Origin of the sequence: Paenibacillus chungangensis, assembly GCF_042675905.1 — a bacterium.
GTDB classification, from domain to species: Bacteria; Bacillota; Bacilli; order Paenibacillales; family Paenibacillaceae; genus Pristimantibacillus; species Pristimantibacillus chungangensis.
On record NZ_JBHTJZ010000014.1, the window covers coordinates 1 to 57,671 of the forward strand.

General features: G+C 48.7%; 49 protein-coding genes and 5 pseudogenes (1 of these 54 running past the window's edge). 12 read left to right on the plus strand and 42 right to left on the minus strand.

All coding sequences use genetic code 11. The features are described from left to right. Both ACFQ2I_RS12105 and xerA read left to right on the plus strand, forming a co-directional pair. The coding region (locus ACFQ2I_RS12105; protein WP_377564508.1) for a tyrosine-type recombinase/integrase at window positions 1-587 on the plus strand (587 nt) is incomplete at its 5' end. Then, window positions 577-1,539, plus strand: a complete 963-nt coding sequence (xerA, locus tag ACFQ2I_RS12110) for a site-specific tyrosine recombinase/integron integrase (protein WP_377564509.1) — start codon at window positions 577-579, stop codon at window positions 1,537-1,539. The genes ACFQ2I_RS12105 and xerA, both read left to right, overlap by 11 nt. 92 nt (window positions 1,540-1,631) lie before the next feature. On the opposite strand, the pseudogene ACFQ2I_RS12115 reads toward xerA, so the two are convergent. The 6 genes and pseudogenes from ACFQ2I_RS12115 to ACFQ2I_RS12140 all read right to left on the minus strand — a co-directional run. After that, window positions 1,632-2,060: pseudogene (locus ACFQ2I_RS12115) on the minus strand (reverse transcriptase domain-containing protein); the annotation flags it as partial. A gap of 15 nt (window positions 2,061-2,075) precedes the next feature. Then, on the minus strand, window positions 2,076-2,702 hold the full coding sequence (locus tag ACFQ2I_RS12120) for a reverse transcriptase domain-containing protein (RefSeq protein ID WP_449290079.1): 627 nt from the start codon (window positions 2,700-2,702) through the stop codon (window positions 2,076-2,078). Then, window positions 2,668-2,820 carry a hypothetical protein gene (locus ACFQ2I_RS12125; protein WP_377564614.1) on the minus strand — a complete coding sequence of 51 codons (153 nt, stop codon included), beginning with the start codon at window positions 2,818-2,820 and terminating at the stop codon, window positions 2,668-2,670. Before ACFQ2I_RS12125 ends, ACFQ2I_RS12120 begins: the two co-directional genes overlap by 35 nt. A gap of 517 nt (window positions 2,821-3,337) precedes the next feature. Continuing rightward, window positions 3,338-3,565: pseudogene (locus ACFQ2I_RS12130) on the minus strand (transposase); the annotation flags it as partial. A 620-nt stretch (window positions 3,566-4,185) separates the two neighbouring features. Beyond that, window positions 4,186-4,545 (minus strand): hypothetical protein, encoded by a 360-nt coding sequence (locus ACFQ2I_RS12135; RefSeq protein WP_377564510.1) that lies wholly within the window; start codon window positions 4,543-4,545, stop codon window positions 4,186-4,188. A gap of 113 nt (window positions 4,546-4,658) precedes the next feature. Further along, on the minus strand, window positions 4,659-5,843 hold the full coding sequence (locus ACFQ2I_RS12140) for a methyl-accepting chemotaxis protein (RefSeq protein WP_377564511.1): 1,185 nt from the start codon (window positions 5,841-5,843) through the stop codon (window positions 4,659-4,661). A 203-nt stretch (window positions 5,844-6,046) separates the two neighbouring features. Between ACFQ2I_RS12140 and ACFQ2I_RS12145 the strand changes: the two are divergent. Beyond that, window positions 6,047-6,465: pseudogene (locus ACFQ2I_RS12145) on the plus strand (IS3 family transposase); the annotation flags it as partial. A gap of 65 nt (window positions 6,466-6,530) precedes the next feature. Here the strand turns inward: ACFQ2I_RS12145 and ACFQ2I_RS12150 are convergent. From ACFQ2I_RS12150 to ACFQ2I_RS12235, 18 genes and pseudogenes are all read right to left on the minus strand, one after another. Further along, a pseudogene (locus tag ACFQ2I_RS12150) lies at window positions 6,531-6,644 on the minus strand (group II intron reverse transcriptase/maturase); the annotation flags it as partial. Continuing rightward, window positions 6,589-6,885, minus strand: a complete 297-nt coding sequence (locus ACFQ2I_RS12155) for a hypothetical protein (RefSeq protein ID WP_377564514.1) — start codon at window positions 6,883-6,885, stop codon at window positions 6,589-6,591. The gene ACFQ2I_RS12155 and the pseudogene ACFQ2I_RS12150, both read right to left, overlap by 56 nt. An 851-nt stretch (window positions 6,886-7,736) precedes the next feature. Next, a complete protein-coding gene (locus tag ACFQ2I_RS12160; protein WP_377564515.1) occupies window positions 7,737-10,436 on the minus strand; it encodes a hypothetical protein in 2,700 nt (899 codons plus the stop codon). A gap of 40 nt (window positions 10,437-10,476) precedes the next feature. Further along, entirely contained in the window at window positions 10,477-11,484 is a 1,008-nt protein-coding gene (locus ACFQ2I_RS12165) for a Gfo/Idh/MocA family protein (RefSeq protein ID WP_377564516.1), read from the minus strand. Window positions 11,485-11,501: 17 nt separating this feature from the next. Then, window positions 11,502-12,218 (minus strand): MBL fold metallo-hydrolase, encoded by a 717-nt coding sequence (locus tag ACFQ2I_RS12170; protein WP_377564517.1) that lies wholly within the window; start codon window positions 12,216-12,218, stop codon window positions 11,502-11,504. A 23-nt stretch (window positions 12,219-12,241) separates the two neighbouring features. Then, the gene (locus ACFQ2I_RS12175) at window positions 12,242-12,631 is read right to left on the minus strand and encodes a RidA family protein (protein ID WP_377564518.1); all 390 of its coding nucleotides are present in this window, start codon (window positions 12,629-12,631) and stop codon (window positions 12,242-12,244) included. Continuing rightward, a complete protein-coding gene (locus ACFQ2I_RS12180) occupies window positions 12,628-13,815 on the minus strand; it encodes a M20 family metallopeptidase (protein ID WP_377564520.1) in 1,188 nt (395 codons plus the stop codon). The genes ACFQ2I_RS12175 and ACFQ2I_RS12180 overlap by 4 nt, the downstream gene beginning before the upstream one ends. Window positions 13,816-13,826: 11 nt before the next feature. Next, window positions 13,827-14,528: a GntR family transcriptional regulator gene (locus tag ACFQ2I_RS12185; RefSeq protein ID WP_262679074.1), complete on the minus strand. Its 702-nt coding sequence runs from the start codon at window positions 14,526-14,528 to the stop codon at window positions 13,827-13,829. 104 nt (window positions 14,529-14,632) lie between these two features. After that, window positions 14,633-15,652 (minus strand): zinc-dependent alcohol dehydrogenase, encoded by a 1,020-nt coding sequence (locus ACFQ2I_RS12190; protein WP_377564521.1) that lies wholly within the window; start codon window positions 15,650-15,652, stop codon window positions 14,633-14,635. Window positions 15,653-15,720: 68 nt separating this feature from the next. Next, window positions 15,721-17,619, minus strand: coding sequence for a hypothetical protein (locus tag ACFQ2I_RS12195; RefSeq protein ID WP_377564523.1), 1,899 nt, complete (start codon window positions 17,617-17,619; stop codon window positions 15,721-15,723). 29 nt (window positions 17,620-17,648) lie between these two features. Beyond that, window positions 17,649-18,854, minus strand: a complete 1,206-nt coding sequence (locus ACFQ2I_RS12200; RefSeq protein ID WP_377564524.1) for a M24 family metallopeptidase — start codon at window positions 18,852-18,854, stop codon at window positions 17,649-17,651. 12 nt (window positions 18,855-18,866) lie between these two features. Further along, a complete protein-coding gene (locus ACFQ2I_RS12205) occupies window positions 18,867-19,547 on the minus strand; it encodes a PIG-L deacetylase family protein (RefSeq protein WP_377564525.1) in 681 nt (226 codons plus the stop codon). Between the two features lie 16 nt (window positions 19,548-19,563). Continuing rightward, on the minus strand, window positions 19,564-20,694 hold the full coding sequence (locus ACFQ2I_RS12210; RefSeq protein ID WP_377564526.1) for an aminotransferase class V-fold PLP-dependent enzyme: 1,131 nt from the start codon (window positions 20,692-20,694) through the stop codon (window positions 19,564-19,566). Window positions 20,695-20,881: 187 nt separating this feature from the next. After that, window positions 20,882-24,352: a discoidin domain-containing protein gene (locus ACFQ2I_RS12215; RefSeq protein ID WP_377564527.1), complete on the minus strand. Its 3,471-nt coding sequence runs from the start codon at window positions 24,350-24,352 to the stop codon at window positions 20,882-20,884. Window positions 24,353-24,438: 86 nt separating this feature from the next. Beyond that, window positions 24,439-26,067: an extracellular solute-binding protein gene (locus ACFQ2I_RS12220; protein WP_377564528.1), complete on the minus strand. Its 1,629-nt coding sequence runs from the start codon at window positions 26,065-26,067 to the stop codon at window positions 24,439-24,441. Window positions 26,068-26,117: 50 nt separating this feature from the next. Continuing rightward, on the minus strand, window positions 26,118-26,999 hold the full coding sequence (locus tag ACFQ2I_RS12225) for a carbohydrate ABC transporter permease (protein ID WP_377564529.1): 882 nt from the start codon (window positions 26,997-26,999) through the stop codon (window positions 26,118-26,120). 10 nt (window positions 27,000-27,009) lie between these two features. Then, window positions 27,010-27,987: an ABC transporter permease gene (locus tag ACFQ2I_RS12230; RefSeq protein ID WP_377564531.1), complete on the minus strand. Its 978-nt coding sequence runs from the start codon at window positions 27,985-27,987 to the stop codon at window positions 27,010-27,012. Between the two features lie 481 nt (window positions 27,988-28,468). Next, complete coding sequence (locus ACFQ2I_RS12235; RefSeq protein ID WP_377564532.1) at window positions 28,469-29,287, minus strand: phytanoyl-CoA dioxygenase family protein; 819 nt, start codon at window positions 29,285-29,287, stop codon at window positions 28,469-28,471. 180 nt (window positions 29,288-29,467) lie between these two features. Between ACFQ2I_RS12235 and ACFQ2I_RS12240 the strand changes: the two genes are divergently transcribed. Together ACFQ2I_RS12240 and ACFQ2I_RS12245 are read left to right on the plus strand one after the other, a co-directional pair. Next, a complete protein-coding gene (locus ACFQ2I_RS12240; protein ID WP_377564534.1) occupies window positions 29,468-30,358 on the plus strand; it encodes an AraC family transcriptional regulator in 891 nt (296 codons plus the stop codon). A gap of 15 nt (window positions 30,359-30,373) precedes the next feature. Then, window positions 30,374-30,469, plus strand: a pseudogene (locus tag ACFQ2I_RS12245) (IS66 family transposase); the annotation flags it as partial. Window positions 30,470-31,170: 701 nt separating this feature from the next. Here the strand turns inward: ACFQ2I_RS12245 and rlmD are convergent. From rlmD to ACFQ2I_RS12270, 5 genes are all read right to left on the minus strand, one after another. After that, window positions 31,171-32,841, minus strand: a complete 1,671-nt coding sequence (rlmD, locus tag ACFQ2I_RS12250; RefSeq protein ID WP_377564535.1) for a 23S rRNA (uracil(1939)-C(5))-methyltransferase RlmD — start codon at window positions 32,839-32,841, stop codon at window positions 31,171-31,173. Window positions 32,842-33,089: 248 nt separating this feature from the next. Then, entirely contained in the window at window positions 33,090-33,242 is a 153-nt protein-coding gene (locus ACFQ2I_RS12255) for a hypothetical protein (RefSeq protein ID WP_377564536.1), read from the minus strand. Between the two features lie 97 nt (window positions 33,243-33,339). Beyond that, entirely contained in the window at window positions 33,340-34,248 is a 909-nt protein-coding gene (locus tag ACFQ2I_RS12260; protein ID WP_377564605.1) for a diacylglycerol kinase, read from the minus strand. A 2-nt stretch (window positions 34,249-34,250) separates the two neighbouring features. After that, the gene (locus tag ACFQ2I_RS12265) at window positions 34,251-35,078 is read right to left on the minus strand and encodes a sirohydrochlorin chelatase (RefSeq protein ID WP_377564537.1); all 828 of its coding nucleotides are present in this window, start codon (window positions 35,076-35,078) and stop codon (window positions 34,251-34,253) included. Window positions 35,079-35,092: 14 nt separating this feature from the next. Further along, the gene (locus ACFQ2I_RS12270) at window positions 35,093-35,383 is read right to left on the minus strand and encodes a YerC/YecD family TrpR-related protein (RefSeq protein ID WP_262679060.1); all 291 of its coding nucleotides are present in this window, start codon (window positions 35,381-35,383) and stop codon (window positions 35,093-35,095) included. 217 nt (window positions 35,384-35,600) lie between these two features. Between ACFQ2I_RS12270 and ACFQ2I_RS12275 the strand changes: the two genes are divergently transcribed. After that, entirely contained in the window at window positions 35,601-36,293 is a 693-nt protein-coding gene (locus ACFQ2I_RS12275) for a hypothetical protein (RefSeq protein WP_377564538.1), read from the plus strand. Between the two features lie 88 nt (window positions 36,294-36,381). Here ACFQ2I_RS12275 and ACFQ2I_RS12280 read toward each other — a convergent pair whose 3' ends face one another. Next, window positions 36,382-37,506 (minus strand): DUF3048 domain-containing protein, encoded by a 1,125-nt coding sequence (locus tag ACFQ2I_RS12280; protein ID WP_377564539.1) that lies wholly within the window; start codon window positions 37,504-37,506, stop codon window positions 36,382-36,384. A 250-nt stretch (window positions 37,507-37,756) separates the two neighbouring features. Between ACFQ2I_RS12280 and ACFQ2I_RS12285 the strand changes: the two genes are divergently transcribed. Genes ACFQ2I_RS12285 through ACFQ2I_RS12295 form a run of 3 tightly spaced genes read left to right on the plus strand, consistent with a single transcriptional unit; the run spans window position 37,757 to window position 41,528 of the window. Beyond that, window positions 37,757-38,863 carry an endospore germination permease gene (locus ACFQ2I_RS12285; protein ID WP_377564540.1) on the plus strand — a complete coding sequence of 369 codons (1,107 nt, stop codon included), beginning with the start codon at window positions 37,757-37,759 and terminating at the stop codon, window positions 38,861-38,863. Then, window positions 38,860-40,353 carry a spore germination protein gene (locus ACFQ2I_RS12290; RefSeq protein ID WP_377564542.1) on the plus strand — a complete coding sequence of 498 codons (1,494 nt, stop codon included), beginning with the start codon at window positions 38,860-38,862 and terminating at the stop codon, window positions 40,351-40,353. The genes ACFQ2I_RS12285 and ACFQ2I_RS12290 overlap by 4 nt, the downstream gene beginning before the upstream one ends. Next, entirely contained in the window at window positions 40,350-41,528 is a 1,179-nt protein-coding gene (locus ACFQ2I_RS12295) for a Ger(x)C family spore germination protein (RefSeq protein WP_377564543.1), read from the plus strand. Before ACFQ2I_RS12290 ends, ACFQ2I_RS12295 begins: the two co-directional genes overlap by 4 nt. Here ACFQ2I_RS12295 and ACFQ2I_RS12300 read toward each other — a convergent pair. The 6 genes from ACFQ2I_RS12300 to ACFQ2I_RS12325 all read right to left on the minus strand — a co-directional run bounded on the left by ACFQ2I_RS12300 (window position 41,525) and on the right by ACFQ2I_RS12325 (window position 48,464). Further along, complete coding sequence (locus ACFQ2I_RS12300) at window positions 41,525-42,364, minus strand: alpha/beta hydrolase (RefSeq protein WP_377564545.1); 840 nt, start codon at window positions 42,362-42,364, stop codon at window positions 41,525-41,527. The genes ACFQ2I_RS12295 and ACFQ2I_RS12300 overlap by 4 nt on opposite strands. Window positions 42,365-42,719: 355 nt before the next feature. Continuing rightward, window positions 42,720-44,117, minus strand: a complete 1,398-nt coding sequence (locus tag ACFQ2I_RS12305) for a sensor histidine kinase (RefSeq protein ID WP_377564546.1) — start codon at window positions 44,115-44,117, stop codon at window positions 42,720-42,722. Next, window positions 44,114-44,947: a response regulator transcription factor gene (locus ACFQ2I_RS12310; RefSeq protein WP_377564547.1), complete on the minus strand. Its 834-nt coding sequence runs from the start codon at window positions 44,945-44,947 to the stop codon at window positions 44,114-44,116. Before ACFQ2I_RS12310 ends, ACFQ2I_RS12305 begins: the two co-directional genes overlap by 4 nt. Window positions 44,948-44,970: 23 nt before the next feature. Beyond that, entirely contained in the window at window positions 44,971-46,434 is a 1,464-nt protein-coding gene (locus ACFQ2I_RS12315) for an FG-GAP repeat domain-containing protein (RefSeq protein WP_377564548.1), read from the minus strand. Between the two features lie 43 nt (window positions 46,435-46,477). Then, on the minus strand, window positions 46,478-47,458 hold the full coding sequence (locus ACFQ2I_RS12320) for a polysaccharide deacetylase family protein (protein ID WP_377564549.1): 981 nt from the start codon (window positions 47,456-47,458) through the stop codon (window positions 46,478-46,480). A 226-nt stretch (window positions 47,459-47,684) separates the two neighbouring features. Beyond that, window positions 47,685-48,464 carry a phytanoyl-CoA dioxygenase family protein gene (locus ACFQ2I_RS12325; protein WP_377564550.1) on the minus strand — a complete coding sequence of 260 codons (780 nt, stop codon included), beginning with the start codon at window positions 48,462-48,464 and terminating at the stop codon, window positions 47,685-47,687. Between the two features lie 145 nt (window positions 48,465-48,609). Here ACFQ2I_RS12325 and ACFQ2I_RS12330 point away from each other — a divergent pair, with 145 nt between their 5' ends. Further along, window positions 48,610-49,404: an AraC family transcriptional regulator gene (locus ACFQ2I_RS12330; RefSeq protein WP_377564551.1), complete on the plus strand. Its 795-nt coding sequence runs from the start codon at window positions 48,610-48,612 to the stop codon at window positions 49,402-49,404. 57 nt (window positions 49,405-49,461) lie between these two features. Here the strand turns inward: ACFQ2I_RS12330 and ACFQ2I_RS12335 are convergent, their stop codons facing one another. The 6 genes from ACFQ2I_RS12335 to ACFQ2I_RS12360 form a co-directional block, all read right to left on the minus strand. Next, on the minus strand, window positions 49,462-50,235 hold the full coding sequence (locus ACFQ2I_RS12335; protein WP_377564552.1) for a LamG domain-containing protein: 774 nt from the start codon (window positions 50,233-50,235) through the stop codon (window positions 49,462-49,464). 25 nt (window positions 50,236-50,260) lie between these two features. Beyond that, entirely contained in the window at window positions 50,261-52,003 is a 1,743-nt protein-coding gene (locus ACFQ2I_RS12340; RefSeq protein ID WP_377564554.1) for a cache domain-containing sensor histidine kinase, read from the minus strand. Then, window positions 52,000-52,746, minus strand: a complete 747-nt coding sequence (locus ACFQ2I_RS12345; RefSeq protein WP_377564607.1) for a response regulator transcription factor — start codon at window positions 52,744-52,746, stop codon at window positions 52,000-52,002. The genes ACFQ2I_RS12340 and ACFQ2I_RS12345 overlap by 4 nt, the downstream gene beginning before the upstream one ends. Before the next feature lie 89 nt (window positions 52,747-52,835). Beyond that, a complete protein-coding gene (locus ACFQ2I_RS12350; RefSeq protein WP_377564556.1) occupies window positions 52,836-54,374 on the minus strand; it encodes an extracellular solute-binding protein in 1,539 nt (512 codons plus the stop codon). Between the two features lie 31 nt (window positions 54,375-54,405). Then, window positions 54,406-55,275, minus strand: coding sequence for a carbohydrate ABC transporter permease (locus tag ACFQ2I_RS12355; protein ID WP_377564558.1), 870 nt, complete (start codon window positions 55,273-55,275; stop codon window positions 54,406-54,408). A 46-nt stretch (window positions 55,276-55,321) separates the two neighbouring features. Next, window positions 55,322-56,242 carry an ABC transporter permease gene (locus tag ACFQ2I_RS12360; protein ID WP_377564559.1) on the minus strand — a complete coding sequence of 307 codons (921 nt, stop codon included), beginning with the start codon at window positions 56,240-56,242 and terminating at the stop codon, window positions 55,322-55,324. 350 nt (window positions 56,243-56,592) lie between these two features. On the opposite strand from ACFQ2I_RS12360, the gene ACFQ2I_RS12365 reads away from it, so the two are divergent. Continuing rightward, the gene (locus ACFQ2I_RS12365; protein WP_377564560.1) at window positions 56,593-56,964 is read left to right on the plus strand and encodes a hypothetical protein; all 372 of its coding nucleotides are present in this window, start codon (window positions 56,593-56,595) and stop codon (window positions 56,962-56,964) included. A 35-nt stretch (window positions 56,965-56,999) separates the two neighbouring features. After that, on the plus strand, window positions 57,000-57,671 hold the 5' portion of the coding sequence (locus ACFQ2I_RS12370; RefSeq protein ID WP_377564561.1) for a sialate O-acetylesterase. 582 nt of this gene lie beyond the right edge of the window; only the first 672 of its 1,254 coding nucleotides appear in the window; the start codon lies at window positions 57,000-57,002; the stop codon falls past the right edge of the window.

A 57,671-nucleotide genomic window follows, 5' to 3' on the forward strand; every position in this document is an offset into this window, starting at 1 on the left:
AACAGGAATATCTCACAGAAGATGAAATGCTGCGTCTGCTCGCCTCACCTGACCGATCTACTCCAGAAGGCTTTATGGATTACATCACCCTGCTCGTACTCTACTCCACCGGCATTCGTGTAGGAGAGCTTAGCAACTTAGACATCGAAGACATAGACCTGAAAGAAGGCTGGGTTCACATCAGGGAAGGCAAGGGCCGAGACAGGCAAATTGCCATTCCAAAAGCAGCTTTGGACGATCTGAAGCAGTATGTCGGCCTGCACCGCAAAGCGAAGACCGGACCCTTATTACTCAATTTGCAAGGCACCCGATTGAAGCCGTGGACCGTGGCCAGGCGCATCCGCCACTACTCGGAGGTAGCAGGCTTGCAGAAGCCGGTAAGCCCTCACACGATCCGACACACCTTTACTGCCCATCTCATTCAAAGAGGCGGTCGCATCGAAGTCATCGCCAAAGCTCTCGGCCATAAGACGCTGACTGAAACTACACCCTATGCACATGCAGACTTTGAAGACATCCGAAAAGCCGTCAGCCTGCTGAGCAAAAACATTACATCTTCGTCAGGAGCGAAATCCAATGAACAGTGAATCCACAATTCAAGACTTCTTAGAATTTGCACAAATGGTCCGTGGCTGCCGTCCCAAAACAGCAGAGGCTTATGCCATCGACCTGAAGGTGTGGAAAACCTTCTGCTCTGTTCATTACCCACAGGTGGATAACCCCTCTAAAGCGAAAGTCGTTGTGGACTACATTCGTTATCTCCGCGTGGACCGCAGGAACGCGTCTGCCGCTGTAGGGCGTAAGCTCGCCACCTTATCCGCATTCGTAGATTTCCTCATTCTTATGGAGCTCTTGGATTCCAGAATGGATGAACGCGAAAAGTGGCCCAAGCTGCTTGATACACCCGAACGCCTGCCGGTTGTTCTGGACAACAAAGAGATGCAAAGCATTCTGACGATGCCTGACACTACCACGATCCTCGGTCGTCGCGATCGAGCCATTCTTACTTTAATCTACTCTGCAGGGCTGCGTGTAAGCGAGGTATGCTCGCTTAAAAAGACGGACATTAACCGTAAGGATGGACGCATTCTCATTTCTGGCAAGGGCGGCCGCGAACGTTATGTTCCGCTTGATCCGACCGTAGACGAAGCCATACAGGAATACCTCTCATCCAGATCCAGCAGTATTCCTGAACTATTCGTAAGCAAGAAAGGCGGAGCCCTAACTCCTCGTGCTATTCAGTTTATGGTCAAGAAATATGCCGAGGAAGCTCAAATTGACAAACAGGTCACACCGCATAAGCTGCGCCACACCTGTGCCACGCACCTTCTCCAAGAAGGGGCTCACCTGGTGTCCATTCAGAAGCTTCTAGGCCACAAGAGCTTAACGACCACCCAGATTTACCTACACATTACAATTGCGGACCTTAAGGAGCTTTCGAAGAACCACCCAATGCGTAAAATGCGCGCCCAACTCGGTCTTAGGGGCGACCCTGTGCAGTCCTTTCAGCCCCCTTACGGCATTAGAACAGGGACATAGCGAAAATTCACGAAATACTGCGGCTGGAAGAGGATTTCGAAGGTTTACCCACTCGCTACCCCCTAGAACGCTGATTTCGGCTGAAAATTAATATCGCTAAATTTCTCCAGATCAAGGTCGATCACCCATCGATATCCTTCTTTCATATACTGTCTGGCTTTCCGTACTGCATCATGCCCTCGTCTTTGTGGACGAAAACCGTAGCTGCACTCGGAAAACTGTGGATCAAACACTGGGTTCAACACTTGGGCAATGGCTTGCTGGATGAAACGGTCTGTCACGGTAGGTATGCCTAATAACCTGACTCCTCCGCCGTTAGGTTTCGGGATTTCGACCCTGCGGACGGGACTCGGTTCATAGCTTCCATCTTCTATCGCTTGTCGAAGTTGTTGCCAGTTTTGCAGAATGTGTTCTCGTAAGGATTTTACGGACATGCCATCTACGCCATGGCTACCTTTGTTGGCTTCGACACGTTTTAATGCCAATAGAAGGTTTTCCCGTGATAATAGCTCCCGAATCACCCGATACAACTGCTGCTAGACTGAATAGTAGACACAGATTACACTGATGAAAAGAAGTAGAATCGGAGGACTGTGTCGGAATGAAGAAACCACTATACGATGAAGCGTACAAGAGAAAGACAGTACAGTACGTGAAGGAAAACGGAAAGTCGGTGGCGGAGGTCNCGCGTCTATGACGTACCGATATCCGTCTTCTAAGTCCTGACGTATTTTCTGTAAGGCCATATGTGCGCTTCTCCCAGGTCGGAATCCAAAACTACAGTCCATAAATTTAGCTTCGAAGATGGGTTCCAATATGCTTCGTGCTGCTGCTTGTACAACTCGGTCTCCCACGGTAGGAATCCCTAGTGGTCTTAGCGTCCCGTCTGCTTTTGGAATGTACACTCTCCTTACCGGCCTCGGCCGATAGGTTTTGCTCTTCAGTGTCTGTTGAAGCACTTCTAGATGGTGTTCCAACTGCGATTCAAATGCCTTTATGGTCATTCGATCGATTCCTGCAGCCCCTCGGTTTCGCTTGACCGCCTTAAAGGCTTCCTCCAGGTTTGGTTTTGCCCAAATCTTGTCGATTAGGCTGTACCATTTTCGTTCTTCTTGCTTCTTTACTCCTTCACGAGAGTGATTGTCTTGCCCCTGCTTCCCCATGCTCGTTCTCCTTCCCTTTCAGTTTCATGGCTTGTAGCCTTTCGGCAATCTCCACTTCCCTGATGGTACTCGCCCCAGACGGCTTCTCCTTTTGTTCATTCCCCGGGTCTTCGCACATCGTAGCTCTCCGGCTCCTGTCTGGCACATGATCTCGCACAATCTCTCTTCTTCCACGGTTTCGGGCTTCGCACAAGTTACCGCCTTTTGAGTCGGTGCTTGCATCGGCAACTTTGTGCCGATTCATTTGCCTTTGCGGCCTTTCTGGCAAACTTATTCACTACTATCCCTACGTCTGACTTCTCACCATCCATAGTCTCCCCTTGACCTTCACGGCCTTGAGGAAGGGTTACCGCTTAGCGGAAACGATGAGATCTCCTTGGGTCACGTCATTCGACTTTCCCCCGAATCCAGTCCTCCTAACTCACAAGACCTAAGAGGGGTATTGGACTTTCCCTTCTTTGGCAGGGTCATCCGGTCTTGCCAGCCAACTTGGTTATGCCGCCTGTTCCAGGGTTTGCCTTCACATCCTCCGCACGCCTCCTCACGGACTACGCACTATGTGTCAGCTATGTACTTCCGCCACCTCGCGGTGTACTGGAGACTTTCACTCCTTAGTCGATGCGCTGCCAAGCGCACCAAAGTCGTGAATGTCCAATGACGATCACGCCGATCCCTTGCTCCACAGCCAGTTTGACGATCTGATGACTCGCCTTGTGGAAGATGTCTTTGATCCGGCGGTGACGCTTCAGGTGCAGACGTTCCAATCGTTTGGACGTAAACGCCCCTTCCTTCGGCTTCTTGCCATGACGAAGGATACCTGTATAAATCGCTTTCATCTTGTTGTAATAATGATTGATCTCCTTCTATGGAAAGGCATACACAAACCTTCTATGCAAGAAATGACATATTTTGATATAATACTAGTGTGCAACAGACTTGGGTAGGAAAGTATCGCCTCCAGATTGGGGGTGATGCTTATGCAATTTTCGTTGACAGAAGTGATCATGCTCGGTATGTTTTTACTGGCTTTACTCACTTATCTGCATAAACGAAAATAATCCGCCCAGGTTAGCGCCAAGGTGCGGATTATTTTCTCTAACTATTTGGAGGTTTCCCACCCAAAATGTTGTGCAGGGAGTCGGATGGCCGTCCGGCTCCTTATTCTTATCCTAATCATATCATGGTTGTTTCATTCATGCAATTTGCCTTTGGGGCGATTATGACCCTAACTTCTCATAGTGCACGGCTAAGCTTTCGTTTTAGACCAGTCCTGTTCACTTATGGTGTTAGCAAGATACTCACTATTCAAGTTGCCTTAAAAGAGATATATGATATCCGGATTCCATTCGTAAATTTGTTCCATTGTCACCTGGTTATTTTCTCCGCCCCATTCGGGACTTGAACCCTGGAGATAGCGTTCATGCTGGGCGCACATAAAAGGCATGAATTCAACGGAATGTCGAATTCATGCCCCACATGCTGCTTATTGACTGACCAAAATGTCATTATAAAGTTGCTTATCGCCATCCAGCTGAATGATTTTAAGCCGATTGGTATGTTTCACAAATATCGTCTTATATTGTTCCGCACCGTCTAGCTCGATAAGAAGAATACGCGTGCCTTCGTTGTCGGTTACCGTGTTGAAGCTATAGTCCTTCTCATCGAGATGCTTCATAATCGTATCGTATTCAGGCAAACTAGCGTATTGCCCATCACTTGAGCTTACGTTCAAGGGATCGGATACCTCAGCTTTAGGCTGGCTATTGGGAATTTGTTCTCCATTACTGGCGCATGCTGTCATAATGGCAGCTGCAGCAAGGAATGTGATCATTTTCAAGTACATAAGTTCTGTCATCTCCTGTTGTGCCTAACGAAATCAGCTTGTTGCTACTGATTATAGTCGCTCTGGGACAACTCCGTCAAATACTGCGGATAGCGCATCTGAAATACATGCCATTATTTGATCGTAAATTTCCCGACCATCTCCTGCAGTTCACCTGCCGTAACGCTAAGCGACTCTGAAGAGCTTGAAATCTCTTCCATAGAGCGGTACTGATCATTCATCGATTGCGATACCTTTTCTATTTGAGAGGAGGTTCCTTTAACAATACTTAAGACCTCTTGCATAGAAGCGGTAACCTGTTCTGTTCCTGCCGAAATCTGTTGCGAGGAAGCAGATATTTCTTGTATTTGGTCATTCACACTTTGTATGGATTCTGTGATTCGGTTAAAGGTTTCCCCTACTTTTTCTACCCGTTGTACACCGGAGGCGACTTCGACCCTACCGTTGTTCATAGAGTTTGAAGCTTGGTCAACTGCCTGCAGCACTTCGTTGATTGTATTCGCAACCTCTTTAGTGGCATTGCCTGTCTGCTCGGCCAATTTTTTGACTTCACCTGCCACTACCGCAAAACCACGGCCGTGTTCACCTGCTCTGGCCGCTTCAATAGATGCATTGAGAGCTAATAAGTTCGTTTGATTCGCAATATCAAATATAAGCTGAACGGTTTTGTGAATAGCTTGTGATTTCTCTTCAAGCGACCGAATCGTTTCAGCGGTGTCTTCAACCGATTTCGTCACTTGATTCATTTGCGATACAGCTACATGAACTTCCTGGTTTCCTCGGTCGACTTCTTCTACAGCTGTAATAGCCGCCTCTGAAGCGCCTGAAGCAGAACTGGCGATTTTCTGAATGCCTATGGACATTTCATCCATCGCGATGTTAGTCTGTCCTAATGCTTCAACCTGCGTTTCCGATCCCTTTACGACAAAAATAACAGATTGGGATATTTGTTCGGAAGTTTGTGTCGATTCCTCAGCAATGGCAGTAAGCTCTTCCGAAGATGCTGCTAATTGTTCTGAAGTGGATGCTACCTTGCCAATCAAGTTACGCAGATTATCATTCATAGCTTGTATGTGTATGCCAAGTTGGCCGATTTCATCTTTACTCTTTATGATAAGGGGAGCGCCGATCAACTCGCCGTTTGCTACCTGTTTCACCCGTTCCGTTACTTTCGCAATAGGTTTTGCGATTGTTCCGCTAATATAAATGGCCAGGCCAATAACAATTAAAGCGGCAACACAGATGATGAGAAGCAGGTTCAATTGAACGGATTTTAAACTTTCTAAAACGATATCCAATTGGATTGCATAGAAGAGACCGTAGCCCGTTTCTTGGATGGGGACTGTAAAATAAATTGTGTAAACTCCTAAACCAGACTACTATAGAAGTAGACAACGAGAGGCAGGAGAACACGATGGGAATGTTTACAAAGGAACAGCTACAGNACGAGCCGGAAATCGTTGAAGCGCAAGCGTTCAAGTCCGAAAATCATCAACTAAGGGAAATGCAAAAACGAATTCGTGACTTGCAAGAAGAGAATGAAATTCTAAAAAAAGCGATGCACTTCTTCGCGAAAGACCGTCGGTAAAATATGCGTTCATCCATGAACACCGCTCCGAGTACCGACTGGAGAAGATGTGCTGCGTGCTCGATGTTTCTCGCAGCGGGTATTACAAATGGAAGGATCGTCCTGTGAGTGAGCAGGCGCGTCAACACAGGGATTGGACGGATCAGATCAAAGAAGTGTTCGATGCGTCTCGTCAACTCTACGGCAGTCCCAAGGTCACCGAGAAGCTCCAGCAGCAAGGTGTGAATATTTCAACGCGAACGGTGACACGGATTATGAGCGAGCAACAGTGGCGCTCAAGAACCGTCAAAAAATACAAGGCAACAACGAACTCCAAACACAATTTTCCAGTGCAAGNTAAGTCGGCATCAATGACGTACCGATAGCCTTCGTCTAAGTCTTTTCTGATCTTCTGAAGCGCCATGTGTGCACTTCTGCCCGGTCGGAACCCGTAGCTACAATCCATGAACTTGGCTTCAAAGATGGGCTCCATTATGCGTCTTGCCGCGGCTTGTACCACTCGGTCTCTCACGGTAGGAATACCTAGGGGTCTTTGCGTTCCGTCTGCTTTCGGGATGTAGACACGACGTATGCGTTTCGAATGCCTTGATGGTCATCCGATCGATCCCTGCCGCGCCTCGATTGCGCTTAACCTCTTTAAAGGCTTCCTCCAGGTTTGGTTTCGCCCATATCTTGTCGATGAGGCTGTACCATTTGCGGTCTCCTTGCTTTGCTGCTTCACGAGAGTGATTGTGATTTCCCTGTTCCTCCATGCTCGTTCTCCTTCCCTAACAGTTCCATGGTTTGTAGCCTTTCGGCAATCTCCATTTCCCTGACGGTACTCGCCCCAGACGGCTTCTCCTTATGTTCATTCCCCGGTTCTTCGCACATCATAGCTCACCGGCTCCTGCCTGGCACATGGCCTCCCTCAATCTCTCTTCTTCCATGGTTTCGGGCTTCGCACAAGTCACCGCCTTTTGAGTCGGTGCCTGCATCAGTAACAGCGTACCGATTCGTTTGCCTTTGCGGCCTTTCCGGCAAACTTCTTCACTACTATCCCTACGTCTGACTTCTCACCATCCGTAATCTCCCCTTAACCCTCACGGTCTTGAGCTAGGTTTACCGCTTAGCGGAGACGATGAGATCTCCTTGGGTTACGTCATTCGACTTTCCCCCGATTCCAGTCCTCCTAACTTGCAAGGCCTATTGGTGGTATTGGACATTCCCTTTTTGCGCAGGGTCATCCGGCCTTGCCTGCCAACATGGTTATGCCGCCTGTTCCGGGTTTTGCCTTCACATCCTCCGCACGCATCCTCACGGACTGCGCACTACGTGTCAGCTATGTACTTCCGCCACCTCGCGGTGTACTGGAGACTCTCACTCCTTAGTCGATGCGCTGCCAAGCGCACACAAAATAGCGGCATAAGGGAGAACTCCCTTATGCCGCTATTTTTTTATTCTACTAAAATTATATAGAAATTACAGAATATCCTCTCCACCTGCAGCAAGCGCGTTGCTGAACTTGTTATAGAGGACAGGATGCTCCGGCACGGCGAACGCCTAAACAAAATCGAGCTTCTTTCACAAATGTAATCAGTTTCATCTTTTTGCCTCCACCTTATTTTTACAGCATGATAGGCTTCTCTTTATCAGCAATTATCTGAGCTTCCGCCTTCCGCAGCCGTTCCATAATGAACCTGCAGTTCAGCTCCTTTTCTTTCAAATCCTGAACCGTATAATAATACTGATTGCTTGCTTCAAATCCAACTTTGGAATCGCTAATGACAAGATGATAGAGCTGTCGAACATTATCACTTTCCTTTTGAACGATGTCCATGAGCTTGCGACAGCTCCTAAGTTTCATTTCATCGCGTTTCGAAGTCAGGTATTGGTTACGAGCCATTATAAACGAGATTTGCAAATAAGTGCTGTAGAAATGTAGATAAGCTGCGTTAGCTGCAGTCATCAGGTTTGCGAAGTCGTTCTTTGCTTCCGCAGGCGTCAGCTTTCGTGCCTTTTCCAGTAATCGAACCCCCTTCTTCCAGCCTGCTGACAGCTTCTTGAACTGCCTTGCGAATACGGGTTTCGGGTAATTGCCTCGCCAACCCTCGAGGTCATCGTACGGAAATCCTAACATGGATGCCGTATTGCCGGTCGGCTCAAGATGTAGCAGGTTTGCGGGCCCGTAGTTTTGCGGCGCGACATACAATACGTTCAAATCAAAAGGAAATTCACGGAATGCCCGGCTGAAAGCGATCGACGCATCGCCTATCTTTTGACCTGCCGCTCTGCCGAATTTGCCTTGGAGCAGGTTCTGGACTCCCTTCTTGTCGCCACCCTCGACTTTTGTATCGGTTTCCCAATAATATTCGGCTGCAAGCTCCAAATTGAGCGAAGGATAACTACCGAGCGTCCAGCTCAGCATCAATGCGCTGACTCCTGATTCCTTCAAATTTGCGAGATGTTCTTCCAGCAATGGAAAGACAGGCAGAAAGGGAACCGCTGAACATTCCCAAGTATTGTTGAGTTGCACCTTCGCCGCAACCCTCAGCCCTCGCTCTTTCGCCATCCGCCACATACGCTGAGCCTTCTCGCCCGGACCAACGTTGGACATCGAATAATCAATCACCTGATTCGGAATTCCGGCAATATTCGTTGGCAACGCTTCCTCGCTTGTACACATGACAAAAACATTATCCGGGAGCGATTCGATTGCTCTGGAATGGTCGCCCTCCGACCACCCCCAGTGGCCGCTCCACCCCCATGTCCAGCACAAAATTCGCGCATCGGGCTTTTCTCTGAATACGCCTTCCGCAATAAGACGGTTGACTTCAGCAGTCACTTCACTAGATGTCCTCAGGCTGCAGCGTGGACAATTCGTCCTTCCTCCGACAGCTCGTGAATAACAGTGCGTCCAATTTTCCGACATCGTAATGGTGATCAGTCCCGCTAATTCGGGCACCTCGCTAAACAGCCTTGATATAGCGCCGCTGAGCAATTTTTGGACATCGGGATGGGAGGTGCATAGCATCGCTTGGCCATCATCCTCTGTATGCCCCTTCCAATCCGGCTTGTCTGCGAAAAAGGCTTCAAGCATAGACCTGGGCTCGTTGCAGTATAGAAATACACCTATTCCATATTTTTTCGCTCGTTGCACAAGATTGCGCAATCCATCGATTCGTTTCTCCCAACCGACGGATAACTGTGGAGCCGCCTCCCACGGTACTAGGCTATATAGCACGCTTTGCAGCCAAACTCCGTTGATACCCATGTCGGACAGTCTCTCAAGCAGCTCGTCAGGATAAGGATCCAGTTCAGGCTCCAGCAGCGGATCACCAAATAGAGCGCCATAAGAATAAATAATGCGTGTTTCGAATTTCGAGTCCCGCCGGTACTCTCCTGTCACGATATAAGGCAACCCGCTTTGGCTCATCTGCTTTGAAAGCCATTGCAGCCCCCGCATCGCACCGACTTCATCAACGGCGATAATTGAGATATTGGTCGGCGTTACCGAGATCGTATGGCTTTCCGCTAAACGGGTATCATCAGGAACAATCGAAATGCGCATGATGTTTTTTTCAGAGGAGTCCTCCCCTTCATCTGCGGCATGTGCTGACCCCGCATCCTCGCTGATCATCCACTTGCTTCCCCACATTTGTTCATGTTCCCTAACGAATCGTTCCGAAGCCGATTGAAGCACGGCAGTCTCGTACGGCAACATTATCATCCAAGGCGCTTTCAGACTCACCTCGCCCGAAAGCGGTTTGCGAAATGGAATTCGTACGCTCGCGACTGCTTTTTTATATTGATTCAAAAAATCGAAAGGCTGTTCGCGCCGTCCGAAATCGGCTGCTTCATTTTCTTTCTGTTTCCCGAACTTCGCTGCAATCGTTTGTTTTATCCACCGAGTCCAGTCCCGCTCCTCCAACGTAAGCTCCTTATAGCGCACCGTCTCGGTCCAAGGCTTCACGCTTCCTAGCTTTATCCATAGGAAATCATCCTCTTTCAATGTGAAAGCAAGCTTCTCCTCCGTCCATTCCAGCAATTGCAGCAATTGCTGGACGGGAAGCAGATGCCAGTTAGCGCGGATAATCGTAATATATCCTCTTTCTAGCCATTTGGTCTCGTTGTTGACTTGCTGCTCCTCAAGTCCAAGTTCGGCAGCGACTTCCGTAATTTGAGCTTCGGTAGCGCCGAGTACTTTTGCTATGTTGGCCAGAGGCACCAAGCCCCAGTTACGCCAAATAACAGCCTGCATGCGCGTTGGGAAATGCGGCAATTGGATCGATGGATGATTTGGACTATCCTCTATATGTAAAATCACAATCCACTCCGTTTCATCGTATAAGTTAGAGTCGACCTTATTATTCCATCTTTCCTACCATAACTTCGCATCCCGTCTCGCAAGAAGCGACGATCGCATTGGCAACTTCAATTCCATGAACCGCATCGGCAAATGAGATAACGGCTGGATCCTCGCCAGAGGCAATACATCGGCAAATATAGGTCAATTGTTCACGCAAGCTCCCTACCGTTGCCCCGTGAAGCTTAACGTGAATATTCATATCGGGCGTTTGTCTACCTTCTCCGTTCCATATATGCAAGCCAGACTGGCTTGTTTCGAAATGCGCGATGCCGCTTAGTCCGATCACTTCAATCGCATCTGCGATTTCAATGCCCGCCTTGTCTGGCGTCAGCCAATTGCTGTGCAAAACGGCAATCGCGCCGTTTTCGAATTCCAGGTTTGCCCATAGCACTTCAGGAGAGGTTGCCCCGGATAACGTTCTACCATATGCTTTTACCTTAACAACACGGGAGCCGGCGTACCAAATAGCCAAGTCGATATCATGAATCATCAGTTCAAACACGGTATGCACCCGCTTAAAGGTTTCAAACAAATAACGCTCGCGGGATCGCTTCATATACATGCTGACAGGAGTTCCGATCTGGTTGCTCTGAATCGCATCTTTAATCGCCGCATAACGGGGATCGAAACGAAGCAGATGCCCCGGCAAAATCAAGCGGCCGCTTGCAGCAGCAGCCGCTTGCATCTTCAGAGCTTCTTCCGGCCGAGTCGTTACCGGCTTCTCGACAAGCACATGCTTGCCGTATTGAAGCGCTTTCAAGGTGGGTTCCAAATGCTGACTTTCAAAGGTTACGACACTGATCAAATCAATACTAGCGTCCTGAAGCAATTCGTTCTCATCGGAATATAGCCGCTCAATACCATACGTTTTCCCCGCTTGCTCCAGCCTCTCCGGCGAACGATCGCAAATGGCCACAACCTCCGCTTGCCCGAGCGCGCTAAAGGCTTCCAGATGGCACATTCCCCATCTTCCCAATCCGAGAATACCCACTTTCACTTTGTTCATTCGCTCTCTCTCCCCATCTACAAATTCGGAGGCACATCCAAGCGCTCGAAGCAAACATGCGCTTTCTCGATATGTTTCCATGCTTCAGTCAACAGGAATGTTCCATGACCGGGAAACAAAGCATCGATGCGAAGCCAATGCAGCTTGGCAACCGTGGCCGCATATTCGGGAATGACGCAATCCCACGTATTTTGAATAACTACCTTCCCACCGGCGAAGATCGAATCCCCGCTGAATAGCAGCCTCCTTCCATCGCGTTCAAGCAGATAGGACACATGACCCTGAGCGTGACCAGGCGTATCCAGCACCATAAGCGCAACTTTTCCTATCTCGATCTTATCGTTTTCCCTAACGCCTCGAGCAACTGGACAAGAAGGGATTGTATAATCTTCCGGGTATACACCCGCCCGAATGGCGGGAGGAACGCTTAGCTTCTCCAGTTCTCCATTGGCGAGCCAATTACTAACGTCTTGTGAAGAAATAACCCGCATCCCGAACCTCGTGTGGAAATAAGCAGCTCCGCCCGCATGATCGCCATGACCGTGCGTCAGCAGCAAATAGTTGATTTTGTCGGCAGCGATACCGATGCGTTCAATATTCCCTACAATTCGCTCTGGATTTATTCCGCCCCCTGCGTCAATAAGCGCATATTCCCCGTCACCGCAGTCCAACAGATAGACGTTGCAATCCATGGTATCGCTTGTTTGCGCGCCGTATTTGCCGCTCCCGACCAAATAAATCCCATCCTCGAGCTTTATCATAATGCTACATAGGCGATACATTCGATTTCAACGCACATGCCAGGGGGGAATTTTCCGACTTCAATCGTGCTGCGGGCTGGCGGCTCTTCTTTGAAAAAAGCCTCATAAACGCGATTGTACGTCTGGAACGCATTCAAGTCGTCGATAAAGGACGTCACTTTAACGACGTTATGGAGCGAGGTTCCGGCAGCCTGCAAAATTTCCTCCATATATTGAAGCACGACGCTTGTCTGCCGCTCCATATCCCCAGGGTACAGCACCTCTCCTGTTTCAAGATCAAACGGGCAAGTGCCCGCCACATAAACCATATCTCCCAGCTTTACGGCTTGAGAATAAGAGCCGCTCGGTTTCGGCGCTTTATTCGTTTGTATGATTTCTTTTTTCAAAGCTCTCTCAATCCCTTCTGGCTCCCATTGTACTTGCAAGCCAATTGATAATAAAACTCTGCCGCCAGCTCAACATCGGAGACGGGAACCCATTCTTCGTCCGTATGCGCCTGCTCTATCGAGCCTGGACCAAAGACAATAGAAGGAATGCCTTTCCAAGACTGAAGCTTGCTTGCGTTGCTGCCGTAGGATACCCCACGCAAGGATTGATCCGTACCAAGCTCTTCGGCAACCATCTGCGCAAAACATACAATCGACGCCTTATGTGGAGTGTTCAACGCAGGATCCAGCAGCAACGGTTCTACGGTTAACTGGATATCGTTAAGCTCTGCTCTTAACTCCCGTTCAAATTCGGATAACACTTGCTCCGGCGATTCGCCTGGCACGATACGACGATCAATGCGCACTTCGCACAGCTCCGGAACGATATTGATCTGACTGCCGCCGCTGATCGTACTGACAACGATCGTTGGGCTTCCGCACAATGGACTAGCAACCTCAGCCAGACCCGGCTCTACTCGCTCCCGTATATGACGGACAACATCCACCATGGCGTAGATGGCGTTATCGCCTCTGTGTGGAGCCGAGCTGTGCGCTGCCTTGCCATAGGTCTGAACGGCAAACCGGGCACATCCCTTATGCTCCACTACTATGCCAAGCTCCGTCGGCTCGCCGACAACGGCGCCCGAGATGGGAATATCCAAGGACATAAATGCAGTAAGGCCCTGGAATGCATACTCCTCATCGACTGAAGCGCAGAAGATAAGATCGGCATGAAGCGACTCCGGATGGCGCGCGCAGCGTTCCATCATATGGATCATACCCGCCAAAGCTCCCTTTGTGTCACAGGCTCCCCTTCCATATAATCGCCCATCGTGATGAGTAGGCACTAATGCATTCTTCATGCCGCCGAGCGATACGGTATCCATGTGAGCTTCAAACAGCAGCGCTGCATCGGGCCTACCAACCCGAATTTCTGCGATAATATTGTCACGCCCATCGGCAACAGGCTGCCTCGTTACCTTCAGCCCCGCCTTGAGCAGACGCGCTTCAATATATTCGGCAACGTCCCGCTCTCCTCGGGCATCCTTGCTGTAATGCGGATTAACACTTTGAATGCACAGCAATTGTTCCAAAATTCGTACGGCTGGGTGCGCCGCGCCTTCAACCGCCGATCTATCCACATGCTTCACTCCTACAACCAATTGATGTTATGATAATCCCAATCCTTGGATTCTTGTAAATCCTTGAACTCATTAAAAGATCGAAGAATATGTTTACGCATCACTTCCTCAGCAAAGTCCGGATCGCGACGCACAAGCGCGTCAATTAATTCGGCGTGCTGATCCACTTCCTTCTGCTTCGTAGACACTCTTCCTAATATTCGGCCGGCAAGCGAAATATGAAACGTGATGGAATCATAGCTTGCGCTTAGCCGGGAATGATTAGACAAGCGGATAATGCTTTGATGAAGCTCTACAGATTCCTGGAGCAGTGAATCAACAGAATCATCCGCCATCTTTCTCTTCATCTCTTCAAAGAACTGTGACATTGCCTCAATTTCTTCGTCGGTTGCCAGTTGGACTGCCAATCGAATGGCCAACCCTTCAAGCATGGAACGAAGCGAATACACCTCGAAAATATCCTTCATATCAAATGTCCGCACCATCGGCCCCTTGTTTGGCACAATGGTAATAATACCTTCCCCGGATAACTGACGAATCGCCTCGCGAACCGGCGTCTGGCTAATCCCGAGATCTTTTGCAACTTTAGTCTCTACTATTCGATCGCCAGGATTAAGCTCACCATCCAATATTTGCTGCTTAATATATTCTGCCAAATCTACGCTCATGCTTTGTTTTTCCAAAAACGTTCGTTTTGTGATCGGTTCCTTCATTCTTTAGTCCCTGCTTTCCATCGATATTTATATCCTATATGTTGCATTATACCTTATATATAAAAAGCAGAATAGGAACTTACACGATGAAAAAGGGAGCTTCGTTACGGCTTCATCAAAATTTTCCCGCTTGTCACCTTGCCTGCAACCAATTGTGCAAACGCCTCATAGCCGTCAGCAAGCGAACGAATTTCGGTCCAGCCAGTCTCGGTTATCCTCCCGGCAACCAACAAATCTACCGCGTCCTGAAAATCCTGACGCGAATAGCAGAAGGATCCCAGAAGCTCAATCTCATGGCGGATCAAATAGTTAATCGGCAATACCGTTTCGTCTATGCCCAGACCAATATTCATAAAGGTTCCGCCGGGATTAAGAAGTTTTATGGCCGATTCTCTAGTTGTCTGGAAACCGGCGGCATCGATAACGACATCGATTCCCTTGGAACCAAATGTTTGCTTCGTCCGTTCTTCCAGGTTATCCTCCCTAGCATTAGCCGTTTCCTCCATCCCGATAGCGCGACACATCTTTAATCTTTCCGGGTTCGTATCTACAATCATGACCTTTGACGCGCCAAGCAGCTTCGCTATCTTGGCGCAGAGCAATCCGATGCCGCCTGCTCCCATCACAACAACATTGGCGAAGGCATGTCGATCCATCGCTCTTCGAGTCGCCCGAAGCGAACAAGCAAGCGGTTCTGCAAGCGCGGCGCGAAATGAATTCATCGACTCAGGGACCTCGATTGCGGCCGCAACAGGAACAATAGCCCATTGCGCGAATGCTCCCGGCATATGAATGCCTATAATTTTTCTACTTTCGCAAAGTTGAGTGGATCCTTGGCGACAACGATCGCATTGTCCACAGAAAATCAGCGGATTAACAACGATTTTCCTGCCGATTAAAACGTCGTTCTCCTTATTTCCAACCTGCTCTATGATGCCGCAAAATTCATGCCCCATAATTAATGGCGGCTTGCGCAAACTGTTATGGCCCAAATAACCTTCAATTTCCGACCCGCAAATGCCCACGGCCTCTATACGCACAAGGAGTTCTCCATCCTCGGGTATGGGACGCTCCCGATCCTCCCAGATCATTTCCTCCGCCGCGCTCCATACTAATGCTTTCATTTGCGAACCTCCAATCTTGTGAACATGAATAATAGAATAGGGATTGTATGATAGGATTCCAGTCAGAATTATAGATACACATCAAGGATGACTATGCCGCGACCAGGAACTCGCACTTGAAATCCGCTGTCTTCAGGAGTAATAGGAACCCCTGGGAAGTCATTTTTTATAATAACCTTACGAATGGCTCGCCCCCAATCGATAGTGGCGGAAGCGTAGTTCATATTCTCGTTGTAGATGAACACTCTGCTGCAGCCTGCATCCGTTTCATAAGCCATGATCTTGAACTCGCCTTTTCCACTTTGTATTGCCGGTGTGTCCGAACTTTCAATGATCTGATCCACTATGCTTTGCAGATAGGCCATTGATATTTCGCGTACAGGCAGCGGATCTAGCCAAGAAGACGGATCTCGAGACGTAACATCCTCCCCCGCGTTTGAGTAGGCATCCGGCTCCGATCCTAGTAAAAACCGGGCCCCTTTGTCGTAACGCATAATGGCTGCCAGTTCTTCCTCAGGGAATAGATGCGGATTAACCACAACGATTGGACCGTTAATGAGATGCAACTGTTCAATACGAACGGCGGCGTAAAGCGGAACGCCTCTGGAGGATAGTTCATGGACGAATTTATGTGCCGTCCAGCCCCTTCCTCCGATATAATCGTTTAATTGCCGCTCAAATGCGCGATCCGACCAAACCAGACAGGCACCCCTCCATTGCTTGGGGTTCGCTTCAAAACCGAGTTCCCAACGCTTGTCGATCCATTGCCACTCATGCTTCTCAATCCCATCCGACAAACAGGCGACAAAACCGGATGAACAACGCGCCAATTCCCCCCTCTCATCCACAACAAACAAGTTGCTTAGTGAATAAATATCTCGTTCAAGCACTGTAGGCGCATGACGAAGGGCATCCCATCTTTCCGTCGTATCGTGAATAGAGTTTAGGCAGATCAGCCTCGCCTCGGGGACATATGCTTTAATCGTCAATAACATGGCCATAAAATCGTAGTAAGGCTCCATCTCTACTCCAGCCGCGCCAATCGATAACGAGGAGATCACCGTTTCCACAACAAATCCGTCTATCCCTGTATTTGCGATGCGCTTATAATCAACTCCGTATCGGTATAACGCTTCGAACGGATCCCTTGTCCACGCGGTATTAAACAACACTTTGCGTCCTTCGGCATGCATGGAGTTAACGATTTTCCTCCACAGCTGTTCCCAACGATCGGAATAAAATCCAATCCATTGCTCCCGCATGTTTTCCCATATCCATTCAGCGCGCTGCTTCAACTGATCCGGATGCCCTTCGCATAAAGGCGCAATAAGATTGGCCATATCCGGTGAAAGTGTCTCTCTGAATTGTCCGACCATATCATCGGAATAATCAGCGTCCGCAAGAGTGATTCGTGGACTGGTATAGCCATCCGAACCATGGTATCCGTCGAAGCCGTAATCAGACAACGTCTCGCTCAGCTTCTCAATAAAAAGATCTTCATAATAAGATCCATCCTTGAATCTCCTTAGCGGATTCAATGAACCGTAATATTCGCCATCCTTGCGAAGCTCACACAGATAGCGATGATCATCGCACCATTCGCTGGCTAAGATCTGCCCTTCGGATATATACTCAAACAGATTAAAGAAGCTGCAATAAACTTCAACCCGCTGTCGTTGCAGTTCCTTAACAAGCCCATGCAACTGGAAATTGGTCCATACTTGCCTCATCCGCTCCCGACCATAGGGACGCCCTGCATAGGAACAGCATTCGGGCGGAAGAGCCCATTCCCGCTTCATCCCTTGATGGGCATGAATAAAGTCAGGAGTAAAAAAAAGAATGGATAGCCCCTCAGGATGAAAGCCTACACGGCTCAAAAAATCCTCAACGCCATAATCCGGCAATTGGTTATCGAATCCGATCAATTCGATCCACAGCCATTTCTCAAAATGTGTGTTCATCGACATAAACCGCAATCACCTTCGCTTCCTTCGAGTTATTGCACGATCGCCGGATCAATGTTTCCGGTTTCCTTCCATTGCCTGCTGAGTTCTCCGACAAGTCGCGACATCCGCTCATAACCGTCCTTCGTAATGACAAAACATTCTTCAATTCGGTTGGAGCCATCGGGATGTCCAAATAAACTAATATCGGTATTTACTGTCATTCCAGGAGCGAATACGCCTTCCGTACTTTCATTCGGATAAGGAGACTCGGCTTCCGCGACGCCGCAGCCATGCAGCGGTGGATATAAGTCATATTGAGATACGTTTCGATTGCGAAAATGTTCTTTCACAGCCTTCACAAGCTCCGACTGTTTGCCTCCAGGCCGTAGTTTGGATATAGCAATGTCGTTCGCTTCAAGCAGAAGATCGATAAACTGCCGCTGTCGTTCGGATATAGTCCCCACAACAAATGGGAAATTAATAGTTGCGATATATCCTTCATATTGAATAGCGAGAGCAGCCATGACCATGTCGCCGTCTTCAATCCTTTTACCGGTCGCTCTTCCGATAATGGTTTCCACCCGTTTCCCGCTCGATACGAGACAAAACGGCACAGCTTCAGCACCTGCTTCAAAAGCCGCTTGATGCGCGGCAGCGGATAGCTCCAGCTCGCTTTTGCCAACTTCAGCGGCTGCTAGCAGCGCTTTATATCCGACATCGGCTATTCTTGCCGCTTCTTTCAAACACGCGATTTCATTTTCCGATTTCAAAAGGCGGCTTTCGCATAAAATCGCATTAGCATCCGACACCTCACATCCAGCGAGTCCGTCCACAATCGCCGCATACACTTGACGTGACATGGCGTCATCGCCGACAATGCCAACCTTGCGTACGAACGTCTTTTGCTGGATATCGGCAAATAAGCTTCCGAAACTCGTATAGTTGGCATGGGGATATTCGATATCATCAGGTACCGTTACGCATGCGAAATCCGGAATTAAAGATATATTCGGCCAAGCGCTCATTTCCTTGCAGACATTCTCCCCTTCAGGGGCTGCCAGTAAAATTGGCTCTCCTTCGTAAGGGACTACAAGCGCCCCGCGTTCGAACAACGGCCAGAAATTGCTAACATACCGTAAATTCTCACGGCGATATTCGTCTCCGTAAATAATGAGCAAGTCGAACTGCTCTCGTTTCATTTGATCTTTCATCCGGTTTATTCGATCCTTAAATTCTTTATGGGGAATTTTTATCATGTTTCGTTCCTCCTAAAGGATGATTTCAGGTCTGTCCGTATTTTTCAAAAAAGCTTCTCCGTAATTTACTCCGGCTTGCGCACCACGCATGAACGCTTTCCCTTCCAGTTGACGAAGCGCTCCCGGAACGACGGAACATTGGGAAGCGTAGGCTTTCATCGCTTCCAGTTTCGCTTCCAAAGTATCCGATATATCAACGATATGCGAAATTTGGTGAAGCAACTCGATCACTTCAAAGTAGTATAACGCTTCAGGCTTCCACGGATCTCCGAGTTCGAGCGAGCACGTCCAGCCCGCTTGCCAGAATGCGTCGGTCGCAATTGAGGCTACAGCCTTATGCGTGTTGTATTCTCTCCAGTAGTGGGTAAAAACGGCTTGAGGCCGATATGCGCGGATCGCCTTCATACAGATTTTATAGGTAACCTCGTTTGCCGGTATGGCGTAATCGCCGTAGTCGTAAGCTTCAAAATGAGAAATGCCTAAGATTTTCTGTACTGCCTCTCTCTCATTCCGTCTCGTTTCTACGATGCTGTCTTTTTCTGCAAGAGTAGGGTAACCCTCATTACCGTTAGCAAACATGACAACATTAACTTCAATACCAGCAGCGGTCATTCGTTTGATCGTTCCGCCGAGTCCCAGCACTTCGTCATCCGGGTGCGCGCATATGACAAGCGCTCGTTCAATATTTAACATGTATTGATCGCTCCAATCACTTTTGAAAGTTATAACTATCTGTCAAACTATGTAATAGTCGAGACACATCCTCCGTGTCGTTGAACAAATGAACAGAGGCCCGAAATCTGCCATCTCCTCCCCATACAAAGACCTTGTCGCGAAGCAGCCTCTGAGCAATTTCTTCCCCTTGAAGGGTTGATACACATATGTTCCCAGCCCTTCGCTCCGGCTGGACAGGAGTCATAACTTCGTAGCCTAATGCTTGTAAGCGCTCTATTAATTGTCCGCCCAGTTCCAGAATGTGACTTTCAATCCGATCAACGCCAATCCTCCGAATTAATCCGGACGAATAATTCATGGCATAGATCGTCGCATAACTCGGGAAGCCAAGCTCGAATCTTCTTGCATCATCACAATAATCGAAGGATTCAAATCGGTTTTCAGAGAACATATCTTTAATACTTCGCCATCCGATCGATTTCGGGAAAAATGCTGACGTCCTCTCCGGATTTACGCCCAAAATCCCCATTCCGTGAATGGATAATAGCCATTTATAAGAGCTGCACACGATAAAGTCCGTTTCGTTCATGTCAACAGAGACGGCTCCCAGAGATTGTGTGACATCAAGGAGCAATAAAGTGTTCGTGGTTTTCAAGTATCCGTACAGTTTTCTGTAATCGATTCGAGCGCCAGTAAGATAGCTTACATGGCTGGTGATCACCATTCTTGTTCTTTCATCAACCCTTGATAAAATATCGTCAATCGATACTTCCCAATTCCTATGAGAAACAACGCGCAGTTCAACTCCTATTTCCTTGAGCCGAATCCAAGGAAGAACACCCGAAGGAAATTCCAAATTATTAATGACGACATTATCACCTTCTTTCCAATCCATCGATTGAGCGATCATTGATATCGCTTCAGAGCAATTGGACAAAAAAGCTATATTCTCCGGTTGATGATGGACTAACTCTGCAATGTTTTCCTTGCACTCTTGTTCGATCTCTGCGTTTCTACTCCTGCCTACTGGCCCCTCCCCCCGCACCTTTAAGTACTCATGGACAGCTTTTAAGCCATCCTTATGAACAGGCGTTTCCGCACCCGAGTAAAGCCAGGTGCAAGTCTCCAGTCCGACAAAATGCTCCTTTGGCTCAAGTGGTTTCATTTGTTGTCGTTTCTCCCTCTCTTTTATATATTATATATAATCAATTATACTTGATATATATTCGATGTCAATAAACAGTTTTCCATAGATTAACATGCGCACTTATAAATGACGCTCGCGTCAATTTGCCAAAGGCAACTTAACGAGAGCGTCCGAATCGTTGTCATTATCCGTCTATCTTTCTAACTCAATAAACTTCTATCTCTGCAAACTGCATTCTATAAATGAGCCCTTCGTTTGGAATTGTCCGCAATTTTGTGCCTTCTATTTTGACATATCTCGCATTTTGACTCGCAAAAGCAAACGTCTGGACGGCATTGCCAGGAACAGCATATCCGGTTCTAGTCACAACCGTCGTCCAATTCACATTATCGGCGGACACCTGAATCGTGAAGTTCTCCGGAAATCCCGCTCCAATATTCGTTCCGTCATTTCTCGGATAAAGATCAACTCGATTGATGGTTCTGTTGGTTCCAAGATCCACATTGATCCATTCCGTATGATTCATTGTCAAATTGGAGTTGCTGCTCCAGCCGTAAGAGCTTGCGTCTGAAGATCTCGCCCCGTCCACCGCTTTCGCTGTCCCCCAGCCAAACCCTTCAAACGAACTAGATGCTGTTACGGTCTTGACCGGTAGGAAGTAAAACTCGTCAACATATACAGCGTATATATTGCTCATGTTATTGGCTGGCGTCACGTACACATATTGCGAATGGGTCTGCGATGGCGTGAACGTTCCGACCTTAACCGTATGCCAAAGCATATTTTCCATGCTTGCAGCTGATACAGTAACAGACGAGCCTATCTGGCTTGCTGCCGTTTCGTCATAAATACCGGCTTCAAATGCATTCCCGCTTGGCTGTGAAGGCGGAGAACCGTAAGGCCAGCCCGTTATCGTATCATTGGCATATCTAATCTTGACTTTCGCATACAAATCATAAGTCACACCAGCAGATACACTTGCTTTATTCCAATACCACTTTATATCGCGACCGTTTGTATTCTGCACAATTTTCATTGCCGTCTTTGAATCGGATGCTGTTACATCCTCGTTTCCCTTCATTGCGCCGTTCTGTAGAGTGAATAATTCATCCTGTCCCGAGTACGCAGCTGCACTCTTTACGAGTTTAATAATTTTACCCGCACCGGGCGAAAAATTCAGATTGCTAATTGTATAGCTGGAGGAGTCAGAATGGTATACAAGAGGTGAATTATCGTAAACATTATATATTTCCGATATATCCATCCCCAACTCAGCACGATTAATTGTAATAGTAACATTCTGATAATTCGAACTATCGCGATTGACAACAACAAGATACTTATCACCCGTCACTTTATCTACGTGTGTGGTTACATCCGCGCTCGAATAAATCGTATTGCCGCCAACAATAAGTCCTCCTCCGCTAGTACTGGCAACATTTCCTATACGGATCATGTTCTTGATCGTCGATTCCATGGTTGCGATTTCTCCGAATAAGGTTTGACTTGCGGTGTAATTAGCTGTATGGTTTAGTTCTTCATCAACCAAACCTTTCCAACCTTGCTGTGATTGATAGATGAAGTAACCAATTCCTTTTGAATTGTGGCCAATGGACAAGTAAGTCATTGCTCGCAGCTCGGCAGGGGTCGGAACTCTCCATCCCACTCCTGTTCCCCCAAAGTTTTGCAATATACTCCAATAAGGAGCTGGATTGGCGATGTCTTTTCTGATCTGCAGGTTGAAATAATCCATCTGTTCAGTGAAATCCCAGGCTCCTGTTTTAAAATTGCCGGCAGCGACATTCTCCCACGCTGGATAGATATCACTCAGAAGCGCATGAGTTTGTTGCGCAGAATAGTGCATCGACACGCCCTCGATATAATTGTAAACAATGGATACTGGATGGTTCGGATCGATTGTCTCCAGCATTCGTTTCATATTTTTCAAGTTTTCTGCTGTCCTAACATCGACTTCCGGCTCGTCTCTCAAATAATAATTCAGCAGTGCGCTTTTATTTCGAATCGGTGCGATCAACTCGGTTAAATAGTTGTACATCGCAACCTCATCATTCGCCAATGACTCGTTTCTATAAGCGGTTTCCGGATCGGGCATTGCGATAACCTTTAAATTGTTTTCGGCTGCTTTATCCAGATACATCGCATAATCAGCCGGTGTTTTTCGAGACATATTAACCATTGCCACTGTATCGGCATTCATATTTTTAATATCAGCAAAAGCTGTATTGATGTAGGTCGCTGCCGCAGGTGTGTGATAAGGTACCAGCTCTCCGGCAAACCATACCATTCTTGGCACGAAGGTGTTTGCTGTATTGGCTGGAGGCGAAGACAAGGTTACACCTGAAATGACTTGAACGTTTTTCTTGAATATATCCGTTGTCCCGTTTGCCACCTTCACCACATACAAGCCGTTCGGAACGATTTGCCCAGAGCTATTTTTCCCATCCCACTCAACAGTCTGAGTTCCCGACTGGCTTGCACCGTTCACAAGCGTTCTCACTAGCGAATTATTGACCGTATTGTACACCTTCACACTGACGGTTTGCGCGGCAGGCAGCGTATACGTGATGGCGCTCGTATCATTTAATCCATCCTGATTGGCCGGAGACATTTTGTAAGGGTATATGGAAATGCTCTGGCTTGGGTTATCATCGATGTTAGCCTTCTCTACATAAACCTTGTCGATTCTTACGCTCGGGAAATTTGTAGCATTATTAACTTTAAAAAACGCGATATGATAGGTGTGCGCAGGATTAAGTGTAACGATCGGCGTCATGACTTCATAATAAATAGGAAATTTCAAGTTAACGGGCCAATCAGTCGACTTAACAACCGTTGGGGGTACCGCAAATGAGCTGGTTGTATTGTTATACACCAAATATCCGAATACATCGCCAGACGAAGTATCTAGATCCGCAAATTGCGGATAAACAACCAGTCCAATTTTATAAGGCACATCCGCTTCGATCTTTGAAGAATCGATAGGCGCCTGCACAGTCCATTCAGGAACGGGACCATTAAAGAGTACAGCCGCGCTGTTATCACCTGGCAGCCCATCGGCTACAGATGCCCCTATGGAATCCAAATAAAGACTAAAATCAGTATCTTGTATCGTGTAGGTAGTGTGCTCTTTAAACATAATATAGTCCACGTAGATGTCAGACACTTGCGCAGCGTTGTTCACCCCTGCCACATAGAAAACAAGCTCATTCACGCCGGAGTTGGGTTTGAACGTCCCCACTTTATATTCTTTCCACACCATATCCTGTGTCTGAGCTGCCTCCACATGTTTCTCAGGCAACACGTAAGCCCCGTAAGTATTGTCCCATACCGCCATCTTAAAAGCAGAGCCTCCAGGATTGGAACCAGTATGATCTACTTTGACTCTAAAGAATACGTCATACGATACACCAGCCTTTAGGTCACTCATGTCGGTTTTTAAATATGTTATATTCCAATACTGACTATCGTTCATCATTCTCGCGCTTGAATTATCCGCTGTGCTGCCGTCGGTGGAACTAGTCACTCCGTTATAATACACAAAGCCGCTATCCGTATCCTGAATTTTAACGTCGGCCGCATTACTGGTATGCGCTTCAATAAATAATGCAACTATAAACAATGCAAAGACCACAATTAACCTGAACCATGCTCTCATTAGCTTAGTTCCTCCTTATTGTCATCTGAACATAATTCAGGCGACATTCGTAATATTTACAATTGTCGCCTGTAGTTAAGCCGTTCCTATTTCAATTGATATTTTGAATGAATTTCTAAAAATGTATCTACTCCAAGCTTCTTCAGCTGTTCCAGATGCTTCTCCCACTTCTCATCTGTTAACCCTTTCATCAGGAAATCGGCGAAGCTGGAATTGACATATCCGTTCGGACCGTTCATATCCTCAAACACACTAAGCGCTTCATAATCGTCCGCTTCATAAATTAATAGCGTATTCAATCCCTGCAAGGTCAGCAATGGCTCTTTTAGCGTGTATGCGGCCAACTCTTCCTTCTCACGAGGTGTAATAAATATGCCATCAGAGTAGTTTTTGGATGGAATAATATTCGGCGCATTAAATCCTGGAGCAAGACTAAAGTTAAACGTCATATTGTCCATTCCATCCGGTGTCGGCATATCCTCGTATGTGCCATCAGCCAACTTCTTCAGTCCGATGCCAACCGGTCCCTCCTGAATTTCCAAACTCATCTCAAAATCATAATGTGTGTCTACCCATTTCATCGTAATTTCCGGATTTTTATTGGATGACGTCATCATAAAAGCTCCGCTCCAAATCCCAGGATTTTCTTGTTTCCAGCCGAAATCCCCGTTTGGTCCTTTAAGACCGAGCAAAGGAACATATTCATCGCCATTAGTCAACGTGCTGGCTATCGGATAAGAAGCGACGCCAAGTATCGGAACCTCATTTTGCAATTTGGCGTGATAGATCGCTGAGGTTTGGGTTATCATCTCTTGATCCAACAAACCTTCGCTATACAATTTATTCATATATCGAACGTAGTCCTTATACCCTTCCTGCTGAGGAGCGAACAGAACTTTACCATCTTTAATGTAGGAATGATTCCATTGGTGATCCATGATCCCAAATGAGTTAGCAAGTGAATTGCCGCCAATCCAGTTGGAATTGAACATAAAGCTCATCGGTATTTCATCTTTTTTGCCATTGCCATTCAAGTCTTTGCCTTGGAATGCTTTCAAAGCCTCGTAAAGCTCATCCGTCGTCGTCGGTACAGCACGACCCACCGCATCCAACCACTTCTTGTTAATCCACATCGTATCCGGCGCCCGGTAGAATGGTGCGTCTACAGCTTTGGGAAGCGCGTAAATATTCCCATCGGCATGTGTGATCGCCTTTTTATATTCAGGATATTCCTCGAAGAGCTTCGTTAAATTAGGAGCATGCTTTTCAATTAGTTCATTTAATGGAAGCAACAATCCTTGATTCGCCCAATTGCTTAAATCAATTCCTCCGACCATTGATCCGTAGATTGCGTCGGGGTATTCCCCGCTTGAGAATATCAGGTTCAACTTTTCCATTTTCGACATTTCATCGACAAGCGTCCAATTGATATGAACATTCGTTTCTTTTTCCAAATTTTTGTATAGCTCATACTCATTGTAATCATTTACTTTACTGGAGCTTGCTTTAAATGCCAGGATATCCAACTCCGCGGTTTCAGCTAACGGGAAAGCAAGCTTATCTTTTTCGTCCCCTCCAGTACCCGATTCATTTCCCGTCGAAGATGGCGATTTTGTCGGTTCATCTTCCGATTTCGCGTTATTTTCTTTGGAGCAGGCTGCGAGCACGGAAAATGCCAGCAGGAAAACCAGCGTCACTTTTAACCATTTGTTCAATTTCAATCTCCCCTTCTAAATGTTGTTGTATATCATGTCGGACATCCGTTTTATCCCTTCACGGATCCAATCATAATACCTTTCACAAAGTACTTTTGCAGAAACGGGTAGAGAAGAAGCATCGGCAGGCTCGCAACCACGACGAGACCGTATTTCACCAACTCTGCCTGCTTGGCTTTCTCGGCGGCGCTATTAAGATCCCCCATCATCTCGCTTGCTTGATTTGTGATCAAAATTCTCCGCAGAATGATCTGAAGCGGCTGTAAATCTTCACTGCTTATGTAGATCAGCGCTTTGAAAAAGGAATTCCATTGCGCAACCGCATTAAACAGGATGATGACAGCAATAATGGGCAATGACAATGGAAGGACGATTCGGAAAAAAAACGAGAAGTTGTTGGAGCCATCTATCATCGATGCTTCCAGCAATTCATCAGGTATGCTCTGCTGAAAAAAGGTGCGGGCAATAATAATTTGAAAAGCAGTTACCGCGCCAGGAATGATCATCGCCCAAACACTGTCAAGCATTCCTAAACTTTTTACTAGAATATAGCTAGGAATCAACCCCCCCTGGAAAAACATAGTAAACAGAATGAATAGCATAATGGGTGTACGCCCCGCCAAATCTTTACGAGATAAAGCATACCCTCCACTAATGGTTGCGGCTGTGCTTAGAGCTGCACCTAATACAGCATAGATCAGAGAATTTTGATAGCCTTTCCAAATCATTTCATAAGAAAATATCGCGGAATACCCGGACCAGGAAAAGTCGACCGGCCAAAGCCATACTTCTCCCGAATTTGTAGCGTTGGGATCGCTTACCGATGCGATCAAAATAAAATAAATGGGATAAAGGATGGCGATAAGTACGATTACAAACAAGGTTATGTTAAACATATCGAAAACGCGGTCAGAGACTGTTCTTTTATTCATATTTTCCCTCCTACCATAATGAAGTACGATTCATACGGCGAGCTATCGAATTAACGATAACTAGCAATATACAATTTATGATTGAATTAAATAGTCCAATGGCAGAAGCATAGCTGAATTGACCTCCAACAAGACCCTTCTTATAAACATAGGTCTGAATAATCTCCGCAGAAGAAATATTAAGCGGATTTTGCATAAGGTAAGCCTTTTCAAAACCTAAATTGAACAAGTTTCCCACGGTCAAAATAAACAGGATTGAGACTGTAGGCATAATCCCCGGTAAATCAATATGCCAGATTCGGTGAAGCTTATTTGCTCCGTCAACAACCGCCGCTTCATGCAACTCCGGGCTTATTCCTGTTAACGCAGCCAAATAAATAACCATCCCCCATCCCAAATTTTGCCAAACGCCTGACCAAACAAAAATCGTTCTAAACCAAGAAGACTCTCCAAAAAAATAAATGGTATCCCCGCCGAGCGCTGTAATCAGTTGATTAATTAATCCGGTCTGTGGCGATAGAAACAAATACAGCATGCCGACCAATACGACGGTTGAAATAAAAAAGGGGGCGTATGTGACGGTTTGAACTATACGTTTGAACTTGTTGCTGGCAATCTGGTTAAGCAGCAGCGCCATGATGACCGCGATTGGAAATGTAGCCAACTCGTATAAACTGAGCCATATAGTATTTCCTAGTATTTCCCAAAATAAGATATGATCAAAAAATCGTTCAAAATGTTTTAAACCTACCCATTCGCTGCCTGTAAATCCTTTAGAAACCATATAGTTCTTAAATGCCATCTGAAGTCCATACATAGGCACATATTCCATGATCAGAAAATAAAGCAAAGTAGGAAGAAGCAATACATATAACTGCCAGTTTTTTGCTACCTTATTAAAATGAAAAAGAATATTATTGAAAAACTTCCTCTTCTTCATCAGGGTCTTCCACCCCGGGTCAGAATTTCGATTCAATTCGATATTCATTGTCTCTGCTCCTTATGTATGGGATTATAGGACTCGAATGGCTGGTTATTAGATGATCATTTTTGTAATTCACATCTCTTTTATATTATATATAATATATTATACTTAAACATCTGGGTCTGTCAACAAAATTGTATACGCATTCATTCCCATGAAAAAATAAGTCTGTCTCTTAGGTTTACCTTGAACTGCCCCCCGTCAAGAGACAGTATAAAAAATAAAAAGTCGTTAAGCGACCTTGTCCCCTCCGTATACTTGCTGTCAAAGAGTGTAGTCTGCTAATAAAGTAAAGGCCTGTGACCTGCAGTTCCAATATGGAACAAACAGTGTCACAGGCCAAATTCATTTCATTCATGGTGGTGGCCGTAAAGGCCATGGTAGTTTTAGACGGCCCCTAGGGAACAACCCCGTACAAAAAAACTGTTTTCCCACTACCATCGACCATCACGATTTGAGCTGAATATCTAATTATTCACACAAGCTATGCTCGTTGGTATACAACCGGAAAACTGTCCCCGATAATGACTTCACCTGGCATCACATCAATATGTGGTTCCATAGGGTGAGTCCCGGTAGGAGCGTAATAGGTATGTTCAGGCATATAATGAACAGCTATTGCGCGCCGTTTAGTATCCGTCCGATTATGGGATCCTCCGTGCCAGGTTAAACAATGATGATAACCTACCTGACCTTTTTTAATTTCAAAAGGCTCTGCTTCGACCTTTGCCCCCATGGGCAGCAGTTCAGGTTGATTGTGATAAGGCTTGAAATCGGAGGTGCTTCTGATATGCTTGTTCTGATTCCCCCATTTATGGCTGCCCGGAACCATCCACATGGCCCCATTCTCGATCGTAGCGTCATCAAGAGCAATCCAGGCGCTGACGAGATCAGGCGGTTGGATAATGGGCCATGCAGGATGATCTTGGTGCCATCCCGTTGGGCCGCCAGTAACCGGAGGTTTATATAGAAATTGATCATGCCAGATTCGCAATGTATTGGAACGGCACAATTGTGCTGTTTCCTCACAAACTCTCAGATTAGCAGCGTGATTCAAGTACGCTTCACTAGCCATCCAAATATTCACAATCTGGATAACCGTTTCTGTTTTGCTCATGGACATACCATATTCAGAACTGCCGTCCAGCAAATTGCGATTAAGAACCGGCTTATTTACCGACTTACCGGACATAACCAATTCGGCTTCCTTTCGGAGCAGTTCTACCTCCTGGTCATTAAGTATTAAATCACCTTTGATAAAACCTTTCTCATCAAACTCTTTGATTTGTTCTTGTGTTAGCATAAAATCCTCCCGTTCTTCCCGTTATTTACTTTCATATGGGTCTGCATTTAAAGAATAAAGAAAAACACCAACGCAGTCTTTAGGAATTTAGGAAGATATTTTGCACTTTTTAAAGGAAAAATGATCGCAGGGGAGAACAGGTATTGAAGACCCGAATAATTGAGGGAGGAAAACAAGGGAATGGATCAGAGCCGAGTCCATGTAGGAAACCTATCAACGATAAGACCAACCGTAAATTTTGCAAACCGCTCAGTTTCTTTACCCGGACAACAATGGGGGCCACGCACGATTCCTGATAGTCAATTGCTTTATGTCGTGTCAGGTTCAGCCGTTCTTACCCTTGGTAATCAACAAATTCATCTTGCTGCAGGAGATTGTGTATTTTATGGTTCTAACTCCCCGCATAAAATCATCTCGTCAGTGGCTGATCCCAGCACTTTGGCAAGCATTCACTTTAGCTGGGATCAGGAATCACCGAAGCCCATCTCTCCGATCGGAAACATATTGGCCTGTTCCGATAATGAGCTTACCCTCCCTACGCAAACCTATACAATTGACGTTGATGGCTATGGAAATTTCGTACTACCCAACCATTTTGTGATTTCCGATCTGGAAAGCTATTTTAACCAAGTCATTCGAGAGTACAGATTTGAGGAGAAAGGCTATGCCACGACTCTCAGAGGGTTAATGATGCAATTGCTCGTAGTGATTATCCGTCATCAAATTAACGGCTATTTTTCATCTACAGATTGGCGAAAAATTGCCCCCGCCCTAGAAGCGATCAGAAAGCAACCGCAACTCGATTGGACAATAGCTGAATTAGCTAATTTGTGCGGGTATCACCCTGTCTATTTTACCGAAATATTCAAAGAGACAATTGGCTATTCACCTAAACGTTATTTAATTTTGGAACGAATTCGCAAAGCAAAGCAGTATCTCCTGGAAGCGGAATCCATAGAGAAGGTTGCGGATCTGTTGGGCTATTCTAGCATCCACTACTTTAGCCGAAGTTTCAAGGAAATAACCGGTTATACACCGACAGAATTTAAGCAACTTAGTATCCATCTATAAGGTAGCATTATTAACAAAGAAGCCATCTTACGATTTCTTTGTGACGCCCAAGTTTCCTTTGACAACAACAATCAGGCCGAGCGTGATTTACGTATTGTGAAAGTGAAGCAATAGGTGTCCGGAACATTCCGTACAGAGAAAAAATCAAACGGCTGACATTTGAATAATAAATATATCTTAATCGATTATTCCTATACGTTTTAATGCTGCCATACAAATAGAATCAATTAGCATATCTGTCTGCCCTGGCAACATATTTATTGGCTTCTATTATTGTTTTATATTTTAATGGAAACAACTTTGTGACCTGTTAAGTATTAAAAGTCTATAAGAATAAGAATCATCCAAAGCACCCACTTTGTATCCTAGGGTTTGCCGTTCTATTAAGTCATATTTCTATGCTTCAACGAGATCATCCCATTTGATTTTCAATTCACCCTCTCCTTTGTCTTCAATGGGATTTATGCAATTGACGATACAAATTGAGTTGCGAGACTACATGGCGGTGATGACTAATACACAATTAGTACATTAAGTCGGTCATCGACAAAAAAAGCCACATCCTCATATTAGAGTAGTGTTAATCCACGAATACGAAGGCCACCTTCTTTAATACCTACGAAGGTGGCCTTTTATATACTCTATAGGGGAGCTAATTGTACAGACCCAGTTAGAAATCACTCGTCAGATCCACCCATTTCAAATCCAACACAACCGAAACCTTAATCGTATCTCGCAACACCTTATTTTTATAGTCACTGTCATCCTGCGAAAGGAGAATTACAACACCAAATACAGATGACTATAGAGTTCTAGGTATCGACTCGACATATCCTCACCACGCACTCCACATGCACCGTCTGAGGGAACATATCCACCGGGGTCACTTCCACGGTGCGGTAGCCGCCATCCTCCAGTATGCGAAGATCCCGCGCCAGCGTGGACGGGTTGCAGCTGACATAGACGACCCGCTCTGGCCGCATCGCCAGAATCGTATCCAGCAAGGCGGAGTCGCAGCCCTTTCGCGGAGGATCGACGACGATGACGTCAGCCTCCACGCCCTCTTGCCGCCAGCGCGGAATGACGACCTCTGCCGGCCCCGTCTCGAATGTCGCGTTGTCCATGCCGTTCAGCGCAGCATTGCGCTTCGCATCCTCGATCGCTTCCGGCACAATCTCCACGCCGTACACATGGCCGGCATGGCGAGCCAGGAACAACGAGATCGTCCCGATGCCGCAATACGCATCGATTACCCGTTCCTTGCCCGTTAATTCGGCGTATTCCACCGCTTTACGGTACAGTGCAATCGTCTGCGCAGGATTCACCTGGTAGAAGGAACGCGCCGATATCGCGAAGCGTATGCCGTCCAGCTCATCATAGATGACCTCGCTGCCCCACAGCACACTCGTCTCGTCTCCGAATATCGCATTCGTATCCCGTTCATTCACATTCTGCACAATACTCTTCAAATTCGGTATGGCTGCACGCAGCTTCTCAATCCACTCCGGCTTACGCGGGATGCGCTTGCCGTTCGTCACCAGCACGATCATCACCTCGTCCGATACGACGCCGATACGCACCATGACATGCCGCAGCAGACCTGTACGTGTTCTTTCGTCATAAGGGGCTATGCGCAGTTCTCGGGCGATCTCCTTCACGATGGAGATCACTTCATCATTGCGGCTATGCTGGATATGGCAATCGTCCATATCGATAATACGATGCGTGCCGCGCGCATAGAAGCCTGCGATCAGCCCGGCATCTTCCGTGCCGCTCCCGCTTATGCCCACCGGCACAGCTGCCTTGTTCCGATACCGCCATGGATCTGCCATGCCGATAGTAGGATGCACAATGACGCCATCTGCGGAGTCACGCTCTGCAGCCTGCCCCACTTCGGATCCACGTCCCGCAGGCTGCCCCCCTTCCGCACCATGACCCGCCGCAGGTTCCCCTGCCACCTTCAACTTGCCAATTCGCTGCAGGTTCTCCACGACGTGCCGCCTCTTCCAGGCCAGTTGTCCCTCATAGCTATAATGCTGAAGCTGGCAGCCTCCGCACTCCTTATAGATGGCGCATATCGGCGAGGTGCGATCACTGCTAGTCTCGACATGCTCCAGCAGATGAGCGTAGCCATACGTTTTCTTCAGCTTGGTCACCTTCACCCGCACTTTCTCTCCGGGAAGCGCCCCGCGTATAAAAAGGGTAAAACCGTCTACGCGGCCTACCCCTTCCCCGTCATGCGTCAGTCCCACGATTTCAGCGGTGACTTCTTCGTTTTTTTGCAGCGGCGCTGTCACTGCTGTAATCGCAGTCCGGGAACGCTTCCCACTCTCTGAATGAGAGGCCTCCAATTTACCGCCTTGTCCAGACAGGGCAGCCATACTGCCGTCTATTGAATCGCGGCTACTTCCGGACCTGCCAGCCCTGTCGCCTCCTATCGAATCACGACTTCTATACCGTCCGCTTGATTTTTCCCTTACCATATTGTCTCTCCGATCCTTCAACTCGTTCACAGCAGCAACAGGAGATACAGGAGGAATACAGAAGGAGTAACCGTTTTACCACGCTGCCTCTCACATATCGCACTGCTATTTGAACTAGCTGGATTTATAGCTATTAAAGTTGGGCGATATCGCCCAATTTGGCCTCATCAACTGGATTTTGTGCAACTAATTTGATCGAAATCTGCTATTACGGGCCATTTGCTTTAATCTAACTGTACTTTTTCCAGTTAAAAGCCACATTGCCCATCGATCATCAGTATTAACTGTACAAGATCCATCTGATTGCCAACCGTAGCCTTCTGATCGCCGACCGTAGCCTTCTGATCGCCAGCCGTAGCCTTCAGATCACCGACCGTAGCCCTGATGCCGACCGTAGACATCGCACTCCACCATAGAACTTCAGCATCACACTCACCGACGCGTCCTCATACTTCACCATCACACTCACCGCCCTGTTGATACCACGCACCTGACGGATTACCGATAGGTCGATACGCCCGTGGCGTCGGCGAATATGTGCAGATGGCGAGGCAGCACCGAGAAGGTACCCGGCAGCACGCCGCCATACTCTCCGTCGAGATTTAGCTGGACATAATCCGGCGTCGTCACCTTGATCCGATTCGTGCGGAAGTGCATGACATGCGGATCGTTCAGGTGCTCGCCGCGCAGCGCCAATGTGGCCAGACGGATGAACTCCGCCAGATTGCACTTGCGGATTAGCAGCACATCGAGCAAGCCATCGTCCAGCTTGGAATCCGGCGCCAGTCGCTCGAAGCCGCCGACGGAGTTGCTGTTGCAGATCAGGAACAACATGAACTCGTCGTGTATTTCGTCCATACCGTCCGCTTCCAGTCTCAGCTCCGTCGGGCGGATACGAACGATCTTCTCCAGCCCTTTCATATAATAAGCAAGCTGACCGATCATCGTCTTCAGCTTGCTGGGCACGTCATACGTCAGCTCCGTCAAGGAGCCGCCCCCTGCTATATTAATGAAGTAACGCTCGTTCATCTTGCCCACATCGATAGGACGTGTATACTGCCCGATAATAAGATCGCAGGCGTATTCCCAATGCTTCGGTATACCCGTCGCACGAGCGAAGTCATTCGTCGTGCCCACCGGCAGTATGCCGAGCGGAGGACGCTTCGACTTGTTCGCCAGACCGTTGATTACCTCGTACAGCGTGCCGTCACCACCGGCCGCGATAATCATGTCATAATCGCGGTCTGCCGCATCCGCAGCAGCGAGCGTCGCGTCTCCCTCGCCAATCGTGGCGTGACAGGACGTCTCGATGCCTCCTTGATCAAGGCGCTGCAATATATCCGGAAGTCTACGCTTCATCTCTTCTCTGCCAGACGTCGGATTGTAAATCAATCTCGCTCGTTTCATCATCACATTGCTCCCTCTTCATTCCTTTGCGATATGAAACCACTTAACCAACACCCTATATGTCTCTCGATCCACCGCTCGATTGCGGGATGAGGAAGCATGGCGCTTCCGTTATACCGATAAGCAAGCCCCGCCAGACGGGCAGGAATGACATGGTTCGTGAAGTACCCCTGGCTTAGAAACAACGGAACCACAATAATCGGCTCATCAGGCTGAGCCGATTGCAATGCTGTCAGCTTGCGGGAAGCCTCATCGGGCAACAGCAAGGCATAATCCGCACGCGCGAACCCGCCCAAGTCGCAAAGCCGCTCGGCGAGTCGGGACAGCCCCCGCTGCCACCGCTCCCGGAACACGGGCTCCTCGCTCCCGTGCCCGATCAAGAGCAGTGCTTCCTCCGAAGGCCTGACCGATAGCTCCGACAAGTTGTCCAGCAGAAGCTCGATTACTTCGGGAGCGTCGTCCATGGGACGGCCGTACGTGATATTGGCGGATGTGCGGAATGTCCCCAGATCGCCGCAGAAGCCGTCCGCGATGGAAGGATAGCCGAATGCTTGGGCGATCTCGTCCACATGGGTGCTGCCGGACGAGACGAATAGAGGCACAACGAATATATCCGTTACACCCTGTCGCTCCAAGTCATCAATGCCATCCTGTATCAATCTGTTCTCCACGATCTCCAAGAAGGAGGAGACGACTGGCACCTCCATGCCGACTTGCTCCCTGACATGCTCTGCGCACCGGGAAGATGCAGCGACTACTGCCGCATCCACCAGGCTGACCCATCCCGCGTCTCTGGAACCGTGACTAATGACAAGAACGCCAGGCTTCATGGCTTGCGCACTCCTTATCTACCGAGTCGATCCAGTGTCATTTTGTATCCGTCATTGCCGTAATTCAGGCATCTCTTCACTCTGGAGATGGTAGCGGTGCTTGCTCCCGTCTCCGCCTCGATTTGATTGTACGTGCTTCCTTTCCCCAGCATGCGCGCTACTTCCAGTCGTTGCGACAAGGATTGTATTTCATTGACCGTGCACAGATCGTCGAAGAACACATAACACTCCTCTACAGACTTGAGCGTCAATATCGCCTCGAACAATTGGTCTATCGCTTTATCATTGAGCTTCTTCAGCTGCATGCATTACCACTCCCATTATTGCTATTCATCTTATTTTATCCCTTCCGTACCTTTATTTCAAACTTTACCGTATTCCAGTGCCAAAGAAAATATTCCTGAAGACATATGCTACCGTCCACAGGGTATTCAACTAGAAAAGAGTCATAACCCGGGACATTCGTCCAATCACCACGTTAGCCTATGCCATAGACTACTATAAAAAAGGGTTGTGATCCCATTGAAACAACAGCTTTCCCCTGATGACGGCCACAATCGGCAGCACAGGCAAAGCCGAGCAACGCGTCCGCAGGAAGCACAGCCTGGGCACGGCAGCGCACATCGGCAGCCTCCGCACAATCGGCCGATTCACGGCTATCATCAGCTTATGGAGCAATATCAGTCCATTCCTTCATCATACTATCCTCATGGACATCAGGTTCAAGGCACTTCGTACCCGCCCCATGCGTGGGGCAACAACAGCTATAGCAATCACAGCAGAAGCGCGTCACCGCCAGCTCATATTTCATCGCAAAGCGAACCCCATCTGCTCCCGGCCGTTGTCCCGCAACCTTCTTCCCAGCTTGCGGAGACGCCTCCCAGACCACCATCGGGCGGGTTCTCGCTGGCCAACTTGACCAAGATGGCCAACTTGACCGAGATTAAAGGCTTCGTCGATCGGATGGGCGGATTGGACGGCATTCTGTCCACGGTAACGAAGATGCAGAAGGTCGTCACCGGCGTATCCCAGATGGCTCCCATGGTGAAGGTGCTGTTCGGATCATTCGGCAAGAAGTCCATCTCGCAAGACGATGAGAATAACTCCGGCTCTGGGACGAGGCGGCGCCGAAGAAGAAGAAGGAACGGCAGCACACGCAAGAAGAACAGCACCGCGCAGCGGCGCAGAAGACGAAGCGGCAGCCGAAGAAGATAAAGGCGAATGCATAACGAACAAGACAGCGAGAAGGCCATGAAGCTGACATCTCAACTATCGCATCATGGCCTCTCAGCTGCCCTACTTTTTATTCCGCCGCTTTACCTGAATCGCCTGCGCTCTCCCATGTCACGTAGTCGCGGAGCGATGACGTATTCGGCACGACATGAATGTACGTCTTGCCCGGCATGAGCGCCAATTCTTTCCCGTCTCTATGGAAGCGAATCATACCGTCAGCCGCCCGCACCCATTCCGCCTCCATCACCTTGCCATTCTGGAGCAGTAGCGCTTCTCCGCCTGATTTCAGATCGATCGCGAGCCTGCCTACATCGTCTAACGTCTTGTGTGCCGTCTGGAAGACGATCAGATTCGTGGCGGCTAATGGCTCGTCATTGTTCATATCAATATGCGGCTCATCATTAATGGATCTTATGTATACATCCGTGGATTCGTCGTACTTGTAACCGACCTTGTAGCTTTTCAGCAGGAATTTGATACTGATCTCTTGCGCTTCCTCAGAAGCCATAGCGTCCGTCTCGCTTACTGCCCCTTCCGGAAGGAAGGTGTATTTCACAAGCTCGACATCCGTGGAATATCCCTTCTTGTCAGCGCCGGTACGCAGCTGCTCCAGATTGGAATATAGATTGTGAGGCGCCTTTCGGTCCTTGCTTCTCCAGAAGTAGGTGCCCGCATTCGTTATTTCATCGAGATACGGTTTGCGCTGGTTCTGCAATATGCCATAAGCCTCCGGACTTCCGCCGGCATGAGCGATGACGGAGCCATAGCTCTCAGCGATATCGATCAAGTAAGGTCGGTTGCTGCGGATTGGGCCAATCGTGAAGTCCTGCTTCTCCGTACTCTGGAAGATAGCGATCAGTCGGGTAATGCCCCCCTCTGCTAACACCTCCCATATAATGTCGGCTTCAGTAAGGCCAGATTGCGGCCGAGCAGGAGCCAGATTGTTGATCAGCACAGCCATGGGACGAGCGCTTAATTCCTTGTCACTTCCCATTCCCGTCAAGGGCGCCGTATAAGGCAGAGGCGTCGGAGTCGGCTCCGCTGTAGGTTCGATAGTTGCAGTCGGCTCTATCGTCTCCTTGACGGCCGGCACGGGATCGCTCTTCCTGCCGTTCGATCCGCTGCCGCATGCCGCCAAGATTACCAGAATTACCGCCAGCAGCATAGTTAACGAAATACGTGCTTTCCCCTTCATGAATCCCCCGCCTTTTTCCAGTTTCGTCATTCTCTTAATCTATCTATTATTTAAACATAGATCGTCAGGGATGTCTTGACCAAATTGAAAACACCGGTGCCCTTCGCTCTTATTTTCTAATTACAACCCAGGGCACATACCTTATAACTCCTAATTGTGCGGCCGCATGCAAAGACAACTTGTCACGCGGTTAAAATTCTAATAATTGCATAACTTAAAGCTATCTCCCATGGAAACGAGGCGGAACATTGTGAGCAAGGGGAGCGGCAACCTCACCATTTGGTTAACCTTTTCAATCCTTCTGCTGAGCTCGGGGCTGGTCTGTCATGTAATGGCGATTCCTATTATACTGGGCGTGTCGCTTCGCGATTCATGGCTGACGATTATCGTGGCTGCTCCGTTATTTTTACTCTGGCTGCTGCTGTTGCACATCGTGCTGAAGGGGATTCACGGACAACGGCTACCCGACTGGATCCAGAGGGAATACGGCGTCGTACCTGCGTGGCTGCTGCGCATCCTGTCAATCGTCATTCTCTTCTTCTCCGGCACATATACGCTAAGAGACACCGCATTATGGACCGTGACGACTTATATGCAGCAGACGCCTACGCTCGTGATTGTGGTCAGCGCAGTAGCTCTGGCGATGCTGGCTGCCTACAAGGGCATACGTACGATTGCCATGACCGCAAGCATTCTGGTGCCCATCGTCATATTCCTGGGCTATTTCATTATGGGGGCCAATACGCGCTATAAGGACTTCAGCCTGCTGCTTCCTATGCTGGAGCATGGTTGGTCGCCCGTGTTCAGAGGAGTCGTCTATGTACTCGCAGGAATGATGGAGGTATGGATTCTGCTGCTCTATCAGCATGAACTGCGGCAGAAGATGAAGTGGTGGCAGCTTGTCCTGCTAGGCCTGTTCTTAATCAGCATGACCATGGGACCCACGGTTGGAGCAATTACGGAATTCGGCCCTTTGGAAGCGGCGAAGCAGCGGCATACTGCCTTTGAACAATGGAAAATACTAAGTCTCGGGATCTTTCTGGAGCATGTTGATTTCCTGTCCATCTACCAATGGCTATGCGGCTCCTTTGCCCGGATCGCGATCTCCATGTACTTGATCGTGGATATGGCAGATATTCGCAAGCCGAGCCGACGTTTTATGGCATTGTCGATCGTAAGCGCGGCAATGATCTACACAGCTAGATTTTCGAAGCTGCGGGACGATCAGGCCATTATGTACTTGCAATATATCCATCTTCCGGGCATCTTTCTATTCTCAAGCGTATTAGTTGTCTTGCTTGCGTTGGCAGTCTGGGGGAGTAAAGTGAAAGCAAGGAAAGGAGGAACGCAATCATGAGCCATACGGATCAAAATAACGGAATCGAACCCATCGATGAACAAGTGCTTCGCGGCTGGTTCCGCGACAGCCACGACGTCTGCATCCACTGCCAGCACTTCGGCACGCCGCCCGATATCACGCCGGCACTGTTCGCTTACAGTACTGGAATGGCTCAGACGACGACTATTAATGAAGTAGTTATGCCTGCAATCAGGAAATTATATGAGAAGACAAGCTTCCTTCATAAGGAGGCTATCATGCGGGAAGCTGATCTGCAATGGAAGATAATGGATATTATAGCAGACAAGGTCGATCGGCGCTTAGCAGCATCTCATTTGTTTCAGGGCTCGCTCCTTTTCATTCTTCCTACCCTGCAGACGATGTGGATTATCGACGTGTCGAAGCAACTGTCGCGCACGCCAGAGGAGTCGTCCACAGAAGTATCCATTCGCGGCCCGAAAGATGCATTTGTCGAACAATTGTCCTACAATGTGGCGCTCATTCGTTCTCATCTCCGCACACCGACGCTCGCTTGTGAACAATTTCAGTTGGGCACTCGCACGATGACGATGTGCGCCTTGCTCTACATTAGCGATATTGCCAACGAGGACACAATCAGCCAAGTTCGCAGCAAGCTCTCTTCTATACGGGAAGAGAAAATTCTGACGACGGGCAATCTGGAGAACAGTCTTGCACCGGGGGCCTTCACCCTATTTCCTCAGACCGACTCTACCGGACGACCTGACTTCGCTGCCGACTGTCTGCTTAATGGCCGGTTCGTTGTACTCTTGGACGGCAATCCGACCGCGCTTATCGCGCCATCCAACCTGTTCCTGTTGCTGAAATCGCCGGAGGACGCTTATTTCCCATTTTTATCGACCAATCTGGGAAGACTGCTTCGCTACGTCGGTCTGTTCCTGACCATCTTTCTACCGGGCTTCTTCATCGCTTTCACGACTTTCCATTCCGATCAGATCCCGTTCACTCTGCTGGCTACCATATCCATGGGGCGGGTCGGATTGCCGATGGAATCTGCTCTAGAGATGTTCTTCATCATGTCGCTTATGGAGCTGTTCCGCGAGGCGGGCGTCCGCTTGCCGACTTCAATCGGACAGACCCTGACGGTCGTCGGCGGCTTGATTATTGGCGATGCTTCGATAAGAGCGGGCATGGTATCGCCGCTTATGATCGTCGTTACCGCTATTACCGTCGTCGCTGGAGCCACATTGGTGAACCAGTCGCTGACGAGCACAACGATTCTGCTGCGCTTCGTCTCCTTCTTGCTATCGGCGATACTGGGCATGTACGGGTTCATCTTGTCCATGATTCTGCTTGTCATCTATCTTGCCTCATTCGAATCGTTCGGCGTGCCTTATCTCGCACCTGCTGCGCCTCTGCAGCCGAAGGATCTGCTTAGAAGCCTGTTCAAGCTGCCTCAGAAGTGGATGAAGCGGCGGCCGGATTACTTGCATACCCGTAAGCCTGACAAGAAGGGAGATGAAGCATGAACGCACATGCTTGCTGTAAGGCCGTGCGCCTGACCGCGACCGTGCTTGCTCTGTGCATCGGAATGACCGTGTTGACGAGTTGCTGGAGCGCATCCGATGTACAGAACAAGAGCTACGTGAAGGCGCTTGGCATTGACTATGAAGACGGGGAGTATATCGTGTACGCCCAATTCCTCGACTTTACCAGCATTGCGAAGTCGGAGTCGGGGGGGCGAAGAGAAGGCAAACCTACCACCTGGGTCGGACAAGGCAAGGGCAAGACGATCAATATGGCGACCGATCAGTTGTACAACACATCGCAAATCTACGTTACTTGGGGTCATATCTCCGCTCTCGTGTTTACGGAGAGAGCGTTGAAAGCGAAAGGATTCGAAATGATCGAAATGGTTAACCGCTTCCCGGAAATCCGTTACAATACATGGATATATTCTACGCAATCAGATTTACTGGACATTTTGTCCGCGGAAGCCTTCTTCAATATGACGTCACTCATGTCGATCCTGCATGAGCCTACACCGAATTACAAGCAGAATTCCACGCTGCCGCCGATCGAGATGTTCAAGTTCATCGCTCGATTTAATGAACCCGATCAGCCCTCTTATATGCCCAGTATAAGCCTGAACAAGCAACAATGGAGAATGTCCAAGAAGCCGGCGCCTCAGCTTATGCTGAATGGTGCCTACTTCGAAAGCTTTGATGGCAGCCGTACATTTATTAGCAAGAAGAAGCTGGAGGGCTATCAATGGATGCAGAAGGATACGAATCGGGCTCCGCTTATCGTGGAGAAGGACGGAATCGTCTATGCCAACCTGAGCATAGGTCGGCCCTCGGTTGACATTACTCCGACGCTGAAGGACGGAGAAGTCCGATTCCACATATCCGTTAAACTGGTCGGCTCGATGTACGAATACAATGAACCGATTGCCTACCAGGAGATGATTGCAATGGCGGAGAAAGTGGTGGCCAAGCAGATTGAGAGCGTCTATCTGCAAGGGGTGCGGAACGGTATCGATCTCTTCCGGTTGGGACGAACCTTGCGTCTGAACAATCCAGCGTTATGGAAGGAGCTGACGGATAACGGGAATCGCTTGTTCGTCACTCCGGAGTCCATCGAACAGCTGACTGTTCATATCGACATCCCGTATAACGGTAAGTACAAGCGAATAACGGACTAGATCGACCAGTGATGCCATTCCTGCTGCTGACGGTCGCGCTTCTCCAGCCATTGCGAGGTAACCGAGATTGCTTCCTCCTGATGCTTCCTGCTGGAATACGTATGACCTGCCTGGAACAGAATTTCTTTGTCACACACACCTTCGGATCTCGTCCAAAATACCTTCTGGTATAAGAAGCTGTAATCGACGGGAATGACCTCGTCGCTGGTCCCGTGGACAAGCAAGACATCTCCGCCGAAGCGCGGGGCCGTCTGGAACGGCTGATGCTGCATAAGCGAATCGAAGTAGGCGGGCCGCAGCACGTATCCCATATGATCTACGCCGCCCTTCATGACCGCCTCGTCGTAGCTCTCTCTCCCTACGATACGGACAATATCGTTGAAGGGATAACCGACAGGCGACCACAAGACGAGCCGCTTCACCCGCTTGTCCTTCGCGGCCGTAATGATGGAGACGGCCCCGCCCAAGCTATGACCGAGCAAGACGATGCGTTGTGGATCGACGCAATCCATCGCTGACATATAATCGATAACGGTGCGCGTCTGATCCACCATCGCATCGAAGCCGAGCACTCCGTAATCGCCCGAGCTCTCGCCGCAGCCGCCGTAATCGAACCGCATCACGAAGCAGCCGTTAGCTGCCAACGCGCGCGCTGTCTTCACGAACAAGCGGTCGATGCCGACTCGATTGCCGATGAAGCCGTGACAGATAATGATCGCGCCATATTTTCTGTTGCATTCCGTCTCTTGATTGCCGGCCCCTATGTCGGCAGGATAATGTAAAGTAGCCGCCAGTTCAAGCTCGTTATCGTGCCGAAGCACCAATTGCTTCTCCATCCTGCTATCCTCCTTATGCGTGCTTGCATCAAGCTATATACAATAATACCTACCTGTATACTATGAATTAATTGAATTTCATACTATCACCTTTACCGACAACTGTCAATCAGGTAATGTGCTGAGACGTCTAAGGAAGGAACATCTTATGAATAAACGATGCGATGCATACATCGCTACGAACTGGCAATAGTAAAAAAAGACCTCGCACGGAGGTCTTTGCCCTTACTCTTAATTGCTGGGAGGTGCGCCTATGCCGTTATGGATCGCATGGCTTCGGGATCACTGGATGTCCATTATGCTCGCTGGCGGCGCTATCATTGCCGTCATCTACGTCATCGCTCGCCGCAAGCTGCTATTTTTCAAGGAATAGCGGCATTGCAATTCGCACGATCGTTCCGGCTCCACGTTCACTGTCGATTCCAATCTCGCCCCCGTGGAGCTCAATGATCTCCTTGCATATCGCCAGTCCAAGTCCGGAACCTCCCGCTCCGCTGCTTCCCTTAAAGAACTTGTCCATCACATGAGGCAGCTCTTCCGCAGCGATTCCCTTCCCCGTATCCGATACCGTCAGAATCGCCTGCTGCTGCTCCGCTGCAGTCACCACACGTACCGTCCCGCCCCTGTCAGTGAATTTGAACGCATTATCAATCAGATTAATAATAACCTGCTTCAGCCGATTCGCATCGCCTTGGACGAGGATCGGGCTTGGCCCGTAGGTCGAGACTAGCTTGACGCCAGTCTTCTCCTCCCGTACGGCAAGCTGGCGTACCGTCTCCTTCACCGTGCTGTTCAGGTCCAACGGCTCCAGATGCAGCTCCATCGTCTTCGCGGACAGCTTGGAGAAATCCAGCAAGTCTTCGACAAGACCGGATAATCGCTCCGTCTCCTTGCTGATAATAGACAATCCCATACTCAGTTCCTCATCCTCTTCCGTCGGCCCGCTCTCCTTCAGCGTCTCGCTCCAGCCCTTGATCGAGGTGAGCGGTGTTCGGAGCTCGTGCGAGATGGAGGAGATAAAGTCATTCTTCAGCTTCTCTCGCGTATTCAACTCGTTAACCATCGTATTGAACGTCTCCGCCAATTGACCGATCTCGTCGTCGCTGCGCTTCATAGCCTTGCGGGTCCAGTCTCCCTCCGCCATATATCTCGCCGCCTTCGTCAGCTCCCTGATCGGCCTTACGATCCGCTGAGCCAGGAACAGACTAAGTCCGAGGAACAGCAGAATGACGAACAAGCCCGCGATCGACGCAAGCTGGATGAGACGGTAGACCATATCGTCCACTAACGTTAGCGATGATGTATACCGGAACAGCGATACGATGCGATTCTCGTTCCATACCGGAATCGTGACGGAGACGACTCGCTCATTGTAATAGGGATCGACACCCGTCCAACTTCCCGCCGTACCGGCCATCGCCGCCTTCACATCGCTGGTCCCATAACGGATATCCGGCGATAAGCCTTCCGAGTCAATGCGCACCTCGCCGTTGTTGCTCAGCAGCTGAAGCCGGGAGGCTCCTCCCTCCACCATGTACAGGAGCATGTAGTGGGCCTGATCGTTCAGCGTAAGCGAGGACAAGGAACGGCCATGAAGCGACATGGCTGACTCCGCTCGCTGCTTCACCGAGCTATCGGCGCTGCCATAATAATATTTCCACATGAGCAGGGAGAATGACGCCCCGAGGACAGTAACGACCAGCGCAATTAACAGCAGATAGCTAAGTACCATCTTGGTCTTGATGCTTCTCATGTCGGCCCGCTCCGTCTCCATCTATATCCGAAGCCCCATACCGTCTCGATGAAAGAGGGCTCCGAAGGATTAATCTCAATCTTCTGGCGTATACGGCGTATGTTCACGTCAACTACTTTCAGATCGCCCACATAATAGCGCCCCCATACCGCTGTCAGTATATCGTCGCGGCTGACGCTCTCGCCTTCCCGCTCCATAAGCAGCCTGACAAGCGTCCATTCCGTGGGAGTCAATATGATCTCTTCCCCATTCTTCCATAGCTTGCGCTCCATGACGGACAATGTGAACGGTCCGCTAATGCTGACGCCAGATGGACGATCGTCTGCCGCCGTTCCAACTGCTGATCCGTCCACTCCTCCGATGCTTGGCACCGCAGCGTACATTCCCTCGGCAGCTCGCTTGACATCGGCGTAGTCGCTGTCCACCGCTGCAGTCTTCTCACTCCTGTCACGCTCCCCGTCGTCCGCATACATGCGACGATAGAGCGACTTGATGCGTGCGATAAGCTCGCCCGGGCTGAACGGCTTCTGCACATAGTCGTCGGCACCCAGTTCCAGCCCATAGATCTTGTCCTCCTCCTGGCTCTTCGCAGTCAGCATAATAATCCCCATTCGCGGATACTGCTTCCTTAATCTCTCGCACACTTCGAATCCGCTAATCGTCGGGAGCATCACATCCAGCAGTGCGATATCGAAAGGACCATGCTCGGCCGCGAACGCCAACGCATCTTCTCCGTTCTCCGCTTCCGTCACTTCCATCTCATTCCGCTTCAGATTAATGCGGACGAAGCCGCGTATCGCCTCTTCATCCTCCAGCAACAATATTCGCACTCTTCTCACCGCCACTTCAGATTCTATTGAAGATGCTGGAACTGGAGCAGCGAAGGAAATCGTTCCACAGCCTTCACCATATCCATGAAACCGACCTGCGCAGATTCCCCCAGGTGTGCAGGAGGCGCCTTGGCATACTGGACAACGAACACATTGCCGCTGTCGCGACTCAGCTCGAAGTACGGCCTCTCCTTCTCTTGTCTCTGCCAGCTCTCCTCCAGCTCGCTCCACTTCTCCAGTCGTATCGCGTATAGAGATGCCAGCTCAGCCGATACGCCATTCTGTTCATCGAGGAATTGGAACGACACCAAGCCATACGGCTCATTCTCCAACGGGAAGAACGTATATCGACCCCACCATTCCTTCGGAATCGTCAATCGAATGCCATAGGCATAGTTCTGATACTGTTCCGTGACAATCTCGTAGCCTCTTCTCCCATCCCACTGCACATACTGGTTGATCCATTCCGTATCCACATAAGGCGCTTCCTCCGATCCGGGGGCCTGCAGCGCTCTGTGCAGCTCCAGGATGCCGTCTCCGTTCACATCCTCGCTGTACACCGCTCTGCCATTGAAGCCTTCCTCGTTCATATAGAGAGGTCCTTCCGGATAGATCAACTTCAGTCCCCCGTTCTCCCAGGCGTACATATAAGTCATCATGCTGTGCGCTCCCGTGTTGCCTTCTATAATCATCCCTTTATGCCTTGGAGATATGGCGCCAATGGTCATCGTGTCATAGGAATTGACCGAGGGAACCAGTTCAATGCTTGAGATCTGCTTCATGCCGTTGCCTTGCCACTCGTACACGTCTAGGTCATGAACAGACTGCCTCTCATCGCCTTTGCTGTCGTAAGAGAGCAGAATAACCAGTTGATCTGTTCCATCATTGTTGAGCTCTCCTACTTCCGCTAGCGTATACGGGAAGCTCTCTACAGGCTCCAGCGTGTCTTCTCCCGAATCACTCTTCGTCACCTTCGTCTGGAAGGAATACAACTCCATCGTATTGGGACTGTCATACGATCCGATCCAGCCTACGAACAATTCCTGCTGCCCGTCGTTGTCGAAGTCCGTCAACTTCAGCCAGTCGATGCCTCTAGCGATGGGCTGGTCGATCGTCAGCCACTTGCGCCAGCCGCTATTCTCATTGCGAAGCAGCATAATTTCAGGTGCGCTGTATTCCCCGTAATAAGTAACCACCGCTTCCTCTATTCCGTCACCGTCCAGATCAACGAGCCGTAGCGCCTCTTTGTAGTCGTCGTCCTTGAGCGGGAGCGTAAGCAAGCTATGCTGAGGCAGCGCGCGGGCAATCGCGCTCGTCAGTTGATGCATGTCCTCGGCTATCGTCGGCTTCTGTAGCAGATCCGCCGGCGCAGCCGTATACTTGCATCCGCTAACGACCAGAGGTAATAGCAACAGCGCAGCAAGAAGCGGCGCAGCCCACAGCTGCCGCTTCCCCTTCCCGCGCTGAATGAATGTTAAGCCATACAAGGTCATAAGCCCCCTCATCGATAACGAACCGTCTAATCTGTTCTTACTCCAGCATGCCCAGCTCTTCCAGCTCATCCATCGTCACGAATGTATATCCCATCTCTCTGAGATCCTTGATGGCGCCAGGAAGCATCTCCACTGTATTTTTAATATGCTTGCCGCCGAAAGAATGCATTAATAGTATACCACCAGGCTTCGTCTCATGCCGAATCATCTCCTGCATATCCTTCACGGAAGTGCCCGCCCAATCCCGCGTATCCACCGTCCAGCCTGTATGCTCGCGATCTTGCTCCTCCAGCACCTCCAGCAACGTTTTGGAGAGTGCTCCGTAAGGAGCGCGGAACCACTTCGTCGAGTAGCCCAGCACCTCCTCGATCGCTTTGTCCGACCTGGCGACGTTATGGATGATTTGCTTACGGCTCAGCTTGCGAAAGTTCTCGTGGCCGAGGGAATGGTTGCCGATGCCGTGACCTTCATCATGCATGCGCTGCAGCACCTCGGGATGCTTCTCCACCTGCGATCCCACGACGAAAAATGTCGCCTTCACGCCTTCTTCCTTCAGAATGTCCAATATGGCCGTCGTATAACGATTGTCCGGCCCGTCGTCGAACGTGAGCGCGACCACATTCTTCTCGCCGGGCTTTTGCTTCTCTTGATCCGGTGCGACTTCTCCTCCATCGTCTTGGTCTTGCCCACTGCTATTAACGCTGTTATTGTCCTCTATATAAGATGAGTCCTCATCGCGAGGTATGTACACGCTATTCCCGTTTCCATTCACTCCAGTGAAGCGGTCGCCCTTGACGCGATCCGGTTCCGTCACTGAGATCAATATACCGTCTCCCCCGTTACCGGCTGCCAGACCGCCTTGATCCTGCACCTCTCCCTTATCGCTCGTCCATACAAGCGCCGAGAGACTGATCGTTTGACCTGTCGTACAGCCGGCAAGCCATATCATAACAGCTGCAGATAGAATGACAATCGCCAATTTCCGATAATTTCTTTTATTATATGTCACTTTCCTCATCTTGCTCACCCTCTGTCCCGCTGATACATCTATCTTATCGAACTGGCAGCTTCAGAGAGTTACAATTTAGTTACGATATTAGAGAGGATGCGGCGGCATCCGATCCGTCGATGGGCTATGCTGCTTTCAAAAAGATACGCCGCCTCCGCACCGCGAAGCAGAAACTCTGCTCAGCAGTTGCAAAGGCGGCGTTTTCCCGTTAAGGATCGAAAGACTTACCCTTCCATTATTTAAAATAAAGCGCTGATACATCCTGACCTTGTTCAATTCTATGATGCGTCACATATCTGCAGTAATGCTGGTAATGCGCATGATACAATTGACCGTTTTTGGAAGGAGAATACGTCAAGTACAGTTGCCTGCGGCTCACGTCCGCTGTATTGGGCCCGCTCTGATGCGGGGTGAACGAGTGGAATATAATGACATCTCCCGGCTGAGTCTCCACAAGCTGTCCCTTATCCGGATCAATCTCGGAGATTTCCTCCTCATTCATATTGCGCAGCTCTCCTGCCGTGGAGCGGAAGCGGTCATGATAACCCGGGAACAGCTCCAGCCCCCCATTCGCTTCAGTAGCCCCATCAATGGCTACCATGACTGAAATCAATCCTTCTATCGGAAACCCTTGCCACCAGGAAGCATCCTGATGCATCGAATAGCCCGTCACTCCGGGCAGCTTAAAGATCAGCTTATCTTTGAACAATACCGGTTCATCCATAAAGATATCGCGCAGCGGCGCCAGAATGCGCTCGTCATTCTCCAATTGGTGAAATACTGCCGAGAGATCTTGAACCGGATCGATTTTCTCGATAATGGACTGCCCATTCATCGTTCTGTAGTTCACGCGCAGATTGTTCGGTTCAACATATTCCCTTAAAGTAAGGAGTCGTTCACATTCCTTCTGCCATACCGCTGCTTCTTCAGCAGTAAATACATTGCGCAACACCAAATAGCCATTTTCCTTATAATTTTGCAGCTGTTCTGAAGAAAGGAACTTTGAAATTTTCATTCGTCACACATCCTCTTCAAAATTAGTTAATACACTTTTTGCTCATTTCCTGATATCATAATACTATCGAAATTTATTGGATAACATGCAGATTCATATCGACTTTCATATCTTTTTTTGTGTGAAACGAAAGGAGCTTCCCGCCATGCTGGAGCATCTCTTACAGGTCCGGTTAATTCGTTGGTACAGCACTTCGGTGAGAAGGCAGTTTATGCTGGCTGAGGATACGTATGACAACTGGGCGATATTGGCCGCCGATGAAGGCAGCTTCGAATACCAAGTTGGCGAGGAATCAGGAATGGCACAATTTGGAGACATCGTGATCTGCCCGCCAGGCGTCAAACTGGAACGTCACGCGCGGGATCGTCTGTCCTTCCTGTTTCTTGAATTTTATTGGGAGAGCGATCAGGAGAAGCCGCAAACCGCAGATATAGGCCTGCCATACGGCAAAGTATCCTTTCATCGCATCGACCGCTTCACCTCCATCTTCTCGCTCATCCGAGACATTTCCGATACCGATTTGCAGGAGCATTTCGTATATAAACAGCATCTGCTTCGAGATTTATTATGTCTGTACGCCATTGAGCGCCAGGACGCCATGAACCCCATCGTCTCGAAGGATTCCCTGGTACGGGCTGCCGTTCAACAAATTCACAAACGCGCCTTCGAAGCTTTATCTTTAAAGAGTCTTGCGGATCAAGCCGCTTTGAGTCAGTCACATTTTTCCAGACGTTTTCAAGCGGATATGGGCGTGTCTCCCATCGCTTATTTAACCGCTATACGAATGCGCAAAGCTCAGCATTTATTAATTAACTCGGATCTCACGCTGGAAGAGATCGCACTGCAATGTGGTTATCAGAACGGCTTCTACCTCAGCCGGGTATTTAAGAACCATTATGGGACCAGCCCCTCCGCCTTCCGCCAAAACTATCGCATATAAGAAAGAGGCCTGTGTCAGCAACTCGCCGGCAGGCCTCTAAATAAAGGAACTGTCTGATTATTTCCCCATGCTTGATTGATGTAGCAACATGATCTCATCTTCGGCTAGCGCCCGGTTGAAGACGGCAAGGCCGCCAAGCAGACCGTTATAGAAATTGCCTATTTCCCCAGATCGATCAACAGCGCCGACCGTAAAATCTGCACCGTCCTCTCCGCCGTCGAACAGACCGTCCGGATAGTGGTAGGGATTATATTGTTCCCTGCGATCCAGCACGCCGTCAAGATACGACCTCGCCTCATTCCCGTCGTAAGTGAACGCGACGAAATGCCATTTCCCCTTCGTGACGGGAGTAGCCCCAATGGAGCTTGTCATGCAGTATTGATAGCCCGGCGTCGGCCCGCCTACAGCCGACACATGCCCGCATACCTGCTCAGCGCTGTCCCATATCCTCAAGTTTAGAAACATGCCGTACTGCCGCTTCCTGGCGGTCTCGTTCCAAATTCCCGCGATAAACTCGCAGCCAGTGCTGTCTATTCTGTCTCGATTTACCCATGCCGTTACGGTAAGCTGTGCCTGAGGGCCATATATATTCAGCTCAGGACAATCCTGTCTTGGAATGCTTAACCATTGACCATCCCTTATATGAAGCGAGCTGTCGCCGAATACACCCTTCTCTGCGCGCTCCGGCGCTCCGTTCATGGCCTTCAGCCGATAGGGACAAGGCCCTTTCGCTACGAATTCCTCACCATTGGCCCTATGAAAATCCCAAAAACTGACCAGACCTTCCATCCCAACCAACCAGTCTGTGTTCAAGCTCGTTGACTTTGACAAATACAATCCCTCCCTTATCTAACCTTTAACTTTTCATAGGAAGACGAAGGCGAACTGAAGTCCCTATGCCCGGTCTGCTATAACATTCCACCCCGTACTCCTCACCATAATACAATTGGATTCGTTGGTGTACATTTTTTACGCCGTATCCGCCGCCGCGCGAATCGCGCAGCAGCACATCCAACTGCTGTCGGCTCATTCCCACTCCGTCGTCGACTACATCGAACACCAGGTATTTATGATCGTTATACACGCGAACGGTCACCGTGCCCGAATGATCTTCCTTCTGCTGGATACCGTGCAATACGGCATTTTCTACAATCGGTTGAAGAATCAGCTTGGTCATGCGGCAGCTAAGAAGCTTGCTGTCCACCTCGTAATAATACTGAAGCTTCTCCTTGTATCGGATATCTTGAATATTCATGAAGGCTTGCACATGATTAAGCTCATTAACTACAGTGGTAAGCTCTTGCCCGCGATTCAAGCCCAGTCGAAAAAATTTCGACAACGAATCTACCAGAATAACGATACGGTCCGCTTTCATCTTCATTCCCATCCACTTTAGCGTATCCAGTGTGTTGTACAGAAAATGAGGTTTAATCTGGGATTCAAGCGCCGTTAACTCTGCCGCCTGCTTGCGTACACCCATCTGGTAGACCTCGTCCACAAGCTCGCGAATCCGCAAAATCATGCTATTGAATTGAGACTGCAACCCGGAAATCTCATCATTGCCGGTTATCCGGATCATGGCTCCGTAATTCCCTTGTCTCACTTCTTGCATGTGCAGGACAAGCGTGCGCAGTCCGCGAGTCAAGCGAGCTGAAAGCAATATCGCCGGAAAGGAAGCCAATACAATGACGAGGATGCCGATATAGCCCGTAAATTCTCCTATTACATAACTTTTGGCTCTAATCTCTTGAACGGGAACCAAAGCCGCTATCTCCCATCCGTTGTATTCAATCGGTTGGAATATGGTAAAGTATTCTTTGCCGTCAAGCTTTACAATGGGCATTTCTTCCATGCGAGCGGTTCCAAAAATCTCCCGCAGCACTTCGGATTCCGAATAACCGGCAATGGCCTCGGAAGCAAACGAAGTAATTCGCTGGTGCTCATTATATACGTATATAGCGCCATTGTCGGAGAAATTCACATTTCTAATGACATCGTTAAGCACTTCTTCCTTCATATCGATGGCGACGATGGCCAGCACGGATTTCAAATTGCGAAAGTCATTGACGGCACGGTACAGGGACACCACATCATAGCGATTCTGCGGCAAATATTCCTGCTTATGCGTATTCTTCCACAAAATCTCTCCATCCTTCTCCACTAGCCGCTGCCGCCACTCGCTATCCATATCCTGCAATCTGAAAATGTTGTTGTTCTCGCGAGAGTACAAGGAATCGCCGGAGACGAATAGACGAATACGGAAGATATTGCGATTATTCTCCAGATTGGATACAATATCGATCAGATCCTGGAAATCATTCAGCATCTGCACCGTAGGCTGTTCGCCATATCCCGATTTCTCTCGCTTCAGAATGGTTTGCAGCTGCGGATGCATCAGGATGAGTTCCGATACATTCTCCACTTCCTTCAGCCTGTAAGTAAGATTAATAGCCGCTTGCTGCAAGGCTTGCTTATACGTGACGCCAACTTGCTCTTCTACAATTCTTGTGGCATGCCAATAAGAGAAGCCGCCGATCAGAACCGTCGCCAATATAATAAGCGCCATGAAGGAGAACATGAGCTTCCAGCGTAACGTCATAGCTGATCCCGGTATTCCTTAGGACTGAGTCCAGTGTACTTTTTAAATACTTTGGCGAAGTAATTTGGATCCGAGTACCCTGTATCAACAGCTATTTCATAGATTTTAATAAAGGGGTCCTGCAGCATCCGTTTCGCGTGGAACATGCGCACCTTGGTCAAATAATCGGCAACGGTTTCCCCTGTTTCCTTCTTGAACACATTCGACATATGATTAATCGATAAGCATATGTCATCGGCAATGTCTTGTATCGTCAGCTTCTCCGAGTAACGCTGTTCAATCAGCTTTATGACTTCCTGTGAAATGCGATAATCGCGAGTGCCGCTAACCTCTGTCATCCGGATCTCTTTCGGCACAAATTCCGCAATTCGCTTATCCCTCTTCACCTGTGCGACTACCTTCTCCATCACTTGTTCTAGCTCAATTTCATTGAACGGTTTAACCAGGTAGTCTACCGCGTCATATTTAAGCGCTGATTTAATGTACTGAAAATTTTCGAACGCGCTGAGTACCACGATCTCGATCTGGAGCAGTTCCTCCCGTATCGCTTGGATCAGCTCCAGACCGCTCATTCCTGGCATCACTACATCCGTAAGCAATATATCCGGCTTTACCTCTCTCACTTTTTGCAACGCTTCTTTGCCATTGCTCGCTTCCCCGCAGATCTTGATTCCCTTTCCGGTCCAGTCCACATAATCGCGCAATCCTTCGCGAATAATGTCTTCATCATCTACTATGATCATGGATAACACGACTCGTTCCCCCCAACCTATTTGAAGAAAGCGCTTCATTAGTTGCGTTCGTGTTCCATTATACCATCCCTGTCAGCTGACTACGCGTTGAATCCGGCATACCACTCATTAATCGCTTTTAAAGACTCCGCTCCTCCAAGACTATTCCATTTGTCCACATACTCATCAAAAGCTTCCAGAGGCAGTGCCCCCGTAATGATTTTGATATAATATTCATTTGTCAAATCGGTCAAAGTTTGTGTATTTTCCACGACTTCCTCAATCGGGGGCGCAAAATTGGTAATTTCCGTATAAGTCGAATAGTCCATAATCGGGAAGTAGAACGGCGCGAAGCCTTTCAGCGTTACCCGATTCAAGAAGTTTTTCTCCGAGTCCCAGAGCTGGTAGTAGATGCGATAACGTATGTTTTCCGCCGCTTCGGTAGCCACGACTACATCGTTCTCAACGTTATAATGATTGCCTTCCCAGCCGTAAGACACGACATTCAAAACATCCTCCGCCATGTAATTGTTAATAAATTGGACAGCTTCCTTAGCCTTTGCACTTGCTTTCGGAATAAGCATGTATACGCGGACAGGAGTGTTCTTCTGATAACCGAATTGACCGTTCGCGCCTACTGGCGGATGAATCAGCTCCATCTTGGCATTCGGGTTTTTCTCAAGAAAGGCTTCTGTAATGACCTTGGCATTAACCCAGTCCATCGTCGCCATTGCCGCACCACCGCTGACCATCTTCTCCTGAAGATTCGGAAGCTTATTGACCGGATATTCGCGATCCAATATCCCTTCTTCATAAAGACCTCTCATATAAGTTAAAAACTCCTTCGCATACGGTTGCGTATAGGTGTGAACGACCTCATCACCCTCCACCACATATTTGGCGCCTAATCCGAATGCTCCCGAGAAGCTGCTAATATTGCCGAATGCATTGCCATCGGCGGCTCCGCCTAGCATCGGAATCATTTCGGGCTTCTTCTCCTTAATGGTTCGTAGCGCAGTCGTATATTCCTCCAACGTTTTCGGAATCGCCAGACCAAGCTCCTCCAGCACATCCGTTCTGACAAGCATGCCGGAGGTAGCCCTCTGATTTTGAGGAACGGCAATGGCATGGATGCTGCCGTTGTAAGTCACGGCCTGCCAGGTCTCATCGGGAACCGTCTCCATAATCCGTGGTCCGAACTGTTGCAGCACTTCATCAAGCGGGGTGAGCAGACCTTGCTGGGCCAGATTGGCATAGATATCTTTGCTTCCCGTAATAATCAAGTCGGGCGTATCCCCGGAAGCCATCATAATATTGATTTTTTGTTCGACGTTCTCCTTCGGCTGCATCTCCCATTCCACATCGAATCCTGTTTGGTTCTCGATATAGTCAACTATCTCGTTCTGATTCAGATCCGTTCCCGCAGGGAACTCTTCAACGTTGGATGGAACGTATATGCTAAGCTTTGGTTTGCTTGCTTCCTTTTTTGAGGGATCTTGCTTTCCGTCTGTCGACGATCCGTCAGCTTGACCCGTTGACGGACTATTTGTATTACCGCTGCATCCCACAATTAAGATCATGACCAGCAATATCATCCACACCGCATGAAGCTTACTGTTCCGGTTATCATACAATTTCAATTTCATTACCTCCCAATCCCATCTTGTTTTTTTATTGCTTCACAGCTCCGAGCATTACGCCTTTGACGAAGTGCTTCTGAAGGAAAGGATATACCAGCAAGATTGGCAACGTGGCCGCTACAACCGTCGCGCCCCGAACCGATTCCTGGGCGGTATTCATCATCAGGTCCATATTATTGACGTCGACACTTGTCGCGTTAATGATGACTTCTCTCAAATAAACTTGCAGTGGAAACAGCTCGTGATTCGTGATATAGATCAACGCATCAAAGTACCCATTCCAATATTCAACGGCGTAAAACAAAGAAATTGTCGCAATCGAAGGCATGGCCAGCGGAATCATAATCGAAAATAGAATGCGAAAATGAGATGCCCCGTCAATCTTCGCTGATTCCTCCATACTATCCGGTATATTATAGAAATAGAGTCGCATAATGATCATGTTGAACGGGGCGACAAGCCCCGGAATAATGAGCGCCCATAGCGAATTAAGAAGCCCAACCTCCTTCACGACCAAATAGGTTGGAATAATTCCGCCTCCGAACAGCATGGTGAAGATAAACAGGAACATTAACACATTCTGTCCCTTAAGCCGCTTGCGGGATAAAGCATAGCCTGCGAAGATTGTCATCATGGTATTAATCGCCGTTCCCACAACCGTAATGAATACGGTATTGCTGAAGGAGCTCCAGAACCTTCTGCTGCCAAGCACGATCTCATACGCATTCGTGCTGAATCCTTTCGGCCATATAAAAACCTCTCCTGCCAGCACATAAGAATCGCTGCTGAACGATTTTGCCGTAATGTTGAGCAGAGGCAATAAACAAATAACGATGACGATACTAAGCAAAATATAATTGACAACGTCGAATACGACTTCGCCTCTCGTTCTTAATTTCATGGTGCGATGACTCCTTTATCCATCGATCTGTTCTTGGCCGTAAGGCTTACCATAATCCACGCTCACCGAATTTCTTGCTAATGGCGTTGGCCGCTATAATTAACGTTAGACCGATAACAGATTGGAAGAGATTAACCGCCGTGCTGAAGCTATATTTCATCTGACCCAGACCGACTCTGTACACATAAGTCCCCAACACATCTCCTACGCCGTAGACCATCGGACTATAGAACATGAGCACTTGCTCCAGATCATTCGCCAATGCCGCTCCAAGCCGCATCATAATAATGAAGACGATCACGCTTCGAATTCCAGGCAAGGTAATATGCCATATTTGTCTAAGCTTGCTGGCCCCGTCCATCCGAGCCGCTTCGTACAGTTGAGGATCGACCGCCATAATGGCGGCTAGGTAGATAATGGATGACCAGCCGCTCTCTCTGAAGGCTGAAGATACAACCAGCACCGCTCGGAAAAATCGCTCATCGCTCATAAACATAATGGGATCTATACCGATATACCCTAATAGCACGTTGACGATACCATTGGTCGGCGACAACAGGTTAGCGAAGATGGCACTGACAACGACCCATGATAGGAAGTGCGGCAAATAAGTAATGCTCTGACTAAATCGTTTGAAAACGGCGTGTCTGATCTCATTGATCATTAGGGCCAAAATAATAGGAATCGGAAATTGGAATACAAGCTTGTAAAAGTTAATCAGCAGTGTGTTGATAAACACGCTATAAAATTTCTCTGACTGGAACAACTCCTGGAAATGCTTCAGCCCCACCCACTTGCTGCCCATAACTCCTTCTAGCAAGTTATAATCCTTGAATGCAATGCTTGCCCCATAAATCGGAACATACTTAAAAATAAGAAGCACGGCAAGCGCAGGCAATAGCATCAAGTACAACTGATAATCCGATAACGTTTCCTTTAAAGAGCTTTTTTTGCTGCCTGCATTCATCAATCCGAAACCTCCCTTCTGCGGGTCAACTCATGTCGCAATCCATCCGCGGATGATACTTGGATTACGCCATTGTAAACCCTTTCATACGGTTGATGTAACTTATTATATAAGCAGCAACTTCATAAAGGTATACGACAATTTCACAATTTCGGGTAATATACCACGGAGTTGTTTTTCGGGCTCATTGAAGGACTTGCGATCTTCCATTTGTTTGCGTTTCCCCGTTAAACGCAAAGATCGGGGGTGCATCGCCCCTGGTCTTCCTACGTATACAGGAAAGGGGAAGTCTTCATGCCCGACCATAAAACTTTCGGGAAAGCCTGTTTTCGCAGGTCAATGTTTGTGTTATGCTGCTGTTGGCTGTGACCGCAATCTATCCCGTATATTATTCAGCGATTGCCTTAATCAGCGATGCGACGTCGTACATGACTCACCGCGGTCTGATGCTGCTGAATTACGGTGTCAGTCATTGGAATGCTTGGTTTCATGCGATGATATTCCTGCGCAGCCGCGAATTGTATTCGCTCCAATTGATTTTACGTGAAATTTTGATCTCCGGGGAAACAACGGGCATGGTGACGGGGACGGAAGCCAAGGACACTGCCATGCTCGGCGAAACGTTGAAGTACGCTGCAATTATGGTGGCTACAGTGCCGATTTTTTGCGTATATCCGTTCCTTCAACGTTTTTTGCCAAAGGCGCGCTTCTCGGAGTGGTGAAGGACTGATGTGCGTTGTACACAGGAGGTGCAAGAATGACATTATCAGACGCTTTGAATAATCTGGCTTTAGGCAAGACGGTGACGATTCAGCGTGGCGGAACGCTATTTGGTTACATAGCCCAGCATATAACGGATGGCCATTCTTCGACGATGTGGCGCTCATATGCTGCGGATATGCCTGCAACGCTGACGGCCGAGACAACGCTTGATTTGGGCGAGACCATGCTGTTCAATCAGATTGTATTGACCGAATACAAGCAATACGCTGTTCGGCTTATCGTGAGCATATCCGATGACGGAGATGTCTGGATTCCGGTGTATGATCGGGTACCCGCTTTCACCGAACGCTCGAACCGCAAGACGATGATAGAGGTAGATCATCTGGCCGCCCGGTATATTCGGGTCACGGCTCCGGATGCGATCTATGGGTTCGGTATATGCGAGCTTGAAGTTTATCACCAGACGGGGTTCTCCAGCATGATCGTCTGTACGGACCTGCATGGCGGCGAAGCGAGGGAGGTCCGGTATCCTCGCGACCAGTTCCACCTGTATTTGCTTATCGGACAGTCGAATATGGCTTCTAGAGCTCCTCTTGAAGACAGGGGTATTCCGGCACCGGACAGGGTCTATCTATTCAACGGCTTGAATCAATGGGAAGATGCGGCAGCCGGCCTCGTCGCCAACTACCCCGATAAGACGGAACTG

Bases quoted from the DNA above. Each gene is read 5' to 3' on its own strand.
- rlmD (WP_377564535.1), bottom strand. From the start codon at position 32,841: ATGGTAAGGGAAAAATCAAGCGGACGGTATAGAAGTCGTGATTCGATA.
- ACFQ2I_RS12235 (WP_377564532.1), bottom strand. From the start codon at position 29,287: ATGCTAACACAAGAACAAATCAAAGAGTTTGATGAGAAAGGTTTTATC.
- ACFQ2I_RS12185 (WP_262679074.1), bottom strand. From the start codon at position 14,528: ATGAAGGAACCGATCACAAAACGAACGTTTTTGGAAAAACAAAGCATG.
- ACFQ2I_RS12155 (WP_377564514.1), bottom strand. From the start codon at position 6,885: ATGGAGGAACAGGGAAATCACAATCACTCTCGTGAAGCAGCAAAGCAA.
- ACFQ2I_RS12320 (WP_377564549.1), bottom strand. From the start codon at position 47,458: ATGAGGAAAGTGACATATAATAAAAGAAATTATCGGAAATTGGCGATT.
- ACFQ2I_RS12300 (WP_377564545.1), bottom strand. From the start codon at position 42,364: ATGGAGAAGCAATTGGTGCTTCGGCACGATAACGAGCTTGAACTGGCG.
- ACFQ2I_RS12210 (WP_377564526.1), bottom strand. From the start codon at position 20,694: ATGAAACCACTTGAGCCAAAGGAGCATTTTGTCGGACTGGAGACTTGC.
- ACFQ2I_RS12280 (WP_377564539.1), bottom strand. From the start codon at position 37,506: ATGAAGGGGAAAGCACGTATTTCGTTAACTATGCTGCTGGCGGTAATT.
- ACFQ2I_RS12195 (WP_377564523.1), bottom strand. From the start codon at position 17,619: ATGTCGATGAACACACATTTTGAGAAATGGCTGTGGATCGAATTGATC.
- ACFQ2I_RS12340 (WP_377564554.1), bottom strand. From the start codon at position 52,003: ATGACGTTACGCTGGAAGCTCATGTTCTCCTTCATGGCGCTTATTATA.
- ACFQ2I_RS12165 (WP_377564516.1), bottom strand. From the start codon at position 11,484: ATGAACAAAGTGAAAGTGGGTATTCTCGGATTGGGAAGATGGGGAATG.
- ACFQ2I_RS12260 (WP_377564605.1), bottom strand. From the start codon at position 34,248: ATGAAACGAGCGAGATTGATTTACAATCCGACGTCTGGCAGAGAAGAG.
- ACFQ2I_RS12230 (WP_377564531.1), bottom strand. From the start codon at position 27,987: ATGAATATCGAATTGAATCGAAATTCTGACCCGGGGTGGAAGACCCTG.
- ACFQ2I_RS12255 (WP_377564536.1), bottom strand. From the start codon at position 33,242: ATGTCTACGGTCGGCATCAGGGCTACGGTCGGTGATCTGAAGGCTACG.
- ACFQ2I_RS12200 (WP_377564524.1), bottom strand. From the start codon at position 18,854: ATGATAAAAATTCCCCATAAAGAATTTAAGGATCGAATAAACCGGATG.
- ACFQ2I_RS12240 (WP_377564534.1), top strand. From the start codon at position 29,468: ATGGATCAGAGCCGAGTCCATGTAGGAAACCTATCAACGATAAGACCA.
- ACFQ2I_RS12215 (WP_377564527.1), bottom strand. From the start codon at position 24,352: ATGAGAGCATGGTTCAGGTTAATTGTGGTCTTTGCATTGTTTATAGTT.
- xerA (WP_377564509.1), top strand. From the start codon at position 577: ATGAACAGTGAATCCACAATTCAAGACTTCTTAGAATTTGCACAAATG.
- ACFQ2I_RS12345 (WP_377564607.1), bottom strand. From the start codon at position 52,746: ATGATCATAGTAGATGATGAAGACATTATTCGCGAAGGATTGCGCGAT.
- ACFQ2I_RS12355 (WP_377564558.1), bottom strand. From the start codon at position 55,275: ATGAAATTAAGAACGAGAGGCGAAGTCGTATTCGACGTTGTCAATTAT.
- ACFQ2I_RS12330 (WP_377564551.1), top strand. From the start codon at position 48,610: ATGCTGGAGCATCTCTTACAGGTCCGGTTAATTCGTTGGTACAGCACT.
- ACFQ2I_RS12295 (WP_377564543.1), top strand. From the start codon at position 40,350: ATGAACGCACATGCTTGCTGTAAGGCCGTGCGCCTGACCGCGACCGTG.
- ACFQ2I_RS12325 (WP_377564550.1), bottom strand. From the start codon at position 48,464: ATGAAAATTTCAAAGTTCCTTTCTTCAGAACAGCTGCAAAATTATAAG.
- ACFQ2I_RS12360 (WP_377564559.1), bottom strand. From the start codon at position 56,242: ATGAATGCAGGCAGCAAAAAAAGCTCTTTAAAGGAAACGTTATCGGAT.
- ACFQ2I_RS12305 (WP_377564546.1), bottom strand. From the start codon at position 44,117: ATGAGAAGCATCAAGACCAAGATGGTACTTAGCTATCTGCTGTTAATT.
- ACFQ2I_RS12225 (WP_377564529.1), bottom strand. From the start codon at position 26,999: ATGAATAAAAGAACAGTCTCTGACCGCGTTTTCGATATGTTTAACATA.
- ACFQ2I_RS12135 (WP_377564510.1), bottom strand. From the start codon at position 4,545: ATGTACTTGAAAATGATCACATTCCTTGCTGCAGCTGCCATTATGACA.
- ACFQ2I_RS12265 (WP_377564537.1), bottom strand. From the start codon at position 35,078: ATGAAGCCTGGCGTTCTTGTCATTAGTCACGGTTCCAGAGACGCGGGA.
- ACFQ2I_RS12270 (WP_262679060.1), bottom strand. From the start codon at position 35,383: ATGCAGCTGAAGAAGCTCAATGATAAAGCGATAGACCAATTGTTCGAG.
- ACFQ2I_RS12290 (WP_377564542.1), top strand. From the start codon at position 38,860: ATGAGCCATACGGATCAAAATAACGGAATCGAACCCATCGATGAACAA.
- ACFQ2I_RS12190 (WP_377564521.1), bottom strand. From the start codon at position 15,652: ATGAAAGCATTAGTATGGAGCGCGGCGGAGGAAATGATCTGGGAGGAT.
- ACFQ2I_RS12205 (WP_377564525.1), bottom strand. From the start codon at position 19,547: ATGTTAAATATTGAACGAGCGCTTGTCATATGCGCGCACCCGGATGAC.
- ACFQ2I_RS12365 (WP_377564560.1), top strand. From the start codon at position 56,593: ATGCTGCTGTTGGCTGTGACCGCAATCTATCCCGTATATTATTCAGCG.
- ACFQ2I_RS12125 (WP_377564614.1), bottom strand. From the start codon at position 2,820: ATGTGCGAAGACCCGGGGAATGAACAAAAGGAGAAGCCGTCTGGGGCG.